Here is a 56,645-nt window from a genome sequence, read left to right on the forward strand (position 1 = left end):
TCTACATGTCGTCGTCCAGTACCTGCTCTGGAACAATCGGCGGCATGACTTCCTTGCCCAACCTCGACCAGATGACCCCGGAACAGCTTCGTGCCTAGGTAGCACAGGCGTTGCAGTTGCAGTCTCAGGTCGAGGCGATGAGCAAGAAGATTCAGGCAGTTGCCGCGTAACCTAATTCGTCACGACCCTGAAAACACCCTGTGCGCCTGTGGCTACCGACTTCAACGCATTGGTGAAGACGTCAGCAAGAAGCTGGACTACACGCCGGGCGTATTTACCGTCGAGCAACATAAGCGTGGTAAGTAGGCCCGCCGTCAGTGCGAAACCCTAATTCATTCGCCAGTGCCAACGCAGGTCATCGACAAAGGTATCCCGACCTAGAAACTTGCGATGGGCATGATCCGTATGCCTATCTCAAAGATGTGCTGACGCGGCTGCCGACGCAGCGGGCCAGTATGATCGGGCAACTGCTGCCTCACCAGTGGAGGCTGGCCTGATTCATCTATGCCTGCCCCATTGAAATTAGTTCATGGAACTACATCCAAACGCGAGCCTCGCCACTTGGCCAGCAGCCACCCTCCTTGGTTTTTGAAGTCAGCATCGAGGAGTACTAGGGATTGAATTCGATTTAATAGGAAGTGCCTGAAGTCCCTGCGAGATTCACACCATGCAGCTAGGATTTCCATATCTTCAAAATATCCAATTCCCAGCGGCCAAACGGTACGCTCCGTCTCTACGGATTTTTCACTCACATAGACTAAGCGAATTTTCGTCTCCAGCCGTATGGCATCGCGTAAGCACTTGGCGTCAAATCCATATGCACCACGAGATTGAGAGGATGCAGCGAATAATGGCGTCTTGAACAATCTACCAGCAACAGCTGATGGTAGTACCGCTTCTGCCTTTGACAATACGTCGAGCGCTGCTTGAGCCAACGACGCGTCAGGTTGCTGTGCTACCCAACGCATGCCAAGCATCAGTGCATCAAGCTCTTGCTCATTGAACATAAGAGGTGGGAGAACGAATCCTGGACGGAGTATGTAGCCGATACCAGCCTCACCCCGAATGTCGGCGCCTTGAGCCTGCAATGTAGCAATATCGCGATACACAGTGCGCAGACTTACTGACATCTCCTCCGCAAGCCTCTGTCCAGTCACTGGATGACGGCGCGCGCGCAGAATTTGTACGAGAGAAAGAAGTCGTTGAGTACGGGTCATGCGTCAATGCTGACATTTTTTGTCAGCAGAGTCGAATAGCATCTGAGCCTCAATGTTCGAGGATATTTCATGGCAAGCCCAAACCTATTCCTGTTGTACGTAAAAGACCCTCAGAAAAGCTGTGACTTTTATGAAAAGTTGCTTGAACGGAAGCCGCAGTCGGCATTCCCCAGTTATGTTTCGTTCTTGCTTGATAATGGTACGGCCTTGGGCCTCTGGTCGACCAATGCCAAGGATTACAAAAGCGGAGGTAGCGGTCATCGTACCGAGGTTGCCTTTCTGGTTGAGACGGAAACGCAGGTAGAAGATCTTCATCAAAAATGGACGGCTGAAGGCGTCCACATTGAGCAGGCGCTTCACCACGCAGTGTTTGGTCTGACATTCGTGGCACTCGATCCGGATGGCCATCGACTACGAGTGTGCATGCCTGATTGACTTGATTCTTGGCATGGATTCGAAAAATGTCCATGCCTCGCATTCCTTCAGTCATGCCAAAGCACGCGAAACTGACTCACGTGTACGCTATGCGTCAGGTTCCGCTCTGCTGAGTGTTCGCCGGACGCTTACCAAAATCCATCCGTTAGCGCCCCCGTAGGAGCGGGTTCACCCGCGAACACCGGCACAGCCGGTGCCATGCCCCGCGTCGCCGGCTTCGCGGGTAAACCCGCTCCACATCTGTTTTGGGCCAATCATTCCTGTGGAAGTCGCGCGAGAAGGCCTTGGCGGGCACTCTCAGGTGCTCTCGCGCACCATCAACTCAAAGCCCAGATCCTGCTGCGCATTCGTCACCCGCTTGCCATCCAGCAACGCCAGCAGCGCTTGCGCTGCGCCCCGACCCACCGCAGCCCGTGGTGTACGAATCGAGGTCAGGCGCGGCACCATGTGCGCCGAGGCCGGCAAATCGTTGAAACCGACCATCGCCACCTGACGTGGCACCTCCACCCCTTGACGCAAGGCCTGCAGCACCGCGCCCTGGGCCAGGTCGTCGTTACAGAAGAAGATGCCGTCGACATCCGGCGCCTGCTGCATCAGCTGGCTGAACAGCGCGCTGCCCAGGGCAATCGACGATGGCTCCGGCGCCAACACTTCCAGCTCGGCGGCCTGCAAACCGGCCTCTGCCAGCGCCTGACGGAAACCCTCGGCACGCTGCATCACCCTAGGGTCCAGCTGCGCAGCAATGAATGCCAGACGCTTGCGCCCGCGTTCGATCAGGTGCCGTGCAGCAGCACGTCCGGCCTGATGCTGCGAGAAACCGACCGACAAAGCCCCTGTCTCGCCGTTGAGCTCCATCATGTGCACACACGGCACACCGCTGGCAGCCAGCATCTGCCTGGCAGCATCGCTACGCTCGAAACCGGTCAACAAAATGCCACAAGGCTGATAGGCCAGGTAATTGCGGATCAGGTTCTCTTCTTCGGCAAGGTCGTAGTGATAGTTGCCGATCAGCACCTCGAGCCCACGCGGACGCATGACCTCGTGAATGGCCTCAAGGGTGTCGATGAACAGTTGGTTGGACAACGACGGGATCAATACCACCACCGACTGGCTGCGTGCCGAGGCCAACGCCCGGGCGGCCGGGTTGGCCACATAGCCGAGGCTCGCCGCCGCGGCGATGACCTTTTCCACCAGGGCGGGCGCAACCGTGCTGACCCCACGCAAAGCGCGCGAAGCGGTAATTGGGGAAACCCCGGAAAGCCTGGCAACTTCAGCCAGGGTGGGACGACCTGTAGTACGGGAGCCGATGCGGGACATGAATGTTGTAATTTTACTACTTGCAAGGATAGGGAACGGCCACTAAGGTAGCGCTGTCTCAGGATGCAGGCAATGTAATCTTTGGTAGCAGCCACCACGCGCTTGCCACCAGGCGTCCATACTGCGTAAGGACAAGACCAATAACACCGGGGAGGTGGCTGTTCGTCAATGGCGAGACAGCGCTATCTCACCCGCAGGAGGTACTGATGAATTCTCCCCTGTCCGCCATTGTGGTGATGGGCGTGGCCGGTTGCGGCAAAAGCTGCATCGGTGCCGCCATCGCTGCCAGAAGCGGCGGCCGCCTGATCGAAGGCGACGCTTTCCACCCTGCCGAAAACATCCGCAAGATGAGCGCTGGCATCCCGCTGGACGACAGCGACCGTGCCGGCTGGCTGGTCCGCCTTGGTGAAGAGTTGCAAGCCACCACCCAGGCCGGGGAACGCCCGATCCTGACCTGCTCGGCACTCAAGCGCCGCTACCGCGATACCCTGCGCGATGCCATGCCCGGGCTGGTGTTCGTGTTCCTCGAACTGTCGCCTGCCGAGGCTGAAAAACGCGTGCTGGCTCGCCCAGGGCACTTCATGCCGGCCAGCCTCATCGACAGCCAGTTCGCTGCCCTGGAATCGCCACGCGGCGAACCACTGACACTTGCACTGGACGCCACCCAACCGATCGAAGCACTGGCCGAAGCGGTGGACCGCTGGCTAAAGCGCTGCGGTGAGTCGGGCCTGGCGCAAACCGCCTGACCTCGGCGGTTTTTCCGTCTCACCAAAGACAGCGCTACCCCGACCCGTAAAGCGGGCAAAGACTCCATAAAGCTACGCCCAAAACAACGATAAGACCGAGGCCTTCAAACCATGTTCGGACTGGCTACTGATACCTTCCTGCTACTCGACGCGCTGGTTACCATCGTCGGGCTGATCCTGCTGATCACCCACTTCAAGGTTCACCCCTTCGTCGCCCTCACCCTCGCGGCCGGCTTCCTGGGCCTGACCTCCGGCATGCCGGTGGCCAAGGTCATGAAATCGTTCCAGGACGGTTTTGGCGGCGTATTGGGCTTCGTCGGGATCGTGCTCGCCCTCGGCACCATGCTCGGCAAGCTGATGGCCGACTCCGGCGGTGCCGACCAGATCGCGCAAACCCTCATCCGCGCCTTCGGCAAGAAGAACGTGCATTGGGCGATGATGTTCGCCGCCTTCCTGGTGGGCATCCCGCTGTTCTTCGAAATCGGCTTTGTGCTGCTGATTCCACTGGTGTTCATCGTCGCCCGGCGCTCTGGCGTCTCGCTGGTGAAAATCGGCATTCCGCTGCTGGCCGGCCTGTCGGTGGTGCACGGCCTGGTGCCACCACACCCGGGCCCCTTGCTGGCAATCGGCATTTTCCACGCTGACATTGGCAAAACCATCTTCTACGGCCTGCTCGTTGCACTGCCCACCGCGATCATCGCCGGTCCTCTGTTCGGTAACTTCATTTCCCGCTACATCCCGGGCAACCCGTCCCAGGAACTGATGGACCAGATCGCCAAGGATTCCGACCAGGGCAACCTGCCAAGCTTCAGCATCACACTGATCACCGTGCTGCTGCCGGTCGCGTTGATGCTGCTGAAAACGTTCGCCGACGTGGTGCTGCCTGCCGAGCACATCGTGCGCCAGTGGATGGACCTGATCGGCCACCCGATCACCGCCCTGCTCGCCGCCCTGCTGCTGGCCTTCTACACCTTCGGCTCGGCCCGCGGCTTCAATCGCCAACAGATCATGAAGATGCTCGACCAGAGCCTGGCACCGACTGCCGCCATCGTGCTGATCGTCGGCGCTGGCGGTGGCTTCAAGCAAATGCTGGTGGACACCGGTGTGGGTAGCGTGATTGGGCAAATGGCCGTGCAGGCGGAAATTTCGCCGATCATGCTGGCTTGGCTGGTGGCGGCGGTGATCCGCATCGCAACCGGCTCCGCCACGGTCGCCACCATTACCGGCGCGGGCATCGTGGCCCCGGTGATCGACCTGGTGCCGGGGGTGAACCGTGAACTGTTGGTACTGGCCACTGGTGCCGGCTCGCTGATCCTGTCCCATGTGAACGACGCCGGCTTCTGGCTGGTGAAGCAGTACTTCAACATGACCGTTGCAGAAACCTTCAAGACCTGGAGCATGATGGAGACGATCCTGTCCATCGTCGGCATAATTTTCATCATGTTGCTGTCACTGGTGGTGTGACCGTTGATCGGGGTAATGGCACCTTCACGTTTCGGGTAAGGCCAAAGGGATGTATGAGCCCTACCCGTATAGCAAAGGAGCCTGCCATGCCCCGCTCAATCATCCTGTCGATTGCCCTGCTCGCCTCGCCGCTGGCTTTTGCTATCGGCACAGGCCCGACCTACCCCGACGACCCGCACAATACAGCGCCACAGCCAGGCGTGGACAGCACCCTCAACCCGATCGAGAAGCCCTTGCCGCGGGATACCGACCCGCGCATACAGGGCAACGAACCACAAAGCCCGCCAGCCATGCAGAATGACAACCGCAATCTGCCGGGGATAGATGGCAGCAGGTCGGAAGGTACCGGACGGCAAGGAGAAGGCAGCACGGGCACAGGCAACCCCTGACGACCCTGCCTGTACTACCACTGACGTTTGTCAGGCCGGGTCAGTCCCAGCTTCTCGATCCGGTAACGCAGCATATCCCGCGACAACCCAAGCATCCGTGCCGACTTGGTCACGTTCCAGTCGGTACGGTCCAGGGTCTTGCAGACAAGGTCACGCTCCATGTCAGGCAGACTTGTACCCGGCTCTGGCTCGTGCCGCGGCATTTCGAACATGGCCGCCATCGGCTGTTGCGCCAACGGCTCGTCAACCAAGGTCATGCACAGGTTCAACTGATGCGCCTGCACGACCTCGTTCGGCGCCAGCAACACGGTCTGCTCCAGCATGTTGCGCAATTCTCGTACATTGCCAGGCCAGCTATAACCGAGCATCAGGCTTTCGGCCTCGGCCGAAAAGCGCAGGTTCGGCTTGCCATAACGGCGGCTATGGTGGGCAAGGAAATGCCGCGCCAATAGCAGTATGTCCTGCCCACGCGAATACAGGCGCGGCACCTTCAGGGCGATAATGCGCAGGCGGAAGAACAGGTCACGGCGGAATTTGCCCTGCTGCACCATTTGTTCCAGGTTACAGTTGGTGGCGCTGATCACCCGCAGATCGACCTTGCGTTCCTTCACAGCACCAATCCGGCGGATGCTGCGGTCTTCCAGCAACTTGAGCAACTTGGCCTGTAGCACCAGGTCCATTTCGCCGATCTCGTCAAGGAACAAGGTGCCGCCATCGGCAGCCTCCACCAGCCCCACCCGGCGCTCCTTGGCATCGGTGAAAGCGCCCTTCTCATGACCAAACAGTTCGGCCTCAAGCAGGTTGGCAGGGATCGAAGCGCAATTGAACTCGATGAACGGCCCTTTGCTGCGCGAACCATCAAAATGCAGGGCACGGGCCACCAGCTCCTTGCCAGTACCGGTCTCGCCTTCGATCAGCACCGGTGGCAGGTCGTCACTGGCCATGCGCCGCTCGGCATCGAGCACCTGGCGCAGGGTGTGCTTGAGGGTGAGCATCACCGGCGACTCGCCGATCAATGCCTGCAACCCGGACTTCTGCGCCTCGCGCTCCTGGTAGAACGACAGCGTGCGCTCCATACGCTCGGTTGCCAGGGCCTTGTCCAGGGTCAGCTTGAGCTCGGCCAGTACCACCGGTTTGGTCAGGTAATGAAAGGCGCCCTCCTTCATCGCCTGCACGGCATCTTCGACATTGCCGTAGCCGGTCATCATGATCACCTTCAGGTCCGGTGCCTGGGCCACCAGGGTACGCAGCAGGTCATGCCCGCTCATGCCTGGCAGCGAGTTGTCGGTCAGCACCGCGTCAGGTTGCGCCCGCTTGATCTGCTCCAGCGCCAGTTCCGCGCTGTGGCACACGATGACATCGTAGCCCTTGAGGCTGAGGTAAGTGCGAATGTTGTCGGCAAGGATTTCATCATCCTCGACGACCAGGATGCTGTGCTCCATGTTCCCCTCCCGCTGCAATATTGAATGTAAGGCTGACGCGGGTTCCTTCCTCTTCGCGGCTGCTCAGGCTGACCGAGCCGCCAAAACGTTCCATGATGCGCTTGACCAGGGCCAGCCCCACGCCAAGGCCACCCTGTTTGGTCGTGAAGAACGGCTTGAACACCATCCGTTCCTGCTGTTGGCTCATGCCTTTGCCCGTGTCGGTCAGCACGAACTCGGCGCGCAGGCCTTCTTGCACATTGACCTGGGCATTGAGCATCCCGCCAGCGGGCATGGCCTCCAGGGCATTGGAAAACAGGCTGTTGAGAATCTGCGTGAGCTGCAGCGGCTGGCTGACCACCCACTGCACGTCAGGCCCTTCGAAATGGAAGCGCACGCCGTTGCGTTCGATCTGCTGGGCGAAGGCCAGGTGGGTGTCTTCGATGGCCGCCACCAGGTCCACGGCCTCGGGTTCTTCACTGGACGGACGCAACGACACCAGCAGGTCGCGCACCCAACGCGACATGCGGTCGACCTGGCTGATGATGTCAGTGATGTTCTTCTGCGCAGCAGGGTTGGCGGTTTCCTGGGCAAGTTCGGCGCTGGAGAGGATATTGGCCAGCGGGTTGCGCATGCTGTGAGCCACTGCCGAAGACATCTCACCCAGCGCCACATAGGTTTCGCTTGCCACCAGCCGCTCCTGCTGCAGGTGCAGCATGTGCGCCGCACGGCGCACGATCCAGAACAGCCCGAAGTAAATTAACGCGCCACCTACCAGGGTCGAGGCCCAGATCAGCAAATAGCCGCGCTGGATGCGCCGGATCAGATCCTGCGGTTCCTTGTAGATTTCCACCATGGCCAGTACCTGCTCACCCTGGCTATCGAACAGCGGGATGTAGTTCTCGATAAACAGGTAGCGTGGTTCGCGCTGGAACTTCTGCTCTTCGCGATCATCCGCAACCTTGTGATAGCTGGCCGACACCGCCTTGCGCGAGCGGAAGGCGCGCTCAAGATCACCATCAACTTCTATCCGCTTGCCAATCAGCTCTGCGTTGGTGGACCAGACAATGGTGCGGTCGCGGGCATAAACGTTGGCCAGCAAGGTGTCCGGCAGGTGCTCGACATGATCGAGGAACTCGACCCGGGTCGACTCGGCCAAGGCCGGGGTGAACTGCCGGTACTGCAGGTCCAGTCGCGGGTCCAGCAACTCGCCCATGGTGGTGCCAGGCGGTAATTGCGAATGACGCACTTCGGCCTGGGCCATTGCCTGAATGAACTGCGCGGTGAGCATGGCATCGCGCTCTACACTGTCGCGCACCACGAAGCGCGTCGAAACGTACCCCAGCCCACCTGCCACCGAGGTAATGATCAACAGGCTGATAACCGAGAACCAGCGCAGCAAGTTGAATTCACGCAAAGGTAAGACCCGTCCGCTGGCGGTCGCACTGACCTTGTCGGGCGCTTCGTTTTCCAGCATCTGCATCGCGTGGTTCCCGCGCTGGGCGTACGTTCAGAACTGCATCAAGGCCAATGGCAGTAGCCACTGGGTAGCAATCCACCCGGGCAGTCGCAGCTGCCATTTGTAGCGTATTGCGCTTCACACATTTACTGCAAAAACTTAGCCAGCAGAATCTGAAAAATTAAAACTGTTATTTTTTAGTAGCTTACAAGCACTTATTAATCCCAATCAGAAGGATATCCCCCACAACTGGGGCATTTTCACCCACAAAAAGTTAATTTCCTTAATATCAATGTCTTACAACACTTAAGTAATGTCGTTTGACGAGTTCAAGCCAGTCGAAAACTTAACGAGACCCTCGTGCCATGGCCCTCGCTGCTGCTGAGCCGAACCGCACCGCCGAAGCGTTCCATGATGCGTTTCACCAGCACCAGCCCCACCCCCAGCCCACCCTGTTTGGTGGTGAAGAATGGCCGGAAGGCCATGCGCTGCTGCGCGTCGTTCATGCCCTTGCCATTGTCGGACAGGCGCAAGGTCAGGCTGCGTCGGTTATGACGCACCACTTCGATACGCAACCGCCCGCCCTGCTCCATCGTCTCCAGGGCATTGGCGATCAGGCTACTGAATACCTGGCGCAGCAATACCGGGTGCCCCAACACCTGCACGCTCGGTAACGGTTGCAAGTCCAGGCTTACTCCACCGCGCGCCAGCGGCACAGCGTAGGTCTGCAGGCTTTCCTGCAACGCCTGCGGCAAGTCCACCGCCAATGCCTCGTCGTTCAGCGGGCGCAGTGACTGCAGCATCTGGCGGATCCACTGCGACATCCGGTCGACCTGGCTGATGATATCGTTGACCTGGCGTTGCGCCGGGCCTTCGTCGAACGCCTGTGCCAGTTCGGCACTTGAGCGGATACTGGCCAGCGGGTTGCGCAGGCTATGGGCCACCGCCGACGACACCTCACCCAGTGCCACGTAGGTTTCGCTGTTGATCAGCCGCTTCTGCTGCACCGCCAGCAGCCGGGCGGCGCGGTGCATCATGCCGTAAAGGCCGACATAGACCAGTGCAGCGCCGACGGTGATGGCCAACCAGATCAGGATCAGGCCATGCTCGATGCGTGCGATCAGGTCATGGGGTTCTTTATAGATCTCGACCATCGCTGTGACCTGCTCGCCATCGGCATCGAACAGCGGAATGTAGTTCTCGATCAATAGCTGCTTGGGCGGGGTGATGAACTTCTGCTCGGAGCGGGCATGTTCGAAACTGTGGTAGCTGGCCGAAACGCGCATCTTGTACTCGAAAGCCCGATTCAGGTCTTCATCGCCTTCGATCAACTGGCCGATCAGTGCCGGGTTGCTGGACCAGATCACAGTGCGGTCCAAGGCATAAATATTGGCCAGCAGCATATCGGGCAGGTGAGCGATATGGTCAAGAAACTCGCCGCGGGCCTTGCGCCGGGCATCCGGGTCGACGTCGGGCAAGTTATTGCGGTCGGTGCGCGGATCGAGCAGTTCGCCCATGGTCCGCACATTGGGGATCGACACATGGCGCACTTCGGCATCGGCGATGGAGGTGATGAACTGTGCGGTGAGTAACGCGTCACGCTCGACGCTCTCGTCGATGATGAAGCGGCTGGAAATCAGCCCCAGCCCGGCAGCCACCGAGAGAATGATGGCTAGACTGACCCAGGCATACCAGCGCAGAAGGTTGAATGGCCTGCGCGGGGCGGCCAACTCGCTACCGGCAGGCACGTCAATAGTGTCGGAACGAGGGGCGACGTCCATAACGGACACCTCAGCTGGGCACCTTTAGAAGGTTATAGCCCAGACTTGGGGAAACCATAGTATTAAATTGATGGCATCCGCCGAAGGGTATTTATTCCCTCCCCACTTCACCTGCCCGATACAGCCTGAGGATGGTGTGGCCCCTGTGGGAATGCGTGAGCTGCAAGCCAGCTGTTACAAAGGCGAGTCGTCATTCAACCCTTGCAACTTGCGATACTCGCGCAGCACCGTGGGCACATAACGCCGGGTCTCGGCAAACGGCGGCACGGCACCGCGCCGCAATACAGCATCCGGGCCGGCATTGTAGGCCGCTACGGCCAAGGTGATGTCGTTGTCGAACAGGGTGAGCATCTGCTTGAGGTAGCGCGCCCCTCCGTGCACATTGTCTTCAGGGTCCAGCCGGTCTTGCACCCCCATCTCGCGGGCGGTTTCCGGCATCAGTTGCATCAACCCCACTGCCCCCGCCCGCGAACGGGCTTTGGGGTTGTAGCCAGACTCGGCCTTGATCACCGCGTGCAGCAGCGCCGGCGGCACATTGTGGATGCGCGCAGCCGTGGCGACTACCTCGGCGTAAGGGCGGCCAGTGATCATTTGCGCCTTGACCGGCCCACCCTGGGCCAGCGGCTCGTTGATCACCCTCTCATAGTGGCGCCCTGGTCTATGGACATTGCTCAGCACGTAGCCCCCCTTGGCATCGATTGAGATGTACACATCGGCGTGGGCAACACCTGCCGCCAGCCAGATCAAACCGAGGATGAGTCCACGCATGCCGGTCGCCTCTTCGTCGTGGCCCCGAAGTGGGGGAAATGCCCCGGAAAACCCGAGGACAGTCACCACGACGCAAGCACTGTGCCGCTTCCTGTGCCCCATGGCGCAAGGCCCCGGGGCAGACGTGCACGGCTGTTGCATGGTGCATGTCAACGCGTGTCCCCATAGCAGTGGAGGGCTTCACCATGCAGCGCAGAACCAACCCGCAACGTGGCTTCACTCTGCTTGAACTCCTGGTGGTACTGGTGGTACTCGGCCTGCTGGCCGGCATCGTCGCGCCCAAGTACTTCAGTCAGCTCGGCCGCTCCGAGGCCAAGGTTGCGCGGGCGCAGATCGAGGGGCTGAGCAAGGCCCTGGACTTGTACCGCCTGGAGGTCGGCCACTACCCCAACAGCGAACAAGGCTTGCAGGCGTTGGTGGTCGCCCCCAGTGGCGAGGCTCGCTGGACCGGCCCGTACCTGCAGAAGGCCGTGCCACAAGACCCGTGGGGCCGCCCTTACATCTACCGGCAACCTGGCGAGAACGGCGGTGAGTACGACCTGCTGTCGATGGGCAAGGACGGCCAGCCGGGTGGTGATGGGGAAAACGCCGAAATCACCAGTTGGCAGTAAGGAGAGCGGCCATGCGCTACAGCCTCAAGGCCCTGGGTAGGCAGGGCGTGGTGCAGTTGCAGATCGACGCCGAGGACGCCGACCACGCCCGCCGCCAGGCCGAAGACCAAGGCCTGCGTGTACTCAGCCTGCGCAGCAGCGGCGGCGCCTTGCGCGGCATGGCCTGGCGCCGTGAAGCGGCGTTCGACCTGGTGCTGTTCAGCCAGGAACTGTCAACCTTGCTCAATGCCGGCCTGCCGCTGATCGACGCACTGGAAAGCCTGGCAGAGAAGAGCCCGGCAGCGACAGCGCGCAAGGTGCTCGCCGAGTTGGTACGCCAGCTGTACGAGGGCCGCTCGCTGTCCCAGGCTCTGGGCCAGCAACCGAGGGTATTCCCGCCGTTGTATGTGGCGCTGGTGCAGTCCAGTGAACGCACCGGTGCTCTGGGCGACGCCCTCACCCGCTATATCAGCTATCGCCAGCGCCTGGACCTGGTCCGCCAGAAGCTGGTGGGTGCCTCAGTCTACCCGTTGCTGCTGTTGCTGGTGGGGGGTGGTGTGGTGCTGTTCCTGCTCGGCTATGTGGTACCGCGTTTCAGCCAGGTGTTCGAGGGCATGGGCACCGAGCTACCCTGGCTGTCACGGGTGCTGATGCAGGTCGGCCTGTTTCTGCATGCCCAGCAATTGCCGCTGGCGCTGGGCACCGTCGTCGGGGTGGCGACACTTTGGCTGCTGCGCCGGCACCCGCGTGTACGGCACTGGGCCTCCTGCCAACTGCGGCGTCTGCCAGCACTGCATCAGCGCCTGATGATGTACGAGTTGGCGCGTTTCTATCGCTCGCTGGGTATCCTGCTGCAAGGCGGAATTCCCATCCTTACCGCCATGGGGATGGCCCGTGGCCTGCTCGGCAACGCAGCAGCGCAGGGCCTGGAGCAGGCCAGCCTGCGGGTGGGCGAAGGGCTGCCCCTCTCGGATGCACTGGCGGCCGGGCACCTGGTGACGCCGGTATCACTGCGCCTGCTGCGGGCTGGCGAGCAGTCTGGCAACCTGGGCGAGATGCTGGAGCGCTGCGCCGACTTCCATGACCAGGAAATCGGCCGCTGGGTGGAGTGGTTCGTCAAACTGTTCGAGCCGCTGCTGATGACCTTCATCGGCCTGCTGATCGGCCTGATCGTGATCCTCATGTACATGCCGATCTTCGAACTGGCCTCAAGCATTCACTGAATGGCCAGGCCCAGGCTCTCGCGTAACGGGGTGCCTGCACAGGCAGTGCGCTGTGCCCAACCATGGCCGCCATCGATAACTGATCCCCACTTATCATTCGGCGTGATAGTAACCTTCGCCCTGTTCGATTCGTACCTCACGCGCAACACACTCACACTCCGCCCACTACTAATACATTGGCGGAGTTCTCCATGGAACAATCACTCAAACCCTTGCGCTTCCCCCTCGCTGCCCTGGCAGTGGTGGTGATCAGCGCTTGCGGTCGAACCCCCGACGCCGTGCAGGCTCCCGCCGCGCCGAAGGTAAGTGTGGCCAAGGTGATCGAGCAACCGATCACCGAATGGGACGAGTTCACCGGCCGCCTCGAAGCCCCGGAAACCGTCGAAGTGCGCCCGCGGGTCTCCGGCCAGATCGACCGGGTGGCTTTCACTGAAGGTGCCCAGGTCAAGAAAGGCGACCTGCTGTTCCAGATCGACCCGCGCCCGTTCCAGGCAGAAGTCCGCCGCCTCGAAGCCCAGTTGCAACAGGCCAAGGCCACCGCCATCCGCAGCGCCAACGAAGCCCGCCGTGGCGAGCGCTTGCGTGACAGCAACGCCATCTCCGCCGAACTGGCCGAATCGCGCAGCAGTGCCGCTGCCGAGGCCCGTGCCGGGGTCGATGCAATCCAGGCCCAGCTCGACCTGGCGCGCCTGAACCTCAGCTTCACCCGCGTCACTGCGCCCATCAGCGGCCGTGTCAGCCGCGCCGAGTTCACCGCCGGCAACATCGTCACCGCCGATGTCACCCCGCTGACCAGCGTGGTGTCCACCGACAAGGTCTACGCCTACTTCGACGCCGACGAGCGCGTGTACCTCAAGTACACCCAGCTGGCCCGTGAAGGCCAGCGTGGCCAGAGCACCCCGGTATACCTGGGGCTGACCAACGAAAGCGGCACCCCGCACCTGGGCCACATGAACTTCGTCGACAACCAGGTCAACCCGCGCACCGGCACCATCCGCGGTCGCGCAGTATTCGACAACAGCGACGGCGAGTTCACACCAGGCTTGTATGCGCGTCTGAAACTGGTCGGCAGCGCCCAGTACGACGCCATGCTGATCAACGACGAAGCCGTGGGTACTGACCTTGGCAAGAAGTTTGTGCTGGTCATGGGCAAGGACAACAAAGCCACCTACCGCACCGTGGAACTGGGGCCGAAACTTGAAGGCTTGCGCATCGTACGCAGCGGCCTGGACAAGGGCGAACGCATCGTGGTGAAGGGCCTGCAGCGCGTGCGCCCTGGTTCGCCGGTAACCCCGGAAGAAACACCGATGGCCAGCGAGCAAACCCTCGCCGCCCTCGCACGGCAGCGTCAGGCCCTGGAGGCCAGCAACCCGGCGCCGAAAATGGCGGGCAATCACGTGAAAGTCGCCGGCGCCCAGGCGCCACGCGGTTAAGGGACCCCTACCGATGAACTTCTCGAAATTCTTCATTACCCGGCCAATCTTCGCCGCGGTGCTGTCGCTGTTGCTGCTGATTGCGGGTTCTATCTCGCTGTTCCAGTTGCCGATCAGCGAATACCCCGAAGTGGTGCCGCCCACCGTTGTGGTGCGCGCCAACTTCCCCGGCGCCAACCCCAAAGTCATCGGCGAAACCGTCGCCGCGCCACTGGAACAGGCCATTACCGGTGTGGAGAACATGCTGTACATGTCCTCCCAGTCCACTGCCGATGGCAAGCTGACGCTGACCATCACCTTCGCCCTGGGTACCGACCTGGACAACGCCCAGGTGCAGGTACAGAACCGCGTCACCCGTACCCAGCCCAAGCTGCCCGAGGAAGTGACCCGTATCGGTATCACCGTCGACAAGGCCTCGCCTGACCTGACCATGGTCGTGCACCTGACCTCGCCGGACAACCGCTACGACATGCTCTATCTGTCCAACTACGCCATCCTCAACATCAAGGACGAGCTGGCGCGCCTGGGCGGCGTCGGCGACGTACAACTGTTCGGCATGGGCGACTACTCGCTGCGCGTATGGCTGGACCCGAACAAGACCGCTTCGCGCAACCTGACAGCCAGTGATGTGGTCGCCGCAATCCGCGAGCAGAACCGCCAGGTGGCTGCCGGCCAGCTGGGCGCACCGCCTGCCCCAGGGTCGACCAGCTTCCAGCTGTCGATCAATACCCAGGGCCGTCTGGTCAACGAGGAAGAGTTCGAGAACATCATCATCCGCGCCGGGGCCGATGGCGAGATCACCCGCCTGAAGGACATCGCCCGGGTCGAACTCGGCTCCAGCCAGTACGCCCTGCGCTCGCTGCTGAACAACCAGCCGGCGGTGGCCATCCCGATCTTCCAGCGCCCAGGCTCCAACGCCATCGAGATCTCCGACGAGGTGCGGGCGAAAATGGCCGAGCTGAAAAAGGACTTCCCTGAAGGGATGGACTACAGCATCGTCTATGACCCGACCATCTTCGTGCGCGGCTCCATCGAAGCGGTGGTGCACACCCTGTTCGAAGCCCTGGTGCTGGTGGTGCTGGTGGTGATCCTGTTCCTGCAGACCTGGCGCGCCTCGATCATCCCGCTGCTGGCTGTGCCGGTCTCGCTGATCGGTACCTTCGCGGTCATGCACCTGTTCGGCTTTTCACTCAACGCGCTGTCGTTGTTCGGGCTGGTGCTCGCCATCGGTATCGTGGTTGACGATGCCATCGTCGTGGTGGAGAACGTCGAACGTAACATCGGGCTGGGCCTGAAACCGCTGGAAGCCACGCAAAAGGCCATGAGCGAAGTGACCGGGCCGATCATCGCCACCGCCCTGGTGCTGTGCGCGGTGTTCGTACCTGCAGCGTTCATTTCCGGCCTGACCGGGCAGTTCTACAAGCAGTTCGCCCTGACCATCGCCATTTCGACCGTCATTTCGGCGTTCAATTCGCTGACCCTGTCGCCAGCCTTGGCCGCGGTGCTGCTCAAGGAGCACCACGCCCCCAAGGACCGTTTCTCGCGGTTCCTCGACAAACTGCTGGGCAGCTGGCTGTTCTCTCCGTTCAACCGATTCTTCGACCGTGCGTCCAACCGCTACGTCGGTGGCGTGCGCCGGGTCATCCGCTCCAGTGGCATCGCCCTGTTCGTGTATGCCGGCCTGATGGGCCTGACCTACCTGGGCTTCTCGTCCACCCCGACCGGTTTCGTGCCGGCCCAGGACAAGCAGTACCTGGTGGCCTTCGCCCAACTGCCGGACGCGGCCAGCCTCGACCGTACCGAAGCGGTGATCAAGCGCATGAGCGAAATCGCCCTCAAGCAGCCTGGCGTGGCCGACTCGGTGGCCTTCCCGGGCCTGTCGATCAACGGCTTCACCAACAGCCCGAACAGCGGCATCGTGTTCACCCCGCTCAAGTCATTCGATGAGCGCAAGGACCCGAGCCAGTCGGCGGCAGCCATCGCAGCCGCGCTGAATGCCCAGTTCGCCGACATCCAGGACGCCTACATCGCAATCTTCCCACCGCCGCCGGTACAGGGCCTGGGCACGATTGGCGGCTTCCGTCTGCAAATCGAAGACCGTGGCAATCTGGGTTACGAAGCGCTGTACAAGGAAACCCAGAACATCATCGCCAAGAGCCACAACGTGCCAGAGCTGGCCGGCCTGTTCACCAGCTACCAGGTCAACGTGCCACAAGTCGATGCCGCCATCGACCGGGAAAAGGCCAAGACCCACGGGGTGGCGATCACCGACATCTTCGACACCCTGCAGGTCTACCTGGGCTCGTTGTACACCAACGACTTCAACCGCTTCGGCCGTACCTATCAGGTCAACGTCCAGGCTGAGCAGCAGTTCCGCCTTGATGCCGAGCAGATCGGCCAACTGAAGGTGCGCAACAACCTTGGCGAGATGATCCCGCTGGCGACCTTCCTCAAGGTCAGCGATACCTCGGGGCCGGACCGGGTCATGCACTACAACGGCTTCATCACTGCCGAGATCAACGGTGCCGCCGCACCGGGCTACAGCTCTGGTCAGGCGGAAGCTGCGATCGAGAAACTGCTGAAAGAGGAACTGCCCAACGGCATGACCTTCGAGTGGACCGACCTGACCTATCAGCAGATCCTCTCGGGCAATACCGCACTGCTGGTGTTCCCGCTGTGCGTGCTGCTGGCGTTTCTGGTGCTGGCTGCCCAGTACGAAAGCTGGAGCCTGCCGCTGGCGGTGATCCTGATCGTGCCAATGACCCTGCTGTCGGCCATCACCGGTGTGATCGTATCGGGTGGCGACAACAACATCTTCACCCAGATCGGCCTGATCGTACTGGTGGGCCTGGCGTGCAAGAACGCGATCCTGATCGTCGAATTCGCCAAGGATGAACAGGCCAAGGGCCTCGACCCGCTGGCTGCGGTGCTGGAAGCCTGCCGCCTGCGTCTGCGGCCGATCCTGATGACCTCGATCGCCTTCATCATGGGCGTGGTGCCCCTGGTGTTCAGCTCCGGTGCAGGATCGGAAATGCGCCATGCCATGGGTGTGGCGGTGTTCTCGGGGATGATCGGCGTCACCGTGTTCGGCCTGTTCCTGACCCCGGTGTTCTTCTTCCTGATCCGCCGTTTCGTCGAGCGTCGCCAGGCCCGCAAGGCTGAACACGCTCAAGTGCTGGAGAACCACGCATGAACCTGCTCAAACCCTTGACCCCAAGCCTGCTGGCACTGGCCCTGGCGGCCTGTGCGGTAGGCCCTGACTACCAGGCGCCAGCCACCGAACCTGCACAACTGGGCAGCGATGTGCAGGCCAAGGCCTACGACCGTAGCCGCTTCGAGAGCCTGTGGTGGAAGCAGTTCGACGACCCGGTGCTGAACCAGCTGGTGCAGGCTTCGCTGGACGGCAACCGTGACTTGCGCGTGGCCTTCGCCCGCCTGAAATCGGCCCGTTCGATCCGCGAAGACGCCGAAAACGACCCGTTCCCGGTGGTCACCAGCCGTGCCAGCAGCGATCTTGGCAAAGGCCAGATCCCCGGCCAGACCACGCAGCGGGTGAACAGCGAGCGCTACGACCTGGGCCTGGACATGGCCTGGGAACTTGACCTGTTCGGCCGCATCCAGCGCCAGATCGAAGCCAGCGAAGCCCAGGAAGCGGTGGCCGCCGCCGACCTGCAGCAGTTGCAGGTCAGCCTGATCGCCGAACTGGTCGATGCCTACGGGCAACTGCGCGGCGCCCAGTTGCGCGAGAAGATCGCCCTGGCCAACCTGAAGACTCAGCAGGAATCACGCACCATTACCGAAACCCTGCGCGATGCGGGCGTGGGCAATGACCTTGACGTGGTGCGTGCCGATGCGCGCCTGGCCGGGGTCGAAGCCACCGTGCCGCAACTGCAAGCCGAACAGGCACGGGCGCGGCATCGCATCGCCACCCTGCTAGGCCAGGGCCCTGACGCGCTCAGCGTAGACCTGTCGCCCAAGGCGCTGCCGGCCATCGCCAAGGCGCTGCCGGTAGGTGACCCAGGTGAGTTGCTGCGCCGCCGCCCGGACATCCGCAGCGCCGAACGCCAACTGGCGGCCGCCACCGCCAACGTTGGCGTGGCCACCGCCGACCTGTTCCCCCGTGTCAGCCTCAGTGGCTTCCTCGGCTTTACCGCCGCCCGCGGCTCGCAGATCGGCTCTTCGGCGGCCAACGCCTGGGCGCTGGGCCCGAGCATTACCTGGGCAGCCTTCGACCTGGGCAGCGTGCGGGCCCGCCTGCGCGGCGCCAAGGCCGATGCCGAAGGGGCACTGGCCAACTACGAACAGCAGGTGCTGCTGGCGCTGGAAGAGTCGGCCAACGCCTTCAGCGATTACGACAAGACCCAGCAGCGTCTGCTGTCGCTGATGCGCCAGAGCGACGCCAGCCGCAAGGCTGCAGAACTGGCCTCGATTCGATATCGCGAGGGTACCGTGGACTACCTGGTACTGCTCGATGCCGAGCGTGAGCGGCTAAGTGCTGAGGATGCACAAGCCCAAGGTGAAGTCGAGCTGTACCGCGGCATCGTCTCGATCTACAAGGCCCTGGGTGGCGGCTGGCAACCGCAGACCTTGGCCAGCGCACACTGACACACCGCATTTCAACGACTCCTTTGGTTGGCTCCTCCCCCAACCGTTTGCCCCGCAGGCCATGGCCCGCGGGGCTTTTTTATGTTTGCCATCGTATTCACCCCAATACGCAGTGCCTGGAATGCCACCGTAGGCCTGGTGCCTGGCCAGCGGCGTGCCCGGTTCGGTTGCATTTACCCCCCGGCTGGCCCAAGCTCTGCCCTTCCCGCCGCCACGGATCGTCCGATGCCCAGACGCAACCGCTACCTGATCGCCCTGCTGTTGTCGATTCTGGTATCGGCCCTGTTCGGCTACCTGTGGCGCGACGCCCCGCCAACCCCGCCGAACTTGCCAGCACACAGCTACGCCAAAGCGCTGCGCCAGGCTCACGACGGCCAGCCCGGCGCCGCACGGGTGCTGTACCAGCAACTGCAGCGCAACGACCTGCCCGCCATCCGCCGTGCGGCGCTCTACGCCGAGTTGCCCAACTACCCTTCACCGCAGGCATTGAAACTGGCCCGCCAGGACCTGGAACACGCCGAGCCGCTGGTGCGTCGAGCGGCCATTGCCAGTATTCGCCGCCTGTTACCGCCGGCACAGCGCAGCCTGGTACTCGGCCCGCTGCTGGACGACAGTGAGCAAAGCGTGCGTTTTGCCGCCGTGGATGCCCTGCTGGGCCTCGATCCCGACGCCATCGGCCTCTATTTCGGCCCGCTGCAGTCAGCCCTGGAGCAATACCAAAAGGCCCTCGAGCAACAACCCGAAGATGCCGACGCCCAGGTGCACCTGGCGCGCCTGTACCTGCACGAAAACGACTACACGCAGGCCGCTGCGGCCCTGCAACGTGCGCTCGAGGTTGCACCTGCCAACCTCGATGCACTGGCGACTCAGGTACGTCTGCTTGAGCGCCAGGGCCACCACGACGCCTCCCGCCAGGTATTGGGCAAAGCCCTGGCGCTGAGCCCCAACTCGGCCTTTCTGCAGTATGAACTAGGGCTTTGGCTGAAGCGCCACGAACAGCGCGAGTATGCCTTGCTGGCCCTGTCCCGCGCGGTGGAACTGGACCCGGACAACGCCGACTACCGCTATACACTGGCGGTCACCCTGCATCAGCTTGACCAGCTCGACGCTGCCCAGAAGCAACTGGAAACCATCCTCAATCGGCAGCCAGCCAATCGCCGGGCACGGGTGCTGCTGATTCAGTACTGGAAAGAGTCCGGACAGTTGCAGAACGTGCAAGTATCGCTAGCCGAACTGGAGCGCCAGAACCCGGACGACCCTGCACTGCAACAGGGCCTGTAGGCAGTACCTGGATTCAGTTGAACCCTGAGGCTGTGCCAGGGTCCAGTGGGTATCAGGCCACCCTAAAGGAGAGTCGTTTTGGCCAGTTCGTTGGCGCTGGATGAACGTGCCTTGATCCTCGCACCGCCACAACTGGCGGCGGACACCTCACGTCTGCTTACCTCCGCCGGCATCAACAGCCTCTGCGCGGTCGACCTGGCAAACCTGCAGGCGCGTCTGGCCGAGGGTGCAGGCTTGGCGATCATTGCCGAGCAGATGTTCAGCCAAGGCCCAAGCGCCTTGCTGCAGGCATTCATTGACCAGCAACCGAGTTGGTCGGATTTGCCCATTGTGCTGCTGACCCAGGGCGCCTGGTCGGCCGCTGGCGTGAGTCATCATCCTGTGGGCAATCTTCTATGGCTGGTTGCGCCCTACGAGAATGCCCAGTTGCTGCACATGACCCGGTCCGCGCTGCGCAACCGGCGTCGACAGTACGTTACACGTGACCAGCTCTATGGCATGCAGCAGCGCCTGGACAGCCGGCCTTCAACGCCGGGCCAGGAGCAGGACCGCAGTGAATTCGCCCGCTGCCAGGCACGCAAGATGGAGGCCATCGGCCAACTGGCCGGCGGCGTCGCCCATGACTTCAACAACCTGCTCACCAGCATCAGCGGCAGCTTCGAACTCATCCAGCGGCGCCTGCGGCAAGGCCGCGACGACGGCCTGGACGGCGTTCTGGGCATGGGCCGCGAGGCCGTTTCACGCGCCGCCCGCCTGACTCACCGCCTGCTTGCCTTCTCTTCCCGCCAATCGCTACACAGCCAACGTATAGACCTGCATCCCTTGCTCGACGCAGAGCGCCTGAAGGCTTGCCTGAGCCCGTCGATAACCCTGCAAGTGCATGCGGCCAAAGACCTGTGGCACGTGGAGGCGGATGACCAGCAGTTGCAAGAAGCCCTCGACAACCTCCTGCTCAATGCCAGCGAGGCCATGCCCAACGGTGGCCTGCTACGCATCGAAGCGAACAATCATCACATCGCCACCGAGCAGTTCGCCGGCAGCGCGCTGCGTACGGGCGATTATGTGCGCCTGCAGATCATCGACAGCGGCCAGGGCATGGCGCAAAGCACGCTGGAGCACGCCTTCGAACCGTTCTTCAGCACCAAGGCGACCGGCCAGGGCATTGGCCTGGGGTTGTCGATGGTGTACGGGTTCAGCAAGCAATCCCATGGGCATATCACCCTCCGCAGCGAGATTGGCCAGGGAACCCAGGTGGAGCTGTATTTGCCACGCCATGTCGACCAGACCCTGCCATCCAGCGAGCCTGTGGCGCCCAGGCAAGACGGCTGCAGCCGACACGTGCTGATCGTCGAGGACGATCCCCATGTGCGCCAACTGCTTTGCCAGGCGCTGCGCGAAAACGGCTTCCCCTGCCAAAGCGCAGCCGACGCCAACGAGGGCCTGAAGGTGCTGCGCTCGGCACAACCGGTGGATTTGCTGATCACCGATGTGGGCTTGCCCGGCATGAATGGCCGGCAACTGGCGGAAATTGCCCGCAGCCTGCGCCCACGATTGCCGGTGCTGTTCATCACCGGCTACGCGGAAACGGCCATGGCCCGCGAAGGCTTCCTGGACGCTGACATGCACCTGATCTGCAAGCCGTTCGAGTTGCAGCAGTTGCAGGCTCGAGTAACACAGATTCTAGGCAAGCCTTGAAGCGCCTTACGCGTCAAGCATGCGTAGCGCCTCATCGGCAAGATGCGCCAGCGAGAACGGCTTGTTCAGCAATGCCGTGCCCGGCTGATCGAGCAATTGCGCTTCAATGGACTGATCCGCATAACCGGTGATGAATAGAATTTTCTGCTGTGCAAGCTGCATGCGCATGGCCTTGGCCACTTGCCGACCACTGAACCCACCCGGCAAACCGATATCGGTGATGACCAGATCGAAAGGGCCGCCATGGCGAAAGCGCTCCAGTGCGCTATTGGCATCGCCCACATCCGTGACGTCAAAACCACGCTCAGTCAGGTACTCGCGCATGACTGCGCGCAGATCAAGCTCATCATCCACCAGCAGCAGGCGCTCGCCCCGTGCCATGCGTTGCGAAAGCGGCACCGGTTCGGGCTCATCGGGAACCGGCTCATGGCTCCTCGGGAAAAGCATGGACACCTTGGTGCCTTGTTCCGGTACCGACTCGATCCAGGCATACCCGCCCGACTGACGGACGAAGCCATACACCATCGACAGACCAAGCCCGGCCCCGTGTCCGAGCGACTTGGTGGTATAGAACGGTTCAAAAGCCCTGGCGATATCCACCGCTGACATGCCATGGCCATCGTCCTCGACATGCACGGCCACATAGTCGCCTGGCGGCAAGCCACCTTCATCCGGGAAAAAGGCTGTGAGCCGTTCGTTGACGCTGCTGATGGTGACATTGCCCTGTTCCAGGCACGCTTCACGCGCATTGGCACACAAGTTGATCAAGGCATTCTCTAACTGGGGCACGTCCAGGCTCACTGTCCAAGGCGCAACGTCCAGTTGCCAGTGCAAACGCATCTCTGACCCCAAGGCCCGCAGCAACAAGGGCTCGCTCAACCGCAACTGCCGATTGAAGTCCAGTGGCCGAGGGGCCAATGGTTGATGGCGAGAAAACGCAATCAACCGATGGGTCAGGTCCATGGCCCGCTGCACCGAGTCGCGCGCAACGTCCACGTAGGCCCCCACCCGCTCCAGCCGCCCCTCCTGCAGGCGCCGTTGCAGCAGTTCGAGGCTGCCACCGATACCGGACAGCAAGTTGTTCATTTCATGACCCATGCCGCCAGCCAACTGGCCAACCACCTCCATGCGCTCGCTGTTGCGCATCAGCGCCTCTGCCTGACGCGCCGCCTCTTCACGGTCTGCGGTGATGTCCCGGCCAACCGCTGTCAGCAGGCTGCCGTCAAACCGCGCACTCCAGCGAAACCAGTGGTAGTGGCCATCGCGGTGTCGCAGGCGGATCTCCAACTGCTCCGCGTGGCTGCATTGCAGCAGCGCGGACACTGCCAGTCGCACTTCGGCACGCTCTGTCGGATGCACCAGTTCCATTACCGACATCGCCTGCACCTGCTCTTGTGTCCACCCCAGAATGCGGTACCAGGCCGGGTTGGCAGCATGCAGTCTCAATTCAGGGCTAAGCATCATCATCGCTTCGCGCGACAGCAACCAGAACTGCTCTCGCTCGGCCACATGGCGCTCGACCTGGCGTTCAAAGCTCTGCACCTGATCACGCCAATGGCGGTGTGCCTCGACGCTGGCCGTGGTCTCGATCACCGTATGCAGAAACCCCGCCACGTTACCGAGTTCATCGTGCAGGGGTGCATAACCGAATGCGCACCATAGCGGTTCGGTGCCCTCACTGCGGACGATGCGCAGTGGAGGGTCCTCGACAAAATTCGAATGGCCTTCCAGTGCCTTGAACACCCAAGGCCCCACTGCTGGCCAGATATCACTCCACAGGGTATCGAACGCCATGCCCAGCGCATCCGGTAATGCCCGCAACGCTCGGTAGCCATCGTTATGCACCACACACAGGTCTGCCCCCCACACCACCGCACACGGGAAGGGTGACAAGTGCATCATGTCCACAGCAATGCGCAACGAGGCAGGCCAGCGCGACAATGGCCCAAGCGAGGTACGCCACCAGTCGAACTGGGCAATCCGCTCCCCCATCGGCTCGATTGATGGCAAAACAGGCGACTGCAGGATGACCTGCGACGCAGGCTCGCGTGGTTTACCGTTAGCGACCAATGTCGTGACTCCAGCAATGCTCAAGGTTGACCATAGCGCCGCCAAGTCTGGCACGCTCGCCGGTGGATGGGTTCAAGTTAGCACAGCATATCGCGCACACCATGGCGTACTTGCAGGTGGCAGCTATGCTATTTAGGTTTTCCCTCGGGCCAGGGAGCACCGGCCCATTCAGGTTGCCGACGGGAGCAGGGTCATGAGCAAGAAAATTCTGGTGGTGCTGACCAATACAGCGAAGTATCCAACCCTCAAACGGGCGACCGGGTTGTGGCTGGGTGAAGCCGTTCACTTTGTCGAGAAAGTCGAAAAGGCCGGCTACACGGTCGACTATGTCAGCCCACAGGGCGGTTACGTTCCCGTGGACCCGCACAGCCTGCAGATGGCCCCTGACCTGGACTGGCAATGGTACGACGACAAGCGCTTCATGACGCGCCTGGGCAATACTTTGGCCCCAGGGCAGGTGAAGGCCAACGAATACAGTGCCATCTACTACACCGGAGGGCATGGGGTGATGTACGACTTCGCCGAAAACCAACCTCTGCAGGAACTGGCGCGCAAGGTCTACGAAAAAAATGGCATTGTTGCGGCAGTCTGTCACGGCGTTGTCGGCCTGCTGAACATCAAGCTGAGTAACAACTGCCTGCTTCTCAAAGGCCGCAAGGTGACCGGCTTTTCCAATATAGAGGAGAAACTGGTCGAACTGGACGACGTAGTGCCTTTCTTGACGGAGAACGAACTTGGGGCTCGCGGCGGTGAGTACAGTAAGCATGATGAGCCGTGGAAGCCTTACGTGGTCGACGATGACCGGCTGATTACCGGACAGAACCCCGCCTCCACTGCCTTGCTGGCCGATGCAGTGCTCAAAAAGCTCAATGGCAGTTAGCTACACCGAGGCGCTCGATTTCCTACCACTTCAACTGCAGCCGGACTACAGCAGCCTGATCAGTAAATACATAGGCTCAGGGCTCAGCTGTTCACCACGAACAGTTTCAGAGCGGAGAACTGTTAGCCTATGTCGAAAATCATGCACGCAGGGCGCAGCATGGTGGAGCTGCTGCTGCTCATCGCAGTGGCGCTGGTGCCTGTGGTTTCCGGTTTGCTGGTGATGGCTTTCCAGCTGGAAGCAAAACTTGCAGAAAACGCGAACATCTCCGTTCAGGAGGCGGTGTTCAGCGTCGACAATGCACTGGACAGAATGCACGAGACGGCCCTGCGCACCCTGCCATTTGCAGGTCAACCTTGCGACAACGTCAAAAGCACCTTGCAGGACCAGGTTGCCCATCGCTCCATCGTCAGGTCACTGACCTTGCTGAAAGACAAGCAACCTTACTGCAGCACAGTTTCAGGTTCGTTGGAGCATTATTCATCGTTCGCGTTGTCCGGCCAGCGGGTCGCACTGTCCTACGGCCCTCCTGATACGCGCCAGAAGCTGCTGGTAGACTTTCACCAGAAGGGCAGAAACAATGGCGTAATCGTGACAGCCTATGCCACGCAGATCCGCAACGAACTGGATGGCTTTCAGGATGGGCTGATACTGCTGGTCGAATTTGGCGACCGCTACATATGGAGCAATGGTGACAGCCGTGACCTTGAACGCCCTTCACAGGCCGAATTTTTTACAAGCGCAATGTCGGCCAGGTATGGGTATACGGTCAAAGGTGGCTACCCAGAGGGTTTCACCGCTCATGAAATCCGCCAGTCGGTGCTACAGATAGCGCCCTCACTGATGCTGGTGGGGATCGTGACCGGCTCGATCGTCTACCTGGCCCTGTTCAGGGCGCGTGCCAACAGGCGGGGTACCGCCGCCGAACGAGCATGACGACGACGGTACTCCAGGGGCGGTCAGTCTGTGCTCAGCACGCCACGGCGTACCTGGTCACGCTCGATGGATTCGAACAGTGCCTTGAAGTTGCCTTCACCAAAGCCATCGTCGCCTTTACGCTGGATGAACTCGAAGAAGACCGGGCCAAGCAGGGTTTCCGAGAAAATCTGCAGCAGCAGGCGCTTGTCTTCGGGTTGCGAGGCACCATCGAGCAGGATGCCACGCGCTTGCAGTTGGTCGACTGGCTCACCATGACCAGGCAGGCGCTCTTCGAGCATTTCGTAGTAGGTTTGCGGTGGCGGGGTCATGAAGCGCATGCCCAACCCCTTCAGGGCATCCCAGGTCTTGAGCAGGTCATCGGTCAGGAAGGCCACGTGCTGGATACCTTCACCGTTGAACTGCATCAGGAATTCTTCGATCTGCCCCGCGCCCTTGGACGACTCTTCGTTGAGCGGGATGCGGATCATGCCATCAGGAGCAGTCATGGCCTTGGAGGTCAGGCCGGTGTATTCGCCCTTGATATCGAAGTAGCGGATTTCACGGAAGTTGAACAGCTTCTCGTAGAAACCGGCCCAGTAGGCCATACGCCCGCGATAAACGTTATGGGTGAGGTGATCGATGATTTTCAGGCCAGCCCCTACCGGGTTGCGATCCACGCCTTCGATGAAGTTGAAGTCGATGTCGTAGATCGAACTGCCTTCCTCGAAGCGGTCGATCAGGTAGAGCGGTGCCCCGCCGATACCCTTGATCGCCGGCAGGCGCAATTCCATCGGGCCGGTTTCGATTTCTACCGGCTGGGCGCCCAGTTCCAGGGCGCGGGCATAAGCCTCATGGGCATTGCGCACGCGGAAGGCCATGCCGCACACCGACGGGCCGTGTTCAGCGGCGAAGTACGAGGCAATGCTTTTGGGTTCATTGTTCAGGATCAGGTTGATGTCACCCTGGCGATACAGGTGCACATCCTTGGAACGGTGGGTGGCCACTTTGGTGAAGCCCAGAATCTGGAATACAGGCTCAAGTACGCCTGGGGTCGGCGAAGCCAGTTCGATGAATTCGAAGCCCATCAGGCCCATTGGATTTTCGAAGATATCAGCCATGTTCGTGTTCTCATCTGCAGCGAAAATTATTGATTGCGTGGGATGTGGAACAGGAACGGCGGTGAGCACGGAATGCCCCGCACGCTACGGGCGAGGTAATCACCTATGATCAGCTTGAACCCATGGTATGTCATATGGACCCATTCTCGGCGGGCTTGATCCTTCGGAAGTGAAGGACCTTATTGTTGTATTCGTAAATCGATTCTACATTGCGTAAAATGGTTTGTCGCGTTTTAGTTACTCGTACGCGCCGACAAACGGCTATCCTCTCGTTTTACTTCATGATAGTCAGGTCAGCATGCCCCTTACCGTCAAACGCCGCGCCACACTCAGCTGGCGCACGCTGTTGCCCTGGGTCGTCGGCGTGCTGCCGGTCATGTGCGGCCTGGCCGTGATGAACTGGCAGGTCGAGCGTGAAATGCAGGCCAGCAGCCAGGCCACCACCCGCCAGGCACTGGAGCACGTCGAACACATTCTCGACGACCTGTCCCGTGCCGCCAATTCGCTGCTTCCACTGACTGACAGCCCATGCGAGCAGGTCAAGCTTATGCTACGGGCCCAGGTTACCCGCAATGCCTTCGTGCGCTCGACCAACCTGTTCAGGCACAACAACCTTTATTGCACCTCCCTGTTCGGCGAGTTCGAAGAACCGGTCAATCCTGGCGATTACGTCGACGGCGAGTTATGGCTGATGGACGGCAACTCGGTTACGCCGGGCCACCCGCTGCTGGTCTACCGTGCCAGCGACGGCGACCACGGTGCAATCACCACGGTGGATGGCGACCACCTGCTGACAGCACTGCGCCTGATCGGCCCCGATGAAGAACTGCAAATCCGCGTGGGCGACGCCTGGATGGGCAAGGACGGTGTGGTCCACAAAGGCCTATCCCCTGCCGCCCCCAGTGCCAACGTGCTGATAGGCTCGACGCGCTACCCTTTCAGTGTGCAGGGCGGCTACAGTGCCGACAAGCAAGGCCAACTGTTACGCAGCCACTACCCTGGCCTGCTCAGTCTGCTGCTGGTACTGGGTGCCTTGGCGGCGCTGGTGTGCCGCTGGCAGATTCGCCGCGCCACCTCTCCGCGTGCCGAACTGGAGCGTGCCCTGCAGGCCGATGAATTCCTGCCGTATTTTCAGCCGGTGGTGCGCAAGGGCGATTACCGCTGGGCTGGCGCGGAAGTGCTGATGCGCTGGCACCACCCGCGAGAGGGCCTGGTTCGCCCCGACCTGTTCATCCCCTATGCCGAACACAGCGGGCAGATTGTCGCCATGACCCGCGCGCTGCTGACACATACCGCGCAAAGCCTGGCGCCCTATGCCGGCCTGTTGGAAGACGGCTTCCATATTGGTGTCAACATCACCGCTGACCACTGCCGCGACCTCAGCCTGCTGGATGACTGCCGCACATTCCTGCAGCACTTTCCGCCCGGCCGGGTGGTGCTGACCCTGGAGCTGACAGAGCGCAAGCTGATCGAGCCCACGCCGGTCACCCTTGAGCTGTTCGAAAAGCTGCACGCCATGGGCGTGATGATCGCCCTCGACGACTTCGGCACCGGCCAGTCGAGCCTCAACTATCTGCGGCAATTCAAGGTCGACTACCTGAAGATCGACCAGAGCTTCGTTGCCATGATCGGCGCTGATGCACTGTCAGTGCACATTCTCGAGACCATCATCGAGCTGTCGGGCAAGCTGGACCTGGGCATCGTCGCCGAGGGTGTGGAAACCGCCATGCAGCGCGACTACCTGGCCGCGCACGGGGTGGACTTCCAGCAGGGTTACCTGTTCGCCAGGCCCATGCCGGCCGCCCAGTTCCTCGAAGCCCTGGCCACTCGCCCGGGCGCAACGCAGTTGCCGCAAGGCGCGCCCCCTGAGATCATGCGCGGCTGATCAACCCGCTCAATTCCCTTATTCGAGGCATTCGTGTCAAAAGGCATTGTTTCATCGGTCATGGCGTCCTGTTTGTTCGCTGTGATGTACTTCTATACCTCCCTGCTCAAGCCACTTGATGGCGAAGAAATCTTTGGCTGGCGTACCCTGCTGACACTGCCCTGCCTCACCCTGTTCATGCTTGTCTCGAAAGACTGGAAGCGGGTGGGCGAACTGATGGGCCGGGTAAAACGTACGCCGGTGCTGTTGCTCGGCATGGTCGGCACTTCCTGGTTGATGGGGGTGCAGCTGTGGCTGTTTCTCTGGGCGCCCCTGCATGGGCGCAGCCTGGAAGTGTCAATGGGTTACTTCCTGCTGCCACTGGCCATGGTCCTGACCGGGCGGCTGGTATATGGCGAGCGCCTGTCTCGCCTGCAGACGGTAGCCGTGGCCTGCGCCGCGCTGGGCGTGGGCCACGAGCTGTACCAAAATGGCAGTTTTGCCTGGGAAACCCTGCTGGTAACGGTGGGCTACCCGATCTACTTCGTGCTGCGCCGACGCTGCCGCACCGACCACCTGGGCGGCCTGTGGTGCGACATGTGCCTGCTGCTGCCGTGGGCGCTTTACTTCGTGATCCAGAGCCCACTTTCCAGCGCCGATCTGCAAGCACACCCCGGGCTCTATGTGCTGATCCCGATCCTTGGTGCGATCAGCGCTTCAGCGCTGATTGCCTACGTGCTGGCCAGCCGCATGCTGCCATTCAGCCTGTTCGGCCTGCTCAGCTACGTCGAGCCCGTGCTGCTGGTAGGCGTGGCGTTGCTGCTGGGCGAAACCATCGGCCCGGATCAGTGGCTGACCTACCTGCCAATCTGGGCCGCGGTACTGGTGCTGGTGCTTGAGGGCTTCAAGCACCTGCTACGTCAGCGTCGCCGTTCGGTGTAAGCCGAACCTGGCGTACCCGTCGCTCTTCAACCGCCTCCACGGTCAGCGTCCAGCCATTCCAGGCCAGCCGGTCACCGACCATCGGCAGGCGGTCGAGCAAGCTCATCACCAGGCCCGCAAGGGTCTGGTAATCCTCGGTAGCACGGGCACTGAAGCCAGTACGCGCCTGCACCTGGCTGAGGTTCAGCGCGCCGCTGACCACAAAGCCTTCCCCCTCCTGAACGATGCCCGGGCCTTCGACTTCACTGGCATCCGGCAGCTCGCCGGCAATCGACTCAAGGATGTCGGTCATGGTCAACAGCCCGGTGAAGTCACCGAACTCGTTGACAACGAAGGCAATGTGGGTCGACTGACCGCGCATTTGCTCCAGGGCATTGAGGATGCTGAAGCTCTCCAGCAGGTTCAATGGCGCCCGGGCCATGTTTTCCAGGTCGGGCTGGTTGCCCGAGAGCAGTTCTTTCAGCAGTTCCTTCTTGTGCACAAAGCCCAAGGGCTCGTCCACGCGACCATCACGGATGAGTGGCAGGCGCGAGTACGGCGAATTGGCCAGGGCCTGGGCAATGGCATCGGCCGGTTGCGCCAGGTCGATCACATCAACCTCGGTACGGGCAGTCATCACCGTACGAATCGGCCGCTCGGCCAGGTTCAGCACGCCGCTGATCATGACCCGCTCACGACGGTCGAACAGCACGTGTTCCCCGCCGCCCTCGACCAGGTCGGCAATTTCCTCGCCTACCTCGTCAGCCTCGACCCGGCGGCCGCCCAGCAGGCGCAGCACGGCATGGGCAGTCCGTTCGCGCAACGGCCGATGCTGTTGCAAGCTGCGCTTGCGGCGGGCACGGGCCAGTTGGTTGAACATCTCGATCAGGATCGAGAAGCCGATGGCCGCGTACAGGTAGCCTTTCGGGATATGGAAGCCCAGACCTTCTGCGGTGAGGCTGAAACCGATCATCATCAGGAAGCCCAGGCACAGCATGATCACCGTGGGGTGGGCGTTGACGAAGCGGGTCAGCGGCTTGCTGGCAACGATCATGATACCGATCGAGAAGATCACCGCGATCATCATCACGGACAGTTCATCGACCATGCCCACCGCCGTAATCACGGCATCCAGCGAGAATACCGCGTCCAGTACCACGATCTGGGCAACGATCGGCCAGAACGCGGCATGGCGCAGCGTGCCACTGGCCTGGGTCACGTGACCTTCCAGACGTTCGTGTAGCTCCATGGTGGCCTTGAACAGCAGGAACACACCACCGAACAGCATGATCAGGTCACGGCCAGAGAAGCTCTTGTCGAACACTTCGAACAGCGGTGCGGTCAGGGTGACCATCCACGAAATGCTGGCCAACAGGCCCAGACGCATGATGAGCGCCAGGCTCAGGCCAATGACCCGCGCGCGGTCGCGCTGATGCGGCGGCAACTTGTCGGCGAGGATGGCGATGAACACCAGGTTGTCGATACCCAGCACCAGCTCGAGGACGATAAGCGTCAACAGGCCTAGCCAGGCCGTGGGGTCGGCTAGCCATTCCATTAGCGGGTACTCACGAGGGAAACGTCACAAGGACGAGGGAAGGATGGCCGGAAAAGCCGAAGACTGGGGGGCTCCGCGAAGGTGCTCATATAGACCTTGATAAAAAATTGGGAGGACGATGCTACAAGCACAGCAGGTTTCTGTAGTAGCGCAAAACTATTACAAAACCTGTAACACCCCTGCATCGCCATTAGCCCTGCAGGCGCGAGTCGTGCGCAGGTACTTTTGTTCAATACATCAGAACGCCAGCCACGCAAGGATAACGCCTCCCCAACCACGCGGATCTTCCTCATGAGCCTGTACCTGTCCATGGCCGCCTTCGCGCTTGCGGCCTCGATCTCCCCCGGCCCGGTCAACATCGTCGCACTCGGCAGCGGTGCCCGCCATGGCCTGCGCGCCAGCCTGGCGCATGTGGCCGGTGCCACGCTGGGCTTCTGCCTGCTGCTGGTGCTGGTGGGGCTGGGCCTGCATCAACTGCTGCTGCGCTGGCCTTTGCTGGGCCTGATGTTGCACTGGGGCGGGGTGGCTTTTCTGCTGTACATGGCGTGGAAGCTGGCCAGTGACGACGGTAACCTGAACAACGCTCAGTCTGGCCGACCCTCTTCAGCCTGGCACGGCGCAGCAATGCAGTGGCTTAACCCCAAAGCCTGGTTGGCAGCCGTTGCCGGGGTGGGAGCCTACACCGGCGGTGAACAGCACTTGCTGTGGCTGTTTACCTGGATCTATGGCCCAATCTGTTTCATTTCGGTGGCCTGCTGGGCCTGGGCCGGCAGCGTGATTCGCCATTACCTGGACACCCCACGTCACCTGCGCATGCTCAATCGGAGCCTGGCCGTGTTACTGGTCGCCAGCGCGGTTTACCTGATCCTTTAAGGCATGCCCGGCTCCTGCAGGAGCGCCCAGGCTAGCGACGGCGTTTCTGTAATGCCCCGGTGTCGCCGCCAGGTGCTGTTTGAATGCCCGCTGCAGGTGCGCCTGATCAGCAAACCCGGCCTCCTGTGCAACGTCAGCAATGGCCCGGCCCTGGCGCAACTGCGCCCGGGCCAGTTGCACGCGCTGGTCTAGCAGGTAGCCATGCGGTGTCAGGCCAAAGCGTTGGCGAAAAGCACGAATCAGGTAGGACCGAGACAGGCCGCAAGCCCCGCAGATATCCTCGAGGCTGAGCGGGTCACTGCGATGGGCGCGTATGAAAGCTGCCGCTGCATCCAGCCTAGGATTGCCCTCGTCAACCTCGTTGGCATTACCACCAAGCATGCCCGGCAACTCGCTGAACAGGGCCACCAGACGGGCCTCGCGATCAGGCAGCCTGGCATCGAACAGGTCGGCAAAGGCCTGCAACAGCCGCCGATACAACACAGGCGAGCGGCTCCAGGTCTGCGTTGGCAGGGTAAAGCCTACTGCCTGCAACCAAGGCTGATCGACGAACAGCATCAGGTAAGACCAGGGATCCCCGGCAACAGGATTGCAGGCATGTACCACGCCCGGGTTCATCAGCACTGTGGTGCCCGCCCCAACCTCAACGCACTGGTCACTGTTGATATAAGTGCTACGCCCCCCCGTGATGACACCAATGGAGAAGCTCTCGTGGGAGTGCGCGGCGTAGCACACCTTGCGCCCGTCCCCTACCCGTCGGGCTTCGACGAACGGCAAGGCAGGATCGCGCCAAAACCGTGAGACCTCAATCATCCTCTACAGCCCTGCTCGCCGCTGACGTATGCACGAATACTACACACTTATCGTGGAAACAGATCCAGCGTGCGCTCCACTTCGCCAATATCAATCCTGAAACCGTCGCCTTCCGGTAGGCCAACCACAAAGCCGAAATGCTGGTGATCACGATCCGTCAGGTACTTGTAGTAACTGACGAAACGGTTCGGCGGCTGCAAAGTCAGCAGGCAGCCGCCAGCCTGGAGCACATTCACACCATGCACCAACTGGCTCCCCTCCACCCCGATGACCACTTTAGCCCCGGCGCACGCCGCGACAATACTGGGTACATCGGACTTCAGCGGGTTGACGATGCGAAAACCGCGGGTAGTGCGCAGGTGCTCGGCAAGCTCCAACTCGTTGCGCAGCAGGCGCAGGTCACCATCTCCGCCCCGCAACAGGAAAACCCCCGGGTGCTGCGTGTGCGACACATGCGAGAGCAGCTTGTCACCCATGGCTCGGTAGCGAGCATGCCGGCTGCGGTTGTTGCTCTGGTCATCGAACAGCACCACCTCACGAAAGAACGCACTGCGCAGGCGCAAAGGCTTCATGTCCAGCCAGTCTTCATAGGCCGGTGCCTGGGTAAACAGTGGATACCTGGCAGAGGGGGCGGTGGTCACCGGGATGCCCTCGTTGCAGGCCAGCGCATAGGTCGGGCAATCCTCCATCAGCCAGGTGCCGAACCAAGCGTTACCGTTTTGCGTGCAGTAGATCGCGGCGCGGTCGATTTCATGGTCGATGAGGATGGTCGGGAAGGTACACGGCTTCTGCGACAGCCAATGGCTGGCCTTGCCCTTGTACAACGCCCCATCGACCAGCCATACATCCTTGACCAGGTAGCCGCGGGTTGGCCCTTGCAACGTGTGGACACCTCCCCCCATGGTCTGCGCCGGGTGCACGTAAGGGTAAAACCGCTTGCCTTCCCAGCCCGTCACCCGATCGAGCTGGCCAGGCAGGAAAATGGCCGGCGGCGAAACTGTGGCCTCGCCCGGGGCAATGTCCCAACTCTTGGTGGCGAGGCTCTTGATGTCGATCGCCGCTTTCCTGCTCAGCCGCTTGCGCAGCATGTGGCGGTAGGCGGCCAAGGTCCAGGTGTGTTGCCTGGCTGCGGGCGATGCACTGAACTGCGAGATGTCGCTTCCCATGAAGCGTCCCCCCTGATGACGAAGACTGGAGCCCGGCGCCCGGCGCCAGATCAAAGCATCCCTGGCAGTTAGTCAATTGCTCGTGACTCGTTCCATGGTGGGCGGTGACTGCAAGCTGGCGTAACGGCTGCGCAACGTTTCCACAAACGGTTCGCCTGCCCCGCTCCCTCCGTAGAGATAAATCTTGTGCAGGCCACCAAACACCATTTCGTGATAGCGACTGGCAACTTCCTCATCGCTTGGGCCATCCGGCAACCCCAGATGCAACGTCAGCTTGTCGCCTTCGACCGCGAACATCGGCGTGTCCCACAGGAATTTTGCCGTACCGGTCTTGGGCAAACGGACAAACAGGTACGCATGGTTACCCAGCGAATCGATATCACCACCGCGGCGGCGCTTCCACTTCAGCAGGCCGTCGTCCGGGCGCGCCAGACACAGGCCGATGTCGTAATAATCGAAGCCCTGCTCCAGTGCCCACTCGAGCGCCATGAAGGTGGTGATCGAATTCACCTCGCGCAACTTCTTCGCATCGGAAAACACCGCTTCACAATAACCAAAGCGCAACGTGCTCCAGTAACGCTTGCCGTCGCGTACCACTTCACACCCCAGGTGGCAGCCGATCACCTCATCGCCCAGCATGATCAAGTCAAGCCGGCCGACACTCTTGGCAATACGGAACACCTCTTGGGTAGGAAACTGCGCGGCGTGAATGCCCTGCCTGGCCGAAGCGTATGGGCGCAGCAGTTCCCGGTCGGCCATGGCGATTTCTTCGTCCGAAAGGGCTTGGCGCATGTGATATAGGGGCCGGTTCTTGCGAATGCTGCGCCGCAGTTCGCTGTCGTAGCGGGCAGTGATGTCCTCCAGCGGGCGCCCCAGCGGCACCACCGCACTCAGGTAATGCGGCACTGACAGCGCCCCCGACGTGGGCATTTCACTGATGACCACGACGTGGCTGGCAGCCGCCGTGGCACTTGCACTGTCTACGATCGATGCGCTGCCCTGGCCCTTGCCACCGATCAGCAGCTTGGCCATTTCCCGTTGCTGCTTGCGGCCGATGTAGAGGATTTCGTACGGGCTTTCCTGTTGCGGGCGAAACCTCGCAACTTCCCAACGCCAGAGACAGGCACGCGCCATCATTTCTCGCACTTTGCAGGCCAGCAGCCTGACTTCGTAGCGCGTGGAGGGCGACAGGAGCTTGCGCGCCACAGTCGTCAAGGTCTTTTTCATTTTTTCTTCGACGTCCTTTGAAGTGCACTGTTGGCCAATCGGAACAAGAGAAAAAACCCGGCAAAATCACTTAACACTTTGATTTTTATTGTTTTACTTGAAACTTTATTATCACATTCAGTAACAATTTAAGATGCCTGCAAACGCTTTGGCAAGCGGCTTCTGGCTGACTTCAGATCAAGTTTCATGGCGTCAAATTACCCGCATCAAACCGCTGCTCAGCATAACTTTTGCTATAACCATGCCCATCAAGCGTCCGCCGCCCATTTCGCTATCAATGAATAACCTTTGACGCCTTCTCTTAGCATAAACGACCGTCAGGTTGCCGACTGCTTGCCGGCAGGCATGGGCAGCGATGTTGAGCCAGACTGGTGTTTTTCCGGCAGCCAGTGCATGCTCGCAGCTGAAACGATTCAACCGACTTGAAAACCGCCCTTTGATGTGAGGTGCAGTACCCATGGACCGTTTGCTCGATTCACTCTTCCCCAGCGCCGAGAACATCCCGGAAACCTGGCGCCTGGGGGCCCCACTGGAACAACGCGACTACCTGGTCAACGGGGAGCTCAGGCGCTGGGACGGCCCGTTGGCCACGGTGCGCAGCCCGGTGTGGCTCAAGCAAGGCGACGAAGAGCATCAGGTCATACTGGGCAGCGCCCCGCTGCTGGATGCCGAGACCGCGCTTACCGCCCTCGATGCCGCCGTGCAGGCCTATGACAAAGGCCGTGGCGCCTGGCCGAACATGCGCGTGGCCGAGCGTATCCAGCATGTCGAAACCTTCCTTGCACGCATGCGTGAACAGCGCCAGGCCGTGGTCAAGCTGCTGATGTGGGAGATTGGCAAGAACCTGAAGGATTCGGAAAAGGAATTCGACCGCACCTGCGACTACATCGTCGACACCATCAACGCCCTCAAGGACCTGGACCGCCGCTCCAGCCGCTTCGAACTGGAACAAGGCACCCTCGGCCAGATCCGTCGCGTCCCGTTGGGCGTGGCCCTGTGCATGGGGCCCTACAACTACCCTCTGAACGAGACGTTTACCACGCTGATCCCGGCGCTGATCATGGGCAACACCGTGGTGTTCAAGCCGGCCAAGTTCGGCGTACTGCTGATTCGCCCCTTGCTCGAAGCGTTCCGCGACAGCTTCCCGCCAGGCGTGATCAATGTCATCTATGGTCGTGGCCGGGAAACGGTGAGCGCGCTGATGGCCAGCGGCAAGGTCGATGTTTTCGCCTTCATCGGTACCCATAAAGCCGCCAGCGACCTGAAGAAACTGCACCCACGCCCGCATCGCCTGCGCGCCGCACTGGGCCTGGACGCCAAGAACCCGGGCATCGTGCTGCCCCAGGTCGACCTCGACAACGCTGTCGAAGAGGCCGTCACCGGCGCGCTGTCGTTCAACGGCCAGCGCTGCACGGCACTGAAGATCCTGTTCGTCCATGAGGATGTGGTCGAGGCCTTCCTGGACAAATTCCAGCGCAAACTGGCCGCGCTCAAGCCCGGCATGCCGTGGGAACCTGGCGTGGCGCTGACGCCGTTGCCCGAACCCGGCAAGGTCGACTACCTCGATGGCCTGGTTGCCGATGCGACGGACAAGGGCGCACGCGTGCTCAACGAAAATGGCGGGCACAGCCGCGGTTCATTCTTCTACCCGGCCTTGCTGTACCCGGTCAGCCGGGAAATGCGCGTGTACCACGAGGAGCAGTTCGGCCCACTGGTACCGGTGGTGCCCTACCGCGACCTGCAAACGGTGATCGACTATGTACTGGACTCCGACTACGGCCAGCAACTGAGCCTGTTCGGCAACGACCCGGCCACCATCGGCAGCCTCGTCGACATCTTTGCCAACCAGGTCGGGCGCATCAACATCAACGCCCAGTGCCAACGCGGGCCGGACACCTACCCGTTCAACGGCCGCAAGAACAGTGCCGAGGGCACGCTGTCCGTGGATGACGCTTTGCGTGTGTTTTCCATCCGGACGCTGGTCGCCACACGCTTCCAGGAGGCCAACAAAGCGCTGATCAGCGAGATCATCCGCAACCGCCAGTCGGGCTTCCTGACCACCGACTACATCTTCTGACCGCCGCGCTTAGAGACAATCGATCTAGCGTCACTGTCGATTTTCCATCTGGGCGAACGACTCTAAGCAACAGGGCGCCCTTCGGCGCCCATTGCACAGGAGAGTCGAACATGGCAGTCAAACCTATCCCCGAAGGCCAGCACAGCATCACGCCCTACCTGGCCATCAACGACGCCGCCAAGGCCATCGAGTTCTACAAGCAAGCCTTTGGGGCGGTGGAAATGTTCCGCCTCGATGCCCCAGGCGGTCGCGTTGGCCATGCCGAACTGAGAATCGGCGATTCTTCGCTGATGCTGGGCGACCCCTGCGACATGGAAGGCGGCCTCACCGCCAGCCAGAAACTCAGCGGTGCGGGTGTAGGCCTGCACCTGTATGTTGAAGACTGCGACAAGGTCTATGCCCAGGCCTTGGCCGCCGGGGGCATCCAGTTACATCCCTTGACCGACCAGTTTTACGGTGACCGCAGTGGCACCCTGAAAGATCCGTTTGGCAACATCTGGTTCGTTTCCACCCACAAGGAGGACCTGACCCCCGACGAGATTCGCGCCCGCGCCGCGAAGATGTTCGGCGGTAGCCAAGCGGCGAGTTGAAAGCCGCGCGACTTTGCTTGAAGCTTGAGGCTCGTAGCTTGGAGCTGCTTCATGCGAATCATCGACAAAACCGCCACTCAGGTGCGCAGCCTGACCCCCGCCGAAGAGGAACTGCTGGTCGGCTTTGCCACCGGCAGCCTCGCCGGCCCGCGCCTGCTACAGGCCAACCAGCTACTGATGAACGTGCGCAACGCCAACCAGTGGCTGGCTTGCGACTGCCGCAACGATGCCTTGCCGGTGCTCAACGTCACCCTCAACGGCAGCACCGGTACGCTCTTCCTCAAGAACAACCCGGGCACTGCCGAGCACGCGCCAGGCTGCCCGTTCACCAAGGACGAGCGGGAAGCCGCCGAACGTGAAAACGATCCTGTCCCCCCCGCCGCCTGGCTGCCACCCGATACACCCTTGCGCCTGATCAGCGACTTCCGTGCTGGCACGGCCGGTAGCGTCGGCGATGGCAACGACAGACGCGAACAGCAGCGCCTGCTGTCACTGCTGCTGACCTGGATTGAAACCAGCGGGCTCAACCTTTACGCCACTCACCTGAAAAAAGACCTGACCACACAATTTGCCGAGTTGCGCAGCGTGGCCAGCCGCTATCCGCTGCTGGAGCGGGTGCCCGCCAGCAACTACCTGGAAACCCGCCTGGACATGAAGCACATGATGATGCTCAAGTCCCGCCTGCGCGAAGCCTCCGTGTTCGGCAACCATCGCCGCCACGGCCTGCTGCTGGACTGCGTCGACCAGATCAAAGGGCGCAAGTTGTTCAACAACCGCAGCGAGGAAGGCTTCGACTTCCAGGGGCATCACCTGTACTGGGGCGGGAGCCGCACCACCGGGCCGTTGCTGGCCCTGATGATCTACTCGCCAACCAGCGCCGGTAGCCATTTCTATGAGTTGATCCATGTGGCCAGTGTGCCCGTGCTGTCGCGCGCGCACCTGTTCCCGGTGTACCGCGATGAAGAGCGCGAGCCGCTCAAGGCATTGGTGTCGCTGATCGACTGGATGGCCAGTAAAGGCGTGAAGGTGCAGATGCGTCGCCCCGTGATCGGTGGGCAGGTGATGGATGAGCTGGTGCTGACCTCGGACCAGGACCGGGTGTTGTCAGTGTCGCTGCTGGAACAGCCCATCGGCCCCGAGCCGGACACCGAGAACTTCAAGCGCTACGCCGACTTCAAAAGCCTGGAAACGTTCCGCAAGTTCGTTGCCGGTTTTTTCATGCGCGAGCGTTGAAACCCATTCGTTGGCTCACGCAGCGATCAAAGGCGGCAAGCAAGCGGCTAGACACGCTTGCATTGGCCGCACGTGTGCGTCAGCCCAGGAACAGCTTGTACGCCGGGTTGTCAGTCTCGTCCCAATACTGATACCCCATCTCATCCAGCGTCAACGGCAAGCCCGCCAGCTCGTCCGCTGGCACTTCCAAAGCAGCGAACACCCGCGCCTGCGCCGCACCATGGTTGCGGTAATGGAACAGGCTGATGTTCCAGCGCTTGCCCAACCGCTCCAGAAACCCCAGCAACGCCCCTGGCCGTTCGGGGAACTCGAAGCGCATTACCCGCTCATCCGCCCCTGGCGCGGCATGCCCGCCTACGGTATGGCGCACATGTAGCTTTGCCAGCTCGTTGTCGGTCAGGTCGAGCACGCTGTACCCCTGCTCCCGCAAGCTGGCCAGCAACTGCTCACGTGGGTCGTGCACCGGGTGGGTCTGCACCCCCACGAACAGGCGCGCCTCCTTGCCTGCATGGTAGCGGTAGTTGAATTCGGTGATCTGCCGCTTGCCCAGTGCCTGGCAAAAGGCACGAAAGCTGCCCGGCTGTTCCGGAATTGTCACGGCGATGATCGCCTCGCGCTGCTCACCGAGCTCGGCCCGCTCGGCCACATGGCGCAAGCGGTCGAAATTGACGTTGGCGCCGGAGTCGATGGCCACCAGGGTCTGCCCCTGTACACCTTCACGCGCCACGTACTTCTTGATACCTGCCACAGCCAGGGCCCCGGACGGCTCGGTGATCGAACGGGTGTCGTCGTAGATATCCTTGATCGCCGCGCACAGCTCGTCACTGCTCACCGTCACCACCTCGTCGACGAAGTGGCGGCACAGCTCGAAGCAATGGGCACCGATCTGCGCCACCGCCACGCCATCGGCAAAGGTGCCGACCTGCGGCAGGATCACACGTTCGCCGACGGCCATGGCAGCCTGCAGGCAGTTGGAATCCACCGGCTCGACGCCGATCACCTTCACTTCAGGACGCAGGTACTTCACATAGGCGGCAATACCGGCGATCAAGCCGCCACCGCCCACGGGCACGAAGATAGCGTCCAGCGCCCCCGGGCGCTGACGGAGGATCTCCATGGCCACGGTACCCTGCCCGGCGATCACATCCGGGTCATCGAACGGTGGCACGAAGGTCGCGCCTTCGCTGTCGGCCAGCTTCAGTGCGTGGGCCAGCGCATGCGGGAAGCTCTCGCCCTGCAGCACCACATGCCCGCCGCGCGAACGCACGCCTTCGACTTTCAACGATGGCGTGGTGGTGGGCATGACGATGGTTGCCTTGATACCCAGGTGCGATGCCGCCAAAGCCACGCCCTGGGCATGGTTGCCCGCCGACGCGGTGATCACCCCGCGCTGACGCTGCGCATCGGTCAGACGCGACAGGCGGGTATAGGCACCCCGGATCTTGAACGAAAACGTAGGCTGCAGGTCTTCGCGCTTGAGCAACACCTGGTTGCCCAGTGTGGCAGACAAGGCCGGAGCCGCTTGCAGGGGCGTTTCGATGGCCAGGTCGTACACCGGCGCGGCAAGAATGCGCCGCACCTGCTCCGACAGCAGTTGCTGAGGGGTGACGGTAGTACGAGGGACACTGAAGCTGGTCATCGATGACTCCTTGGCTATTTTCACGTTGCCCAGGAGTCAGAGAGAAAAAACCCGCCTCCAGGGCGGGTTCGGTGCACGTACGCGCTAGCCCGCCAAGCTGATAATGGCGGTAATAATAATGGCGTTCACGTGCGGGAATGTATTCATGGTGCAGGAACTTAGCCTGCCTCGCGGCCGAAAGTCAACACTTGGCCTGCTGCGCCGAAAGCGGCACATCGAACACCTTGTCGAAGCCCCACTGGAAGACAAAGGCGTAAACGAAGAAGAACACGAACAGCGCCAGGTTGGTCAGCAGTGCCGCCCACAGGCTCACGTCCAGCCAGTACGCTACCAGCGGCAGCAGAATCACCACCAGCCCACCCTCGAAGCCCAGCGCATGCAGCAGGCGCCGCAGGAAAGTGCGCTCACGCTTGTGCTGGCGCGCTTCCCAACGTTCGAATACCCAGTTGTAACCCATGTTCCAGCTCATCGCGATGCCTGACATCAGCACCGACAGCAGGGTCGACTGCGCCATGCCGGCGCCGAACGCCAGCTCCAGTGCGGGCGCCACGCAGGCGACGGCGATGGCCTCATAGAGAATGGCCTGGACGATCTTGCGGGCCTTGCCTTGCATGTTCAGCTCCCTGAATGAACGACCTGTAAAGCTACAAGATGCAGCCCGCAAGAAACAGCCCGAAATTTGGACAATCCCGCGTTCGGCTGCTTGTATCTATTCCGTACATGACAGTGACATCTCCTGCACCTTCGTCGAGGGAACGAGCGAGGATAAGACGATGGCCCACTCTGCCCTGCCGGTGGCTGACACATGAGCCTGGTATTCATCGATTTTCTCACTTACCTGCTGTTCGGCCTGAAGCTCCTGGCGATCACCCTTGCCTCGTTGATGTTCCTGTTGGGCCTGGACGACCTGTTCATCGATCTGTGCTATTGGGGACGCACGCTGATCCGGCGTTTTCGCATCTACGGCAAGTTCGAAAGGGCCGATGAGAAGCGCTTGTACGAAGTCCCGGAAAAACCTTTGGCCATCATGGTCCCCGCCTGGAACGAAGTCGGCGTGGTCGGTGAAATGGCCCGCCTGGCCGCTTCGACCATCGACTACGAGAACTACCAGATCTTTGTCGGCACCTACCCCAACGACCCGCAAACCCAGGCCGACGTGGACGCGGTGTGCCTGCACTTCCCCAACGTGCACAAAGTGGTCTGCGCCCGCCCCGGCCCCACCAGCAAGGCCGACTGCCTGAACAACATCATCGACGCGCTGCTGCGCTTCCAGCAGGACGCCGGCATCGAGTTCGCCGGTTTCATCCTGCATGACGCCGAAGACGTGATCTCGCCGATGGAGCTGCGCCTGTTCAACTACCTGCTGCCGAGCAAGGACATGATCCAGATCCCGGTGTATCCCTACGCACCGGCGTGGAAGGGCTTTACTGCCGGCCACTATGTCGACGAGTTTGCCGAAAACCACGGCAAGGACGTGATCGTGCGCGAAGCGCTGACCGGCCAGGTGCCCAGTGCTGGCGTCGGCACCTGCTTCAGCCGCCGCGCCATCAGCGCACTGCTCGAGGACGGTGACGGCATCGCCTTTGACGTACAGAGCCTGACCGAGGACTACGACATCGGCTTTCGCCTGAAGCAAAAAGGCATGAAGTGCATTTTCGCCCGCTATTCCATCACCGATCCGGCGCTGACCCTGAAGCAGGAATGGCGCCCGGGCATGAGCCGCGAATTCTCCCAGGTGATCTGCGTGCGAGAGCACTTCCCGCGTGACTGGCAGCATGCCATCCGACAGAAGTCGCGCTGGATCGTCGGCATCGTGTTCCAGGGCACCAGCAACCTCGGCTGGAGCCGAAAAGGTGCGCTCAACTATTTCCTCTGGCGTGACCGCCGCGGGCTGTTCGCCTACCTGCTGAGCTTCCTGGTCAACCTGTTGCTGCTGGTGTTGCTGGCCATGTGGTTAGTTACGGTGATTGCGCCGGAGTCATGGCGTTTCATGTCGATCCTCAGCGACAGCTGGTTGCTGTCGACCCTGCTGTGGCTGAACGGCCTGTTGCTGCTCAACCGGCTGTTCCAGCGCGCCTGGTTCGTCACCCGCTTCTATGGCATTGGCGAGGGCTTGCTGTCAGCGCCGCGGATGATGTGGAGCAACTTCGTCAACTTCTTCGCCAACCTGCGTGCCCTGCGCCAGGTAATGGAAATGGGCGATTCGCGGCGCGTGGCCTGGGACAAGACCACCCACGAGTTCCCCGCCATCGCCACCCCGGCTCGCACACCACTGGGCCAGCGCCTGGTGGCCAAGGGCCTGATCACCGACGAACAACTGCAGCAGGCCATCACCAGCCCGGTTCGTCGGCGCCTGGGCCGCGAACTGCTACTGCGTGGCTGGCTGAACAGTGAGCAGTTGGTGGCCACCCTGGCCGAGCAACTGGACCTGCCCTGGGCACCGCTGAACCCGTTCAAGCTCGACCCGCAACTGATCGCCAAACTGCCGCGCAAGCTGGCCACCCATTACGGTGTACTGCCAGTGGACGAAGACGGCGACACGTTGATCCTGGCCAGTGAAAGCCCGGTCAGCCAGGTGTCGCTGGGTGTGATCAGCCGCCAGCTGAAACGCCCGGTCAAGGCACGCCTGGCCCCCTAGGGCCGGGTCACACTGGGACTTCGCTACCACTACCCAAGCCCCTGGCAGCATCAAGAAACCCGAGACATGCTGGCCGTGCTCGAACGCCACCAGGACGACGAAGCGCTGCTGGAGCGAGTCAGCCATCACCAAGTCATGCTAGGCGCGCTACTGCAGGTGCGCGGTATGGTCCCTGTCACCCTGTTCAACCAGGCGTTGATCGACTTCGATCCCGAACACCAAAGCCTCGGCGAGCACCTGATCGCCCGCGGCATCATCACCAGGCAGGTGCTGGAGCGGGCCCTGATCGAACAGGCCAGTGAACAGCAAGTGGCTATTGATCTGACCCGGGAGGTGGCATGAAGCCGCGTTTTTCCCTTACTTTCACTGGCCTGCTGCTGTGCTCCGCTGCCCTGCCCGTTGCCGCTTCGGCACCGATGACCGACTTCCAGCGGTTCACCAGCTTTCCGTTCATGGACCGCAGCTATCGCGAGGCCAGGAAAGATAACTGGGCTGAAGTCGAGCGCCTGACCCGCCATGTGCTGGGCCGGGTGCCGAACAACGACGAAGCCCGCGCCCTGCTGGTCGAGGCCCTGGCCCGCCAGCGCCGTTACAAGGAGGCTCAAGCGCTGGCCGAACAGCTAGGCGACAGCCCCGAATACGCCGACACCCTGCTGGAGCTGCGCCTGACCTGGATCGAGCAGGACCCGCCACCGGCCAGCCAGGTGGAGCAATGGCTGGTCGCCAGCGACGGCAACCACCGGATACGCCTGTGGCAGGCCTACAGCCTGAGCTTGGCCAAGTTTGGAGGCGCTGCCAAAGCGCTGGAATGGCTCAACCAGCTACCGCCCGGGGGCGACGGCCAGGTACTGCGCCTGGCCCGGGCCAACTTCGCCGAACAGCTGCGCAACTGGAAGGAAACCATCGAGCAACTGCAGCCGTTGGCCGACACAGGCCAGTTGCCTGCCGAAGACTGGCAACGCCTGGCCAATGCCTATATCCAGCAAGTTGACGAAAAGGGCCTGACTGCGCTGCTGGCCCACGCCCCCTCCCCCGCAGCGGCCAACCAGACGCGGCTGGCCATGGCCAACCGCGCCATTGCCGTCGGCCACCACCAGCAGGCCCAACGTTGGCTGCAGTCGCTACCGCCTGATCAACTGCAGAAACCCGAACAGCGCCAGCAACTTTGGCAACTGGCCCGCGAAGGCGACGATGCGGCGCTGGTGCGACGCCTGAGCAACGACCTGCAGCGCCCCTGCCTCGAAACGGTCGACTGGCTGTCACATCAAGACCCGGACCTGGCCCGGGAACAGTTCAAGGGCTGCTCCGCCAGCTCCGACCCACGGGCTTATGCCGTGCTCAAGCAGCGCCTGTATGGCGCCCCACCGCCGCAGCCGCGCACCACCGCAGAATGGGAACAACGCTATCGACAGACCGGCGACCTCGCCGCACTGGAGCAAACCACCTTCCTGTTGACCGAACAGGGCCACGGCGATCACGCACGGCAATTGCTGGAGCAGGCCTACGACCGCCGCCAGGGCCGCCTCGGCCCATCGCTGCTACAGCGGCTGGGCAACCTGTATGCCCGCAACGACGGGCCCCTGGACAGCCGCCGCATGCTCGGCCTGATACCCCGGGTCAACGCCAACACCCGCGCCCAGTTGCTCGGACGGCTGGCCGAAGCCGGCCAGTGCGATGCCGTACGCCAGGCAGTGCCGGCCAACCCGAGCGAACCTGGCCAGTACCGTGCCCTGGGGCGCTGTGCCATGCCCGACCAGCCGGGTGAGGCGGTGGTCTACTACCAGGCTGCCGAGCGCCTGGGCGGCCCTGGCAACCGTCTGCCGCTGGCCTACGCACTCGAAGCGGCCGGCGACTCCGAAACCGCCCAGTCCATCTGGCGCAGCCTGCCAGACAGCGCCTTTACCGATAATGCCCGCCTCACCGCCGCACGCGGCGCGCTGAATGCAGGCGACGCCGATGCAGCGCGCCGCTACTGGGACGCTGCCGCGCACCAAAGCGCCGACGACTGGGCGTTGGGCGCCGCCATCGCCCAGCGCCAAGGTGACCCGCAGACCGCGCTGGGCTTCCAGCGCCAGGCGCTGGCGCACAACCCGCGCGCCGATCACTACTACGCCGCATCCGGCACTGCGCAACTGGCCGGTAACAGTGCGCAGAGCACCGTCTGGCTAGCCGAAGCCGTGCGCCTGGCTCCCGACCAGCCGCGCTATCGCGCCGACTACGGCATGCGCCTGGCTGGCTCGACGGACAAGGCTCAGCGCATGCAATCGATCCCCTACCTTGAGCGCGCCACTCGCGACTTCCCCGAGGACTACCGCCTTGGCGAAACACTTGCCTTGCGCTACGACGAACATGCAGACAGCGCTGCGGCACGCCGCGAACTGCGCCGCATCCTCGACGTAGAGCAGAACCTGATCGACGGTGATGACGAATACGGCAGCCTGGAGGCCCGCAAGTACCGCCAGCGCCGCGCTCACGAGAGCCTGTCACGTCGCGACACCATTACCCTGGCCAGCACCTGGTCGCCGGCTGGCACCTCGACCAACGACAAATTTCTCGACAACGGCCAGCGCAGCGGCAGCTTGCGCCGGGCGCAATCGCAGAACGTGCAGTTGGCCATGTGGGACCATGCTCTGGGCGAGGAGCCCAGCCGCAATGGCAGCACCCTGTCAGTGTATGGCCGGGTACTGTTCGGTGGCCAAAGCCGCACCGACTATGCGCAGAGCATGGGTACCGGTGTCGGCCTGCGCTACAAACCGCTCGGCCAGGCCAACCTCAACCTGTATGCCGAGCTTTACCACCAGCGGCAGGTCGACGAAGCCCACTACCGCGGCCTCAGCCTTGGCCAACTGCTGAGCCCGGCCAAGGTCGGCGGCAACTGGGGCGATTTGCGCCACCACGCCGAATCGAGCAATGACCTGCTGCTGCGCGCCACCGCCTCGTTCCTCGACCAGGGAGGCTGGCGCAACGACTGGCGCATCGATGAGGACGACTGGAACGAACGGTTCCTCTACCTCGATGCTGCCTGGTGGACCCGCGCCGGCGACCATGCCTGGCTGTCGCGCTACCAGCAAGGCCACGCCTGGAAGCTGCCGGGCAGCTCGCCGCAAACCCTCATGCCCTACGGCTTTGTCGAGTTCTCCAGCCAGGACCCTGGCAACGACTGGCGCCAGGACGCCCGCGCCGGTGTCGGCGTGCGCTGGCAATGGTGGTTCGACGACGACCGCTACAACGCCTACCGCGGCTCGCTGAAAGTGCGTGCCGAGTACCAGCAATCGTTGGGCGGTAACCTTTACGAGCGCGCCAACGGCGTGCTGGTCGGTGCGGAGATGACCTTCTGATACGTGCGCTCATCGCCTTCTGCCTGCTAGCCCTGTGCCTACCGGCCACAGCTGACCAGCGCCTGTTCTATCAACCCCTGAACCGCGATGCCAGCGTCACGCCCGCCCAGTGGCAGCACCTGTGGCAAACCACCGCGGCCCAAGGTGGCAAAACCCTGATCGTGCAATGGAGTGCCTATGGCGACAGCGATTTCGGCGGAGCCAAAGGCTGGCTGGCCAACAGCCTGCGCACGGCGCGTGCCGAAGGCCTGCAGTTGGTGCTGGGGCTGTACATGGACCCGGCCTACTACCAGCGCCTCGACGAGCTGGATGGCGAAGGCCTGAACAGCTACTGGAAAGCGCAGCTGGGGCGTTCGCTCAGCCAGTACCAGCAACTGCGCCAGGCCTGGCAGTTGCCAGTGGACGGCTGGTACCTGCCCATGGAGCTGGACGACCAGCATCTACGCGAGGCCGAACGGCGTGATGCGCTGTACAGCCAGCTACAGGCCTTCAACCGCCGGTTGGACAAGCCGTTGCATATCAGCGCCTTCAGCACGGGCAAGCTGTCGCCGCGGGTCAATGCCGTCTGGCTGGATCAACTGGCCGGCTTGGGCTTGACTGTGTGGTGGCAGGATGGCGCCGGCACCGGACGTTTGCCGGCGTTGGTGCGTCAGGGCTATGAGCAGGCCCTGCCGTGCCGGGTGGGTGTGGTGCGTGAGGCGTTCCGCCAGGTGAGCGCGCCCGAGCAGGCGTTTCGGGCGGAGCCTGCCGAGCCCCGGCTGGGTAGCGGGTGCCATGCCGAGGCAGTGTTTGCCTTGCGCTACCGGCCCTGGGCCAGGGGTGTCTTGCCACAGCAATGAGTCGCCAGGGCCGGCCTCTTCGCGGATAAACCCACAGGTCCCCCACACCGTACGGTCCCTGTAGGAGCGGGTTTACCCGCGAAAGGTCCAGGCCTGAAAAAGTAGTAGCCTCAGGAGCCCACCGATGCTCAAGACCATCGAAGCCCACGTACGCCAGCAGGTCGCGCCCGCCGCCCTGCGCGCCGAGTTCCGCCAGCACGAATTCGAGTCCATGCGCTCGTTCTGTCTGCTGGTATTCTCAATAAGCGTCCTGATCTGGCTAATCTTCGACCTGATCGTCAGCTTCCTTGGCGACCAAGGCTTCACCTGGCTGTCCTTCCTGTTCATCGCCCTGCTCGGCAGCCTGATCGTAGTGCTGCGTTTCACCCGCCGCAGCCATCACTTCGACGTGCTCAACCTGCTGTTCATTACCGTCATCACCCTGGGTATGCGCCTGGTGATCGAAGGCCTCCCGATGGCCCTGCGCCCGGTGTGGTTGGTACTTGGGGTTTCCACCGTGCTGTATGCCATGTCGGTGCTGCCAGTGCGGCGCTGGTCATTCTTCTGCGCCATGGTCATCACCTGGGTGATGCTTAATCCGTTCTACCACACCCGCATCGAGCCCCATGCGCTCGAAGGCGCCATGCTGATCAGCTATGCCGTGTTTCTAAGCGGCCTGGTCAGCTACAGCTACCTACAGATCCGCAAGGCCAAGCTGCACAATTTCTACCTGTCCAAGGTGTTGCTGGAGCAAGCCTACGTCGATGCCCTGACCGACATTCCCAACCGCCGCTCGTTCATGGCCCAGGCCGACCGCCAACTACGGATGGCGACGTCCGGGCAGTACCTGGCAATGATCGATATCGACAATTTCAAGCGGGTCAATGACCGCTTCGGCCATGACGTCGGCGATGAGGTGCTCAAGCGCTTGGCCCTGCATATCAAGGCGAGCATGGCCGACCAAGCGTTTGCCCGACTGGGGGGTGAAGAGTTTGCGATCTTCTTTGAAGGGCTGGATCAGCAAGGGGCCGAGCAGCGAGTGGCAGCGCTGTGCCAGCGCGTGCGCGAGGACGTTGGCGAGCACCCGGTCACCATCAGCATTGGTCTGGCCAGGGTTGACCGGGGAGAGAGCCTGACTACAGCACTGGTCCGCGCCGACCAGGCGCTATATGAAGCCAAACACACCGGCAAGGATCGCTTTGTATTGTGGTCCAGCCAACTGGCAGAGCAGGATTAGCAGGCCCGGCCCCTTCGCGGTTGCAGCCAACCTATGATCCGGCAGGCAAACGAATCCTGAACTGCGCCCCACCCAGCGCCGACTGCGCCAGGGTCAAGGTGCCACCCTGCCCCTCGATCGCCCGCCGGCTGATCGCCAACCCAAGGCCAAAACCACCGGTGTTGCGATCGCGGCTGCGGTCCAGACGGTAGAACGGCTGGAACACCCGCTCGCGCTCCTCCACAGGCACGCCAATCCCGTCATCCTCCACCGTCAGCAGGCAGGCGCCATCGGCTTCCAGGCGCAAGCGCAGCAACAGGCTTTCATCGCAATAGCGCATGGCATTGCGCACCAGGTTCTGCACCGCGCGCGCCGTCAGCCGCGGGTCCAGTACAAAGCGCGGCAACTCACCCTCGGCCCGCACTTCCCAGTGGATACCGCGCCCATCGAGTTCCTCGGCAAAGCCGCCAAGCACACTGTCGACCAGTTCCAGCAGCGATACCTCCACCCGCTCCCGCGCCTGGTCGGCGTTGTACAACCGGCTGTAGGACAGCAGCTCCAGCACCAGTTCATCCAGCTCGCGCACATGCCCGACCAACTCCAGCAGGCGTTTGCGACTGGCTGGCGGCACTTCGTCGAACAGCAGCACCAGGCCGAAATCCAGCCGGGTCAGTGGCGTGCGCAACTCGTGCGAAACCGCATTCAGCAGTTCACGCTGCTGGTTGACGTGGCGTTCCAGGTCACTGGCCATGGTGTCGAATACCCCGGCCAGTTCACCAATGTTGGAGTGAGGCGAAATGTGCGTACGTTCGGCCATCTGCCCCTGGCCCAGGCGCCGAGCGGTCTCCTTGAGGCGCTCCAGATCACGCCAGTGCGGCCAAACCCACAGCAGCAGGCACCCCAGCATGGCTGCACCAATCAACACGGTCACGCCCCACGACAACACGTTGATGTCCAGCGGGTCTGGCGGGGAATGCAGGCGTACCAGCCACTCCTTGTCCAACGGCGCCAGCACCGTCTCGTAATAGCCCCACTCGGCAATGCGCACAGCGTAAAGGCCATGCTCCAGGCGCGCCTGCTCCTCATCGCTCAAACCGGCCTGATCCATGCGCAGCAGCTGCAGTTGCAGCGGCGCGAAATCGCTGGCCAGTTCCTGCTCCACCGCTGGCCACTGCTCGCGCGGAGCCTGGCGGAACTGGCGCACGATCAACGCTTGTACACCCTTGGCCTGGTCCAGGTTGTAGGCCATGAACCGGTCGCGGAACAGGCCGACGATGGTGTCAGGGATGAACAGCAACGCGCCGGCGTAGGCGACGATGATCACCAGATACAGCCGCACCAGGATCTTGAGCATGGCCGATCAGCACTCCCACTCGACACGGCTGAACAGGTAGCCCTTGCCCCACACGGTCTTGATCTTGCGCGCTTCGCCGGCGTTGTCGTCGAACTTGCGCCGCAGCTTGGAAATGGCCACATCAACGGAGCGATCGGTGCCATTGAACTCGATGCCACGCAACTGTTGCAGAATACGGTCGCGGTTCATCACCTCACCGGCATTGCGCGCCAGCACCACCAGCAGGTTGTACTCGCCGCTGGACAGCTCCACCTCCTCGCCACGCCAACTCACCGTACGCTCGGCCAGGTCGATGCGCAGGCCACCAATCAGGATCAGGTCGTTGTCCAAACGCGGTTCGTTGACACTGCTGCGGCGCAGCAGTGTGCGCACCCGGGCCAGCAGCACGCGTGGCTCACAGGGTTTGGTCACGTAGTCGTCGGCCCCCATTTCCAGGCCAAGCACCTGGTCATGGCTGTCGTCGCGGGCGGTCAGCATCAGGATTGGCAGGGTCTGCGACTCCTGGCGCAGCAGCCGGCACAGCTGCAGGCCATCGATGCCCGGCAGCATCAGGTCAAGGATGACCAGATCAGGCCTTTGCCGACGGTACTCGTCCAACACATGATCGCCCCGGGCGATCACCTGGACATGGAAGTCGTTGCGTTGCAGGTAGCTGGCGATCAACTCGGACAGGGCGCTGTCGTCTTCGACCAGGAAAATGTTCGGCATAGGTGCTTGGGCGTCTGGGTTGAAGTAAGCCTGTGCCGGCCTCTTCGCGGGTAAACCCGCTCCTGCAGGTCCCCGTAGGAGCGGGTTTACCCGCGAAGAGGCCGGCACAGGCCCATGCAGAATATAGAACCCAACCACTCGACAGGATCATTCTTCACACTTTTTCACACTCGCCCTACAGGTATTAACAGCCGCCCAGGCAGCGTGTGCCTTAGCATATACAGGGTCATCATCGGAAGATCCGCATGCCTACTACCCTCTCCCCGTGCCTGCGCCCGTTGGCGCTCATGGCATTCCTGAGCCTGTCCCTGGCCGGTTGCAGCGACAGCGCCGAACCAGACGAACAGGCCCCCACTGCGCAAGTGCGCGTGGAAACCCTGCAACTGCAGCCACTGGCTATCAGTAGTGAACTCAGCGGCCGTATCCTCGCTCCACGCACCGCCGAAGTGCGTGCGCGGGTCGCAGGCGTGGTGCTCAAACGAGTGTACCGCGAAGGCAGCGACGTCAAGCAGGGTGATGTACTGTTCCTGATCGACCCGGCGCCGTTCAAGGCCGACCATGACAGCGCCCGCGCCACGCTGGCCAAGGCCGAGGCCACCCGGTACCAGGCGCGCCTGCAAGAGCAGCGCTACCGCGAGCTGGTCGACGATAAAGCCGTCAGCCGCCAGGAGTACGACAACGCCAAGGCCAGTTTCCTGCAGGCCGATGCCGAAGTGGCCGAAGCCAGGGCGGCGCTGGAGCGCGCCCGGCTGAACCTCGGCTATGCCACCGTGACCGCGCCGATTTCCGGCCGTATCGGCCGCGCCCAGGTCACCGAAGGCGCGCTGGTCGGGCAAAACGAAACCACCCCGCTGGCGACCATCCAGCAACTGGACCCGATCCATGCCGATGTCACCCAGTCTACCCGCGAGCTCAACGCCCTGCGCCGCGCCCTGCGCGCCGGCGAATTGCAGCAGGTGGGCGACGGCCAGGCACGCGCCACGCTGATCCAGGATGACGGCAGCGCCTACCCGCTGCCGGGCAAGCTGCTGTTCTCCGACATCAGCGTCGACCCCAGTACCAACCAGATCACCCTGCGCAGCGAGTTCCCCAACCCGGACCTCGACCTGCTGCCAGGCAGCTACGTGCGGGTACGCCTGGAGCAAGCGGTGCAACCCAAGGGCCTGAGCGTGCCGCAACGCGCCATCCTGCGCGACAGCGCCGGTGTGCCCAAGGTGCTTGTGGTAGACCAGCAAGCCCGGGTCAGCGACCGCCAGGTTGTACTGGGCAGCGCCCAGGGTGACCGCTGGATCGTCAGCGAGGGCCTGGCGGCCGGGGAGCGGGTGGTGGTCGAGGGCCTTCAGCACGTCAAGGCCGGTGACCAGGTGCAGGTTGACAATACACCCGCTGCCCCACCCATCGCACAGCATACCGGCCAGTGAGGGCCTGATTCATGCCGCAATTCTTCATCGATCGCCCGGTATTCGCCTGGGTGGTCGCACTGTTCATCCTGCTGGCCGGCGCGCTGGCCATCCCGCAACTGCCGGTGGCCCAGTACCCCAACGTGGCACCGCCGCAGGTGGAAATCTACGCCGTGTACCCAGGCGCCTCGGCAGCGACCATGGACGAAAGCGTGGTCAGCCTGATCGAGCAGGAGCTCAACGGCGCCGACAACCTGCTGTACTTCGAGTCGCAGAGCAGCCTGGGCAGCGCCACCATCACTGCCACCTTCGCTCCGGGCACCCACCCGGACCTGGCTCAGGTCGATGTGCAGAACCGCCTGAAAGTGGTCGAGTCGCGCCTGCCACGCCCAGTCACCCAGCAGGGCCTGCAGGTAGAGAAAGTGTCCACCGGCTTCCTGCTGTTGGCGACCCTCACCTCCGAAGACGGCACGCTCGATGAAACCGCGCTGTCGGACATCCTTGCACGTAACGTGATGGACGAAATCCGCCGCCTCAAGGGCGTCGGCAAGGCCCAGTTGTATGGCTCCGAACGGGCCATGCGCATCTGGATCGACCCGCGCAAGCTGATCGGTTTCAACCTCACGCCCAACGATGTGGCCGAAGCCATCGCCGCGCAGAACGCCCAGGTCGCCCCTGGCAGCATCGGCGACCTGCCCAGCCGCAGCACCCAGGAAATCACCGCCAACGTGGTGGTCAAAGGCCAGTTGAGCAGCCCCGAAGAGTTTGCTGCGATTGTCCTGCGTGCCAAACCGGACGGCTCAACGGTCACCATCGGGGATGTCGCCCGGGTTGAAATCGGTGCCCAGGAATACCAGTACGGCACGCGCCTGAACGGCAAACCGGCCACCGCCTTCAGCGTGCAGTTGTCGCCCGGCGCCAACGCCATGGAAACCGCCACCCTGGTAAGGGCGAAGATGCAGGACCTGGCGCGCTACTTCCCGGAAGGCGTCAAGTACGACATCCCCTACGACACCTCGCCGTTCGTCAAGGTGTCGATCGAGCAGGTCATCAACACCCTGTTCGAGGCCATGCTGCTGGTATTCGCAGTCATGTTCCTGTTCCTGCAGAACCTGCGCTACACGCTGATCCCGACCCTGGTAGTGCCGGTGGCATTGATGGGCACCTTCGCCGTGATGCTGGCCTTGGGCTTCTCGGTCAATGTGCTGACACTGTTCGGCATGGTGCTGGCCATCGGCATTCTGGTCGACGATGCCATCGTGGTGGTGGAGAACGTCGAACGCATCATGGCCGAAGAAGGCTTGCCGCCCAAGCAAGCCACGCGCAAGGCCATGGGCCAGATCAGCGGTGCAATCGTCGGCATCACGCTGGTGCTGGTGGCGGTATTTCTGCCCATGGCCTTCATGCAAGGCTCGGTGGGGGTGATCTACCAGCAGTTCTCGCTGTCGATGGCGGTATCGATCCTGTTCTCGGCGTTTCTCGCCCTCAGCCTGACCCCGGCATTGTGCGCCACCCTGCTCAAACCCGTGGCCAAGGGCGAGCACCATGAACGCAAAGGCTTCTTTGGCTGGTTCAATCGCCGCTTCGAAAGCATGAGCGACGGCTACCAGCGCTGGGTGGTGCAGGCGCTCAAGCGCAGTGGCCGCTACCTGCTGGTGTACGCGGTGCTGCTGGCGGTGCTGGGCTACGGCTTCAGCCAGCTGCCTACGGCGTTCCTGCCCACCGAAGACCAGGGCTACACCATCACCGACATTCAACTGCCGCCGGGCGCCAGCCGCATGCGCACCGAACAGGTAGCCGCGCAGATCGAGGCGCATAACACCGAAGAACCGGGCGTGGGCAACACCACCTTGATCCTCGGCTTCAGCTTCTCCGGTAGCGGGCAGAACGCGGCGCTGGCCTTCACCACCCTCAAGGACTGGTCCGAGCGCAGCGCCGACGACAGTGCGCAGTCGATCGCCGACCGCGCGACCATGGCCTTCACCCAGCTCAAGGACGCGATAGCCTACTCGGTACTGCCGCCGCCCATCGACGGCCTCGGTGAGTCGACCGGCTTCGAATTTCGCCTTCAGGACCGTGGCGGCATGGGCCACGCCGAACTGATGGCAGCCCGTGACCAGTTGCTCGAAAGCGCCAGCAAAAGCAAGGTGCTGACCAACGTGCGCGAAGCCTCGCTGGCGGAAAGCCCGCAGGTGCAACTGGAAATCGACCGCCGTCAGGCTAATGCACTGGGCGTGTCGTTTGCCGATATCGGCACGGTGCTGGACGTGGCCGTGGGCTCCAGCTACGTCAACGATTTCCCCAACCAGGGCCGTATGCAGCGGGTGGTGGTGCAGGCCGAAGGTGACCAGCGCAGCCAGGTCGAGGACTTGCTGAACATTCACGTGCGCAACGACAGCGGCAAGATGGTGCCACTGGGTGCGTTCGTTCAGGCCCGGTGGGTCAGCGGCCCGGTGCAGCTGACCCGCTACAACGGTTACCCGGCGGTATCGATCTCAGGCGAGCCAGCCGCCGGCTACAGCTCGGGCGAGGCCATGGCCGAAGTCGAGCGGCTGGTGGCGCAGCTCCCGGCCGGTAGCGGCCTGGAATGGACCGGCCTGTCACTACAGGAACGGCTGTCCGGTAGCCAGGCCCCCCTGCTAATGGCGCTGTCGCTGCTGGTGGTGTTCCTGTGCCTGGCAGCGCTGTACGAAAGCTGGTCGATCCCGACTGCGGTGCTGCTGGTCGTTCCGCTCGGTGTGCTCGGGGCGGTGCTGGCGGTGACCTTGCGCGGCATGCCCAACGACGTGTTCTTTAAGGTTGGCCTGATTACCCTGATCGGCCTGTCGGCGAAGAACGCCATCCTGATCATCGAGTTCGCCAAGCATCTGGTAGACCAGGGCGTGGACGCCGCCGACGCCGCCGTGCAAGCGGCCCGCCTGCGCCTGCGGCCGATCGTGATGACGTCGCTGGCGTTCATCCTCGGCGTGGTGCCCCTGGCCATCGCCAGCGGCGCAAGCTCGGCCAGCCAGCAGGCGATTGGCACCGGGGTGATCGGCGGCATGCTCAGCGCCACCCTGGCGGTGGTGTTCGTGCCGGTGTTCTTCGTGGTGGTGATGCGCCTGTCCGGGCGACGCCAGGCGCATGACAGCGACGGGCAACCCGTGCCCCGCGAAAGCTGACTGGACAAGCCCGCCGTGAAATGGGAGGGTTCCCGGCAGTGACTGCCCGGAACCCTTTTTCATGCCTGACGCACTCCCCCCTTGCTCCATCCTCATTCTCGCCGGTGGCCGTGGCCAGCGCATGGGCGGCCGTGACAAGGGCCTGGTGGACTGGCAAGGCGAGCCATTGATTGCACATGTTCATCGAGTGGTGCAGCCATTGAGCGACGACCTGGTGATTTCCTGCAATCGCAACCAGGCGGCTTACCGGGCATACGCCGACCGGTTGGTGGGCGATGCAGAAGCCGACTTCCCCGGGCCACTGGCGGGGGTGATTGCCGGGCTCAAGGTGGCACGTCATGGGTGGGTGGTGTTGCTGGCTTGCGATGCGCCCCTGGTTGATCGCGAATTGATCGAGGACCTGCTGCGGCTGGCAGTGACCGGTAACAGCGCGGCAATGGTGCGTCAGGGTGGTTTCTGGCAGCCGATGTTCAGCGTACTGCCCAAGCGGGTGTTGCCGGTGTTGGAGCAGGCCTGGGCAGCGGGTGAGCGGAGTTTGCAGAAGGCCCTGCTGCGCGAGGCGGTGCAAGGGCTGGAGTGCGCCGAGGGTGATCGCCGGCTAAGCAACTTCAACAGCCCGGAACGGCTGCAGGACTGAGGGCATGACACCGCCCACAGGTAATCCATAACACTTCAGGACTGTGGTGATCTCGTGGGGGCAGGCATGCCCGTGAAGAAACCAACGCGGTGGATGGCACCGGCTCTGCCGGTGTTCGCGGGTAAACCCGCTCCTACGACGGCCTGTGTCCAACCACCGATGTGTGTCCGCCACCAATCCAGGTGTAGGAGCGGGTTTACCCGCGAATACGGTGGCCGCTGCAACGCTGAATAGCCAGGGATACTGGCCAGCAGGGCCGGCCTCTTCGCGGGTGAACCCGCTCCTACGACGGCCTGTGTCCAACCACCGATGTGTGTCCGCCACCGATCAGGTGTAGGAGCGGGTTTACCCGCGAATACGGTGGCGGCGGCAACATTGAATGACCAGGGATACGGGCTAGCAGGGCCGGCCCTTTCGCGGGTAAACCCGCTCCTACGACGGCCTGTGTCCAACCACCGATGTGTGTCCGCCACCGATCAGGTGTAATCGATGGACTCGCCCCCGCCGAGGCATCACAGTGCCACGGTGGTGTTCGAAGAAGCCAACGGCAGCGAGGGCGAGACCATGAAAAAGCATAGTTCGAAACACGATTCCCTGTCTTCCACTG

42 protein-coding genes and 3 pseudogenes are annotated in these 56,645 nt (G+C 62.2%); 28 read left to right on the top strand and 17 right to left on the bottom strand.

Annotation, left to right across the window (positions count from 1 at the left end):
* Positions 1–44 precede the first annotated feature (44 nt).
* Positions 45–378, top strand: a pseudogene (locus ACYCCG_RS13705) (IS66 family transposase zinc-finger binding domain-containing protein); the annotation flags it as partial.
* Positions 379–398: 20 nt separating this feature from the next.
* A pseudogene (locus ACYCCG_RS13710) lies at positions 399–497 on the top strand (transposase domain-containing protein); the annotation flags it as partial.
* Positions 498–527: 30 nt separating this feature from the next.
* Here ACYCCG_RS13710 and ACYCCG_RS13715 read toward each other — a convergent pair.
* Positions 528–1,217, bottom strand: coding sequence for a helix-turn-helix transcriptional regulator (locus tag ACYCCG_RS13715; RefSeq protein WP_209965614.1), 690 nt, complete (start codon positions 1,215–1,217; stop codon positions 528–530).
* A gap of 69 nt (positions 1,218–1,286) precedes the next feature.
* Between ACYCCG_RS13715 and ACYCCG_RS13720 the strand changes: the two genes are divergently transcribed.
* Positions 1,287–1,652 carry a VOC family protein gene (locus tag ACYCCG_RS13720; protein WP_209965612.1) on the top strand — a complete coding sequence of 122 codons (366 nt, stop codon included), beginning with the start codon at positions 1,287–1,289 and terminating at the stop codon, positions 1,650–1,652.
* Between the two features lie 297 nt (positions 1,653–1,949).
* On the opposite strand, the gene gntR is transcribed toward ACYCCG_RS13720, so the two are convergent.
* Complete coding sequence (gntR, locus tag ACYCCG_RS13725) at positions 1,950–2,969, bottom strand: HTH-type transcriptional regulator GntR (protein ID WP_209965610.1); 1,020 nt, start codon at positions 2,967–2,969, stop codon at positions 1,950–1,952.
* A gap of 206 nt (positions 2,970–3,175) precedes the next feature.
* Between gntR and ACYCCG_RS13730 the strand changes: the two genes are divergently transcribed.
* From ACYCCG_RS13730 to ACYCCG_RS13740, 3 genes are all read left to right on the top strand, one after another.
* Positions 3,176–3,715, top strand: a complete 540-nt coding sequence (locus tag ACYCCG_RS13730) for a gluconokinase (RefSeq protein ID WP_339443965.1) — start codon at positions 3,176–3,178, stop codon at positions 3,713–3,715.
* A 111-nt stretch (positions 3,716–3,826) separates the two neighbouring features.
* Entirely contained in the window at positions 3,827–5,179 is a 1,353-nt protein-coding gene (locus ACYCCG_RS13735; RefSeq protein WP_176683416.1) for a GntP family permease, read from the top strand.
* 86 nt (positions 5,180–5,265) lie between these two features.
* The gene (locus ACYCCG_RS13740; protein WP_459670785.1) at positions 5,266–5,568 is read left to right on the top strand and encodes a hypothetical protein; all 303 of its coding nucleotides are present in this window, start codon (positions 5,266–5,268) and stop codon (positions 5,566–5,568) included.
* 14 nt (positions 5,569–5,582) lie between these two features.
* Here the strand turns inward: ACYCCG_RS13740 and ACYCCG_RS13745 are convergent, their stop codons facing one another.
* From ACYCCG_RS13745 to ACYCCG_RS13760, 4 genes are all read right to left on the bottom strand, one after another.
* The gene (locus ACYCCG_RS13745; protein WP_176683414.1) at positions 5,583–7,010 is read right to left on the bottom strand and encodes a sigma-54-dependent transcriptional regulator; all 1,428 of its coding nucleotides are present in this window, start codon (positions 7,008–7,010) and stop codon (positions 5,583–5,585) included.
* Entirely contained in the window at positions 6,979–8,472 is a 1,494-nt protein-coding gene (locus ACYCCG_RS13750; protein ID WP_209965602.1) for a sensor histidine kinase, read from the bottom strand. Before ACYCCG_RS13750 ends, ACYCCG_RS13745 begins: the two co-directional genes overlap by 32 nt.
* 305 nt (positions 8,473–8,777) lie before the next feature.
* Positions 8,778–10,229: a sensor histidine kinase gene (locus ACYCCG_RS13755; RefSeq protein ID WP_459670787.1), complete on the bottom strand. Its 1,452-nt coding sequence runs from the start codon at positions 10,227–10,229 to the stop codon at positions 8,778–8,780.
* A 174-nt stretch (positions 10,230–10,403) separates the two neighbouring features.
* On the bottom strand, positions 10,404–10,997 hold the full coding sequence (locus tag ACYCCG_RS13760) for a lytic transglycosylase domain-containing protein (RefSeq protein WP_339533493.1): 594 nt from the start codon (positions 10,995–10,997) through the stop codon (positions 10,404–10,406).
* 185 nt (positions 10,998–11,182) lie between these two features.
* On the opposite strand from ACYCCG_RS13760, the gene gspG reads away from it, so the two are divergent.
* The 7 genes from gspG (at position 11,183) to ACYCCG_RS13795 (ending at position 21,824) form a co-directional block, all read left to right on the top strand.
* Positions 11,183–11,608 carry a type II secretion system major pseudopilin GspG gene (gspG, locus tag ACYCCG_RS13765; protein WP_003253843.1) on the top strand — a complete coding sequence of 142 codons (426 nt, stop codon included), beginning with the start codon at positions 11,183–11,185 and terminating at the stop codon, positions 11,606–11,608.
* An 11-nt stretch (positions 11,609–11,619) separates the two neighbouring features.
* Complete coding sequence (locus ACYCCG_RS13770; RefSeq protein WP_176683410.1) at positions 11,620–12,810, top strand: type II secretion system F family protein; 1,191 nt, start codon at positions 11,620–11,622, stop codon at positions 12,808–12,810.
* 191 nt (positions 12,811–13,001) lie between these two features.
* Entirely contained in the window at positions 13,002–14,243 is a 1,242-nt protein-coding gene (gene mexE, locus ACYCCG_RS13775; RefSeq protein ID WP_209965600.1) for a multidrug efflux RND transporter periplasmic adaptor subunit MexE, read from the top strand.
* A 13-nt stretch (positions 14,244–14,256) separates the two neighbouring features.
* On the top strand, positions 14,257–17,436 hold the full coding sequence (locus tag ACYCCG_RS13780) for an efflux RND transporter permease subunit (protein WP_209965598.1): 3,180 nt from the start codon (positions 14,257–14,259) through the stop codon (positions 17,434–17,436).
* On the top strand, positions 17,433–18,848 hold the full coding sequence (locus ACYCCG_RS13785) for an efflux transporter outer membrane subunit (RefSeq protein ID WP_176683407.1): 1,416 nt from the start codon (positions 17,433–17,435) through the stop codon (positions 18,846–18,848). The genes ACYCCG_RS13780 and ACYCCG_RS13785 overlap by 4 nt, the downstream gene beginning before the upstream one ends.
* Positions 18,849–19,073: 225 nt before the next feature.
* Positions 19,074–20,129 carry a tetratricopeptide repeat protein gene (locus ACYCCG_RS13790; RefSeq protein WP_459670790.1) on the top strand — a complete coding sequence of 352 codons (1,056 nt, stop codon included), beginning with the start codon at positions 19,074–19,076 and terminating at the stop codon, positions 20,127–20,129.
* Between the two features lie 78 nt (positions 20,130–20,207).
* Entirely contained in the window at positions 20,208–21,824 is a 1,617-nt protein-coding gene (locus tag ACYCCG_RS13795) for a response regulator (RefSeq protein ID WP_459670792.1), read from the top strand.
* A gap of 6 nt (positions 21,825–21,830) precedes the next feature.
* On the opposite strand, the gene ACYCCG_RS13800 is transcribed toward ACYCCG_RS13795, so the two are convergent.
* Positions 21,831–23,894 carry a hybrid sensor histidine kinase/response regulator gene (locus tag ACYCCG_RS13800; protein ID WP_339443962.1) on the bottom strand — a complete coding sequence of 688 codons (2,064 nt, stop codon included), beginning with the start codon at positions 23,892–23,894 and terminating at the stop codon, positions 21,831–21,833.
* Positions 23,895–24,087: 193 nt separating this feature from the next.
* Here ACYCCG_RS13800 and ACYCCG_RS13805 point away from each other — a divergent pair, with 193 nt between their 5' ends.
* Together ACYCCG_RS13805 and ACYCCG_RS13810 are read left to right on the top strand one after the other, a co-directional pair.
* Entirely contained in the window at positions 24,088–24,774 is a 687-nt protein-coding gene (locus ACYCCG_RS13805; protein ID WP_339443961.1) for a type 1 glutamine amidotransferase domain-containing protein, read from the top strand.
* A 129-nt stretch (positions 24,775–24,903) separates the two neighbouring features.
* A complete protein-coding gene (locus tag ACYCCG_RS13810; RefSeq protein WP_209965591.1) occupies positions 24,904–25,710 on the top strand; it encodes a CSS-motif domain-containing protein in 807 nt (268 codons plus the stop codon).
* Between the two features lie 23 nt (positions 25,711–25,733).
* Here ACYCCG_RS13810 and hppD read toward each other — a convergent pair whose 3' ends face one another.
* Complete coding sequence (gene hppD, locus ACYCCG_RS13815; protein WP_028697182.1) at positions 25,734–26,810, bottom strand: 4-hydroxyphenylpyruvate dioxygenase; 1,077 nt, start codon at positions 26,808–26,810, stop codon at positions 25,734–25,736.
* A 298-nt stretch (positions 26,811–27,108) separates the two neighbouring features.
* Between hppD and ACYCCG_RS13820 the strand changes: the two genes are divergently transcribed.
* Positions 27,109–28,695 carry an EAL domain-containing protein gene (locus ACYCCG_RS13820; RefSeq protein ID WP_459670793.1) on the top strand — a complete coding sequence of 529 codons (1,587 nt, stop codon included), beginning with the start codon at positions 27,109–27,111 and terminating at the stop codon, positions 28,693–28,695.
* Positions 28,696–28,728: 33 nt separating this feature from the next.
* A complete protein-coding gene (rarD, locus tag ACYCCG_RS13825) occupies positions 28,729–29,616 on the top strand; it encodes an EamA family transporter RarD (RefSeq protein ID WP_176683400.1) in 888 nt (295 codons plus the stop codon).
* Here the strand turns inward: rarD and ACYCCG_RS13830 are convergent.
* Positions 29,579–31,150 carry a TerC family protein gene (locus ACYCCG_RS13830; protein WP_209965587.1) on the bottom strand — a complete coding sequence of 524 codons (1,572 nt, stop codon included), beginning with the start codon at positions 31,148–31,150 and terminating at the stop codon, positions 29,579–29,581. The two genes, rarD and ACYCCG_RS13830, sit on opposite strands and share 38 nt — an antisense overlap.
* A gap of 291 nt (positions 31,151–31,441) precedes the next feature.
* Here ACYCCG_RS13830 and ACYCCG_RS13835 point away from each other — a divergent pair, with 291 nt between their 5' ends.
* Positions 31,442–32,023, top strand: a complete 582-nt coding sequence (locus ACYCCG_RS13835) for a LysE family translocator (protein WP_459670795.1) — start codon at positions 31,442–31,444, stop codon at positions 32,021–32,023.
* Here the strand turns inward: ACYCCG_RS13835 and ACYCCG_RS13840 are convergent.
* The 4 genes from ACYCCG_RS13840 to ACYCCG_RS13855 form a co-directional block, all read right to left on the bottom strand.
* A complete protein-coding gene (locus ACYCCG_RS13840; protein WP_339533499.1) occupies positions 31,988–32,836 on the bottom strand; it encodes an AraC family transcriptional regulator in 849 nt (282 codons plus the stop codon). The two genes, ACYCCG_RS13835 and ACYCCG_RS13840, sit on opposite strands and share 36 nt — an antisense overlap.
* A gap of 47 nt (positions 32,837–32,883) precedes the next feature.
* Positions 32,884–34,002 (bottom strand): glycosyltransferase 61 family protein, encoded by a 1,119-nt coding sequence (locus ACYCCG_RS13845; protein WP_176683396.1) that lies wholly within the window; start codon positions 34,000–34,002, stop codon positions 32,884–32,886.
* 72 nt (positions 34,003–34,074) lie between these two features.
* Complete coding sequence (locus ACYCCG_RS13850; protein WP_176683395.1) at positions 34,075–35,229, bottom strand: GNAT family protein; 1,155 nt, start codon at positions 35,227–35,229, stop codon at positions 34,075–34,077.
* 192 nt (positions 35,230–35,421) lie between these two features.
* Positions 35,422–35,688 carry a hypothetical protein gene (locus tag ACYCCG_RS13855; RefSeq protein ID WP_339443957.1) on the bottom strand — a complete coding sequence of 89 codons (267 nt, stop codon included), beginning with the start codon at positions 35,686–35,688 and terminating at the stop codon, positions 35,422–35,424.
* Between ACYCCG_RS13855 and ACYCCG_RS13860 the strand changes: the two genes are divergently transcribed.
* The 3 genes from ACYCCG_RS13860 to ACYCCG_RS13870 all read left to right on the top strand — a co-directional run bounded on the left by ACYCCG_RS13860 (position 35,687) and on the right by ACYCCG_RS13870 (position 39,129).
* On the top strand, positions 35,687–37,306 hold the full coding sequence (locus ACYCCG_RS13860; RefSeq protein ID WP_176683394.1) for an NADP-dependent glyceraldehyde-3-phosphate dehydrogenase: 1,620 nt from the start codon (positions 35,687–35,689) through the stop codon (positions 37,304–37,306). The genes ACYCCG_RS13855 and ACYCCG_RS13860 overlap by 2 nt on opposite strands.
* 110 nt (positions 37,307–37,416) lie before the next feature.
* Positions 37,417–37,896, top strand: a complete 480-nt coding sequence (locus ACYCCG_RS13865; protein ID WP_064493271.1) for a VOC family protein — start codon at positions 37,417–37,419, stop codon at positions 37,894–37,896.
* Between the two features lie 51 nt (positions 37,897–37,947).
* Positions 37,948–39,129, top strand: a complete 1,182-nt coding sequence (locus tag ACYCCG_RS13870; RefSeq protein ID WP_209965582.1) for a hypothetical protein — start codon at positions 37,948–37,950, stop codon at positions 39,127–39,129.
* A 79-nt stretch (positions 39,130–39,208) separates the two neighbouring features.
* On the opposite strand, the gene ilvA is transcribed toward ACYCCG_RS13870, so the two are convergent.
* Positions 39,209–40,768 (bottom strand): threonine ammonia-lyase, biosynthetic, encoded by a 1,560-nt coding sequence (gene ilvA / locus ACYCCG_RS13875; protein WP_176683391.1) that lies wholly within the window; start codon positions 40,766–40,768, stop codon positions 39,209–39,211.
* A gap of 181 nt (positions 40,769–40,949) precedes the next feature.
* Positions 40,950–41,381 (bottom strand): PACE efflux transporter, encoded by a 432-nt coding sequence (locus ACYCCG_RS13880; RefSeq protein WP_176683390.1) that lies wholly within the window; start codon positions 41,379–41,381, stop codon positions 40,950–40,952.
* 192 nt (positions 41,382–41,573) lie between these two features.
* On the opposite strand from ACYCCG_RS13880, the pseudogene nfrB reads away from it, so the two are divergent.
* The 4 genes and pseudogenes from nfrB (at position 41,574) to ACYCCG_RS13900 (ending at position 48,799) form a co-directional block, all read left to right on the top strand.
* Positions 41,574–43,748 (top strand): annotated as a pseudogene (gene nfrB / locus ACYCCG_RS13885) (cyclic di-3',5'-guanylate-activated glycosyltransferase NfrB).
* Positions 43,745–46,744, top strand: coding sequence for a phage receptor (locus tag ACYCCG_RS13890; RefSeq protein ID WP_209965574.1), 3,000 nt, complete (start codon positions 43,745–43,747; stop codon positions 46,742–46,744). The pseudogene nfrB and the gene ACYCCG_RS13890 overlap by 4 nt, the downstream one beginning before the upstream one ends.
* Entirely contained in the window at positions 46,744–47,583 is an 840-nt protein-coding gene (locus tag ACYCCG_RS13895) for a DUF4434 family protein (RefSeq protein WP_339443950.1), read from the top strand. The genes ACYCCG_RS13890 and ACYCCG_RS13895 overlap by 1 nt, the downstream gene beginning before the upstream one ends.
* A 124-nt stretch (positions 47,584–47,707) precedes the next feature.
* Positions 47,708–48,799, top strand: coding sequence for a GGDEF domain-containing protein (locus ACYCCG_RS13900; RefSeq protein WP_459670801.1), 1,092 nt, complete (start codon positions 47,708–47,710; stop codon positions 48,797–48,799).
* A 31-nt stretch (positions 48,800–48,830) separates the two neighbouring features.
* Here ACYCCG_RS13900 and ACYCCG_RS13905 read toward each other — a convergent pair whose 3' ends face one another.
* Both ACYCCG_RS13905 and ACYCCG_RS13910 read right to left on the bottom strand, forming a co-directional pair.
* The gene (locus ACYCCG_RS13905; protein WP_176683385.1) at positions 48,831–50,132 is read right to left on the bottom strand and encodes an ATP-binding protein; all 1,302 of its coding nucleotides are present in this window, start codon (positions 50,130–50,132) and stop codon (positions 48,831–48,833) included.
* Between the two features lie 6 nt (positions 50,133–50,138).
* Positions 50,139–50,840: a response regulator gene (locus tag ACYCCG_RS13910; protein ID WP_019437505.1), complete on the bottom strand. Its 702-nt coding sequence runs from the start codon at positions 50,838–50,840 to the stop codon at positions 50,139–50,141.
* Positions 50,841–51,085: 245 nt separating this feature from the next.
* Between ACYCCG_RS13910 and ACYCCG_RS13915 the strand changes: the two genes are divergently transcribed.
* From ACYCCG_RS13915 to mobA, 3 genes are all read left to right on the top strand, one after another.
* The gene (locus tag ACYCCG_RS13915) at positions 51,086–52,261 is read left to right on the top strand and encodes an efflux RND transporter periplasmic adaptor subunit (RefSeq protein WP_209965567.1); all 1,176 of its coding nucleotides are present in this window, start codon (positions 51,086–51,088) and stop codon (positions 52,259–52,261) included.
* Between the two features lie 11 nt (positions 52,262–52,272).
* Positions 52,273–55,401, top strand: a complete 3,129-nt coding sequence (locus tag ACYCCG_RS13920) for a multidrug efflux RND transporter permease subunit (RefSeq protein ID WP_459670804.1) — start codon at positions 52,273–52,275, stop codon at positions 55,399–55,401.
* 61 nt (positions 55,402–55,462) lie between these two features.
* Positions 55,463–56,038: a molybdenum cofactor guanylyltransferase MobA gene (gene mobA / locus ACYCCG_RS13925; protein WP_459670806.1), complete on the top strand. Its 576-nt coding sequence runs from the start codon at positions 55,463–55,465 to the stop codon at positions 56,036–56,038.
* Positions 56,039–56,645: the final 607 nt, after the last annotated feature.

Source organism: Pseudomonas sp. VEM90, assembly GCF_054611535.1.

Bases quoted from the DNA above. Each gene is read 5' to 3' on its own strand.
- ACYCCG_RS13715 (WP_209965614.1), bottom strand. From the start codon at position 1,217: ATGACCCGTACTCAACGACTTCTTTCTCTCGTACAAATTCTGCGCGCG.
- ACYCCG_RS13720 (WP_209965612.1), top strand. From the start codon at position 1,287: ATGGCAAGCCCAAACCTATTCCTGTTGTACGTAAAAGACCCTCAGAAA.
- gntR (WP_209965610.1), bottom strand. From the start codon at position 2,969: ATGTCCCGCATCGGCTCCCGTACTACAGGTCGTCCCACCCTGGCTGAA.
- ACYCCG_RS13730 (WP_339443965.1), top strand. From the start codon at position 3,176: ATGAATTCTCCCCTGTCCGCCATTGTGGTGATGGGCGTGGCCGGTTGC.
- ACYCCG_RS13735 (WP_176683416.1), top strand. From the start codon at position 3,827: ATGTTCGGACTGGCTACTGATACCTTCCTGCTACTCGACGCGCTGGTT.
- ACYCCG_RS13740 (WP_459670785.1), top strand. From the start codon at position 5,266: ATGCCCCGCTCAATCATCCTGTCGATTGCCCTGCTCGCCTCGCCGCTG.
- ACYCCG_RS13745 (WP_176683414.1), bottom strand. From the start codon at position 7,010: ATGGAGCACAGCATCCTGGTCGTCGAGGATGATGAAATCCTTGCCGAC.
- ACYCCG_RS13750 (WP_209965602.1), bottom strand. From the start codon at position 8,472: ATGCAGATGCTGGAAAACGAAGCGCCCGACAAGGTCAGTGCGACCGCC.
- ACYCCG_RS13755 (WP_459670787.1), bottom strand. From the start codon at position 10,229: ATGGACGTCGCCCCTCGTTCCGACACTATTGACGTGCCTGCCGGTAGC.
- ACYCCG_RS13760 (WP_339533493.1), bottom strand. From the start codon at position 10,997: ATGCGTGGACTCATCCTCGGTTTGATCTGGCTGGCGGCAGGTGTTGCC.
- gspG (WP_003253843.1), top strand. From the start codon at position 11,183: ATGCAGCGCAGAACCAACCCGCAACGTGGCTTCACTCTGCTTGAACTC.
- ACYCCG_RS13770 (WP_176683410.1), top strand. From the start codon at position 11,620: ATGCGCTACAGCCTCAAGGCCCTGGGTAGGCAGGGCGTGGTGCAGTTG.
- mexE (WP_209965600.1), top strand. From the start codon at position 13,002: ATGGAACAATCACTCAAACCCTTGCGCTTCCCCCTCGCTGCCCTGGCA.
- ACYCCG_RS13780 (WP_209965598.1), top strand. From the start codon at position 14,257: ATGAACTTCTCGAAATTCTTCATTACCCGGCCAATCTTCGCCGCGGTG.
- ACYCCG_RS13785 (WP_176683407.1), top strand. From the start codon at position 17,433: ATGAACCTGCTCAAACCCTTGACCCCAAGCCTGCTGGCACTGGCCCTG.
- ACYCCG_RS13790 (WP_459670790.1), top strand. From the start codon at position 19,074: ATGCCCAGACGCAACCGCTACCTGATCGCCCTGCTGTTGTCGATTCTG.
- ACYCCG_RS13805 (WP_339443961.1), top strand. From the start codon at position 24,088: ATGAGCAAGAAAATTCTGGTGGTGCTGACCAATACAGCGAAGTATCCA.
- ACYCCG_RS13810 (WP_209965591.1), top strand. From the start codon at position 24,904: ATGTCGAAAATCATGCACGCAGGGCGCAGCATGGTGGAGCTGCTGCTG.
- hppD (WP_028697182.1), bottom strand. From the start codon at position 26,810: ATGGCTGATATCTTCGAAAATCCAATGGGCCTGATGGGCTTCGAATTC.
- ACYCCG_RS13820 (WP_459670793.1), top strand. From the start codon at position 27,109: ATGCCCCTTACCGTCAAACGCCGCGCCACACTCAGCTGGCGCACGCTG.
- ACYCCG_RS13830 (WP_209965587.1), bottom strand. From the start codon at position 31,150: ATGGAATGGCTAGCCGACCCCACGGCCTGGCTAGGCCTGTTGACGCTT.
- ACYCCG_RS13835 (WP_459670795.1), top strand. From the start codon at position 31,442: ATGAGCCTGTACCTGTCCATGGCCGCCTTCGCGCTTGCGGCCTCGATC.
- ACYCCG_RS13840 (WP_339533499.1), bottom strand. From the start codon at position 32,836: ATGATTGAGGTCTCACGGTTTTGGCGCGATCCTGCCTTGCCGTTCGTC.
- ACYCCG_RS13845 (WP_176683396.1), bottom strand. From the start codon at position 34,002: ATGGGAAGCGACATCTCGCAGTTCAGTGCATCGCCCGCAGCCAGGCAA.
- ACYCCG_RS13850 (WP_176683395.1), bottom strand. From the start codon at position 35,229: ATGAAAAAGACCTTGACGACTGTGGCGCGCAAGCTCCTGTCGCCCTCC.
- ACYCCG_RS13860 (WP_176683394.1), top strand. From the start codon at position 35,687: ATGGACCGTTTGCTCGATTCACTCTTCCCCAGCGCCGAGAACATCCCG.
- ACYCCG_RS13855 (WP_339443957.1), bottom strand. From the start codon at position 35,688: ATGGGTACTGCACCTCACATCAAAGGGCGGTTTTCAAGTCGGTTGAAT.
- ACYCCG_RS13865 (WP_064493271.1), top strand. From the start codon at position 37,417: ATGGCAGTCAAACCTATCCCCGAAGGCCAGCACAGCATCACGCCCTAC.
- ACYCCG_RS13870 (WP_209965582.1), top strand. From the start codon at position 37,948: ATGCGAATCATCGACAAAACCGCCACTCAGGTGCGCAGCCTGACCCCC.
- ilvA (WP_176683391.1), bottom strand. From the start codon at position 40,768: ATGACCAGCTTCAGTGTCCCTCGTACTACCGTCACCCCTCAGCAACTG.
- ACYCCG_RS13880 (WP_176683390.1), bottom strand. From the start codon at position 41,381: ATGCAAGGCAAGGCCCGCAAGATCGTCCAGGCCATTCTCTATGAGGCC.
- ACYCCG_RS13890 (WP_209965574.1), top strand. From the start codon at position 43,745: ATGAAGCCGCGTTTTTCCCTTACTTTCACTGGCCTGCTGCTGTGCTCC.
- ACYCCG_RS13900 (WP_459670801.1), top strand. From the start codon at position 47,708: ATGCTCAAGACCATCGAAGCCCACGTACGCCAGCAGGTCGCGCCCGCC.
- ACYCCG_RS13905 (WP_176683385.1), bottom strand. From the start codon at position 50,132: ATGCTCAAGATCCTGGTGCGGCTGTATCTGGTGATCATCGTCGCCTAC.
- ACYCCG_RS13910 (WP_019437505.1), bottom strand. From the start codon at position 50,840: ATGCCGAACATTTTCCTGGTCGAAGACGACAGCGCCCTGTCCGAGTTG.
- ACYCCG_RS13915 (WP_209965567.1), top strand. From the start codon at position 51,086: ATGCCTACTACCCTCTCCCCGTGCCTGCGCCCGTTGGCGCTCATGGCA.
- ACYCCG_RS13920 (WP_459670804.1), top strand. From the start codon at position 52,273: ATGCCGCAATTCTTCATCGATCGCCCGGTATTCGCCTGGGTGGTCGCA.
- mobA (WP_459670806.1), top strand. From the start codon at position 55,463: ATGCCTGACGCACTCCCCCCTTGCTCCATCCTCATTCTCGCCGGTGGC.